At 71.4% G+C, this 54,974-nt stretch carries 57 protein-coding genes (2 of these 57 running past the window's edge); 28 read left to right on the forward strand and 29 right to left on the reverse strand.

What is annotated here, in order from left to right:
- Window positions 1–517 carry the final stretch of a peptide MFS transporter gene (locus tag AC3B5L_RS15765; protein WP_259953895.1) on the forward strand. 953 nt of this gene lie to the left of the window's left edge, so only the last 517 of its 1,470 coding nucleotides appear in the window; its start codon lies beyond the left edge, outside the window; the stop codon is at window positions 515–517.
- A 15-nt stretch (window positions 518–532) separates the two neighbouring features.
- On the opposite strand, the gene AC3B5L_RS15770 is transcribed toward AC3B5L_RS15765, so the two are convergent.
- Entirely contained in the window at window positions 533–1,222 is a 690-nt protein-coding gene (locus AC3B5L_RS15770; RefSeq protein WP_259953894.1) for a GNAT family N-acetyltransferase, read from the reverse strand.
- A gap of 48 nt (window positions 1,223–1,270) precedes the next feature.
- The gene (locus AC3B5L_RS15775; RefSeq protein WP_490095962.1) at window positions 1,271–1,891 is read right to left on the reverse strand and encodes a hypothetical protein; all 621 of its coding nucleotides are present in this window, start codon (window positions 1,889–1,891) and stop codon (window positions 1,271–1,273) included.
- Window positions 1,892–1,946: 55 nt separating this feature from the next.
- Between AC3B5L_RS15775 and AC3B5L_RS15780 the strand changes: the two genes are divergently transcribed.
- Complete coding sequence (locus AC3B5L_RS15780) at window positions 1,947–3,389, forward strand: MFS transporter (protein ID WP_366237026.1); 1,443 nt, start codon at window positions 1,947–1,949, stop codon at window positions 3,387–3,389.
- A gap of 87 nt (window positions 3,390–3,476) precedes the next feature.
- Here the strand turns inward: AC3B5L_RS15780 and AC3B5L_RS15785 are convergent, their stop codons facing one another.
- From AC3B5L_RS15785 to AC3B5L_RS15805, 5 genes are all read right to left on the reverse strand, one after another.
- Window positions 3,477–3,875 carry a hypothetical protein gene (locus tag AC3B5L_RS15785; RefSeq protein WP_268777007.1) on the reverse strand — a complete coding sequence of 133 codons (399 nt, stop codon included), beginning with the start codon at window positions 3,873–3,875 and terminating at the stop codon, window positions 3,477–3,479.
- A 122-nt stretch (window positions 3,876–3,997) separates the two neighbouring features.
- On the reverse strand, window positions 3,998–4,963 hold the full coding sequence (locus tag AC3B5L_RS15790; RefSeq protein ID WP_187662577.1) for a serine hydrolase: 966 nt from the start codon (window positions 4,961–4,963) through the stop codon (window positions 3,998–4,000).
- A 112-nt stretch (window positions 4,964–5,075) separates the two neighbouring features.
- Window positions 5,076–7,061, reverse strand: coding sequence for a M13 family metallopeptidase (locus AC3B5L_RS15795; RefSeq protein ID WP_259953892.1), 1,986 nt, complete (start codon window positions 7,059–7,061; stop codon window positions 5,076–5,078).
- 45 nt (window positions 7,062–7,106) lie between these two features.
- Window positions 7,107–8,264, reverse strand: coding sequence for a sensor histidine kinase (locus tag AC3B5L_RS15800; RefSeq protein WP_187662579.1), 1,158 nt, complete (start codon window positions 8,262–8,264; stop codon window positions 7,107–7,109).
- Window positions 8,264–8,959 carry a response regulator transcription factor gene (locus AC3B5L_RS15805; RefSeq protein ID WP_259953889.1) on the reverse strand — a complete coding sequence of 232 codons (696 nt, stop codon included), beginning with the start codon at window positions 8,957–8,959 and terminating at the stop codon, window positions 8,264–8,266. The genes AC3B5L_RS15800 and AC3B5L_RS15805 overlap by 1 nt, the downstream gene beginning before the upstream one ends.
- Window positions 8,960–9,116: 157 nt before the next feature.
- On the opposite strand from AC3B5L_RS15805, the gene AC3B5L_RS15810 reads away from it, so the two are divergent.
- Both AC3B5L_RS15810 and AC3B5L_RS15815 read left to right on the forward strand, forming a co-directional pair.
- The gene (locus tag AC3B5L_RS15810) at window positions 9,117–9,566 is read left to right on the forward strand and encodes a DM13 domain-containing protein (RefSeq protein ID WP_268777002.1); all 450 of its coding nucleotides are present in this window, start codon (window positions 9,117–9,119) and stop codon (window positions 9,564–9,566) included.
- Window positions 9,563–10,039 (forward strand): DoxX family protein, encoded by a 477-nt coding sequence (locus AC3B5L_RS15815; protein ID WP_490095963.1) that lies wholly within the window; start codon window positions 9,563–9,565, stop codon window positions 10,037–10,039. Before AC3B5L_RS15810 ends, AC3B5L_RS15815 begins: the two co-directional genes overlap by 4 nt.
- 1 nt (window position 10,040) lies before the next feature.
- Here AC3B5L_RS15815 and AC3B5L_RS15820 read toward each other — a convergent pair whose 3' ends face one another.
- On the reverse strand, window positions 10,041–10,583 hold the full coding sequence (locus AC3B5L_RS15820) for a DnaJ family domain-containing protein (protein ID WP_490095964.1): 543 nt from the start codon (window positions 10,581–10,583) through the stop codon (window positions 10,041–10,043).
- Window positions 10,584–10,677: 94 nt separating this feature from the next.
- On the opposite strand from AC3B5L_RS15820, the gene AC3B5L_RS15825 reads away from it, so the two are divergent.
- Window positions 10,678–12,000 (forward strand): MATE family efflux transporter, encoded by a 1,323-nt coding sequence (locus AC3B5L_RS15825; protein ID WP_259953875.1) that lies wholly within the window; start codon window positions 10,678–10,680, stop codon window positions 11,998–12,000.
- Window positions 12,001–12,119: 119 nt separating this feature from the next.
- On the forward strand, window positions 12,120–12,437 hold the full coding sequence (locus tag AC3B5L_RS15830) for a hypothetical protein (RefSeq protein ID WP_187662584.1): 318 nt from the start codon (window positions 12,120–12,122) through the stop codon (window positions 12,435–12,437).
- Between the two features lie 22 nt (window positions 12,438–12,459).
- Here AC3B5L_RS15830 and AC3B5L_RS15835 read toward each other — a convergent pair whose 3' ends face one another.
- Window positions 12,460–13,125, reverse strand: a complete 666-nt coding sequence (locus AC3B5L_RS15835; protein ID WP_259953873.1) for a TrmH family RNA methyltransferase — start codon at window positions 13,123–13,125, stop codon at window positions 12,460–12,462.
- Between the two features lie 105 nt (window positions 13,126–13,230).
- Between AC3B5L_RS15835 and AC3B5L_RS15840 the strand changes: the two genes are divergently transcribed.
- The 6 genes from AC3B5L_RS15840 (at window position 13,231) to AC3B5L_RS15865 (ending at window position 17,148) form a co-directional block, all read left to right on the forward strand.
- A complete protein-coding gene (locus AC3B5L_RS15840; RefSeq protein WP_490095965.1) occupies window positions 13,231–14,514 on the forward strand; it encodes an Nramp family divalent metal transporter in 1,284 nt (427 codons plus the stop codon).
- A gap of 20 nt (window positions 14,515–14,534) precedes the next feature.
- Window positions 14,535–14,834, forward strand: a complete 300-nt coding sequence (locus AC3B5L_RS15845; protein ID WP_136052938.1) for a hypothetical protein — start codon at window positions 14,535–14,537, stop codon at window positions 14,832–14,834.
- 44 nt (window positions 14,835–14,878) lie between these two features.
- Window positions 14,879–15,511, forward strand: a complete 633-nt coding sequence (locus tag AC3B5L_RS15850) for a metal-dependent transcriptional regulator (protein ID WP_259953869.1) — start codon at window positions 14,879–14,881, stop codon at window positions 15,509–15,511.
- A gap of 95 nt (window positions 15,512–15,606) precedes the next feature.
- Window positions 15,607–16,416: an HAD-IIA family hydrolase gene (locus AC3B5L_RS15855; RefSeq protein ID WP_025104898.1), complete on the forward strand. Its 810-nt coding sequence runs from the start codon at window positions 15,607–15,609 to the stop codon at window positions 16,414–16,416.
- A gap of 1 nt (window position 16,417) precedes the next feature.
- Window positions 16,418–16,987 (forward strand): YdeI/OmpD-associated family protein, encoded by a 570-nt coding sequence (locus AC3B5L_RS15860; RefSeq protein WP_490095966.1) that lies wholly within the window; start codon window positions 16,418–16,420, stop codon window positions 16,985–16,987.
- The gene (locus AC3B5L_RS15865; RefSeq protein WP_259953864.1) at window positions 16,984–17,148 is read left to right on the forward strand and encodes a hypothetical protein; all 165 of its coding nucleotides are present in this window, start codon (window positions 16,984–16,986) and stop codon (window positions 17,146–17,148) included. The genes AC3B5L_RS15860 and AC3B5L_RS15865 overlap by 4 nt, the downstream gene beginning before the upstream one ends.
- 21 nt (window positions 17,149–17,169) lie before the next feature.
- Here the strand turns inward: AC3B5L_RS15865 and AC3B5L_RS15870 are convergent, their stop codons facing one another.
- The 9 genes from AC3B5L_RS15870 to AC3B5L_RS15910 all read right to left on the reverse strand — a co-directional run bounded on the left by AC3B5L_RS15870 (window position 17,170) and on the right by AC3B5L_RS15910 (window position 26,565).
- Complete coding sequence (locus tag AC3B5L_RS15870) at window positions 17,170–18,801, reverse strand: ABC transporter ATP-binding protein (protein WP_490095967.1); 1,632 nt, start codon at window positions 18,799–18,801, stop codon at window positions 17,170–17,172.
- Complete coding sequence (locus AC3B5L_RS15875; RefSeq protein WP_490095968.1) at window positions 18,798–19,880, reverse strand: serine hydrolase domain-containing protein; 1,083 nt, start codon at window positions 19,878–19,880, stop codon at window positions 18,798–18,800. The genes AC3B5L_RS15870 and AC3B5L_RS15875 overlap by 4 nt, the downstream gene beginning before the upstream one ends.
- Entirely contained in the window at window positions 19,877–21,004 is a 1,128-nt protein-coding gene (locus AC3B5L_RS15880) for an enolase C-terminal domain-like protein (protein WP_490095969.1), read from the reverse strand. Before AC3B5L_RS15880 ends, AC3B5L_RS15875 begins: the two co-directional genes overlap by 4 nt.
- Complete coding sequence (locus tag AC3B5L_RS15885; RefSeq protein WP_259953857.1) at window positions 21,001–22,191, reverse strand: anhydro-N-acetylmuramic acid kinase; 1,191 nt, start codon at window positions 22,189–22,191, stop codon at window positions 21,001–21,003. The genes AC3B5L_RS15880 and AC3B5L_RS15885 overlap by 4 nt, the downstream gene beginning before the upstream one ends.
- Complete coding sequence (locus AC3B5L_RS15890; RefSeq protein WP_490095970.1) at window positions 22,191–22,451, reverse strand: hypothetical protein; 261 nt, start codon at window positions 22,449–22,451, stop codon at window positions 22,191–22,193. The genes AC3B5L_RS15885 and AC3B5L_RS15890 overlap by 1 nt, the downstream gene beginning before the upstream one ends.
- Window positions 22,445–23,095 (reverse strand): N-acetylmuramic acid 6-phosphate etherase, encoded by a 651-nt coding sequence (locus AC3B5L_RS15895; protein WP_490095971.1) that lies wholly within the window; start codon window positions 23,093–23,095, stop codon window positions 22,445–22,447. The genes AC3B5L_RS15890 and AC3B5L_RS15895 overlap by 7 nt, the downstream gene beginning before the upstream one ends.
- Window positions 23,092–23,979 (reverse strand): ABC transporter permease, encoded by an 888-nt coding sequence (locus tag AC3B5L_RS15900; protein ID WP_312674752.1) that lies wholly within the window; start codon window positions 23,977–23,979, stop codon window positions 23,092–23,094. The genes AC3B5L_RS15895 and AC3B5L_RS15900 overlap by 4 nt, the downstream gene beginning before the upstream one ends.
- Window positions 23,976–24,947: an ABC transporter permease gene (locus AC3B5L_RS15905; RefSeq protein WP_071329247.1), complete on the reverse strand. Its 972-nt coding sequence runs from the start codon at window positions 24,945–24,947 to the stop codon at window positions 23,976–23,978. Before AC3B5L_RS15905 ends, AC3B5L_RS15900 begins: the two co-directional genes overlap by 4 nt.
- Window positions 24,948–25,014: 67 nt before the next feature.
- On the reverse strand, window positions 25,015–26,565 hold the full coding sequence (locus AC3B5L_RS15910) for an ABC transporter substrate-binding protein (protein ID WP_187662595.1): 1,551 nt from the start codon (window positions 26,563–26,565) through the stop codon (window positions 25,015–25,017).
- A gap of 164 nt (window positions 26,566–26,729) precedes the next feature.
- On the opposite strand from AC3B5L_RS15910, the gene AC3B5L_RS15915 reads away from it, so the two are divergent.
- The 3 genes from AC3B5L_RS15915 to AC3B5L_RS15925 all read left to right on the forward strand — a co-directional run bounded on the left by AC3B5L_RS15915 (window position 26,730) and on the right by AC3B5L_RS15925 (window position 29,333).
- Window positions 26,730–27,632: a MurR/RpiR family transcriptional regulator gene (locus AC3B5L_RS15915; protein ID WP_187662596.1), complete on the forward strand. Its 903-nt coding sequence runs from the start codon at window positions 26,730–26,732 to the stop codon at window positions 27,630–27,632.
- Window position 27,633: 1 nt separating this feature from the next.
- The gene (locus AC3B5L_RS15920) at window positions 27,634–28,776 is read left to right on the forward strand and encodes an MFS transporter (RefSeq protein ID WP_370428984.1); all 1,143 of its coding nucleotides are present in this window, start codon (window positions 27,634–27,636) and stop codon (window positions 28,774–28,776) included.
- 122 nt (window positions 28,777–28,898) lie between these two features.
- On the forward strand, window positions 28,899–29,333 hold the full coding sequence (locus AC3B5L_RS15925) for a hypothetical protein (RefSeq protein WP_490095972.1): 435 nt from the start codon (window positions 28,899–28,901) through the stop codon (window positions 29,331–29,333).
- Between the two features lie 8 nt (window positions 29,334–29,341).
- On the opposite strand, the gene AC3B5L_RS15930 is transcribed toward AC3B5L_RS15925, so the two are convergent.
- Together AC3B5L_RS15930 and pyrE are read right to left on the reverse strand one after the other, a co-directional pair.
- Window positions 29,342–30,244, reverse strand: coding sequence for an ROK family protein (locus AC3B5L_RS15930; RefSeq protein WP_370428982.1), 903 nt, complete (start codon window positions 30,242–30,244; stop codon window positions 29,342–29,344).
- A complete protein-coding gene (gene pyrE / locus AC3B5L_RS15935) occupies window positions 30,241–30,801 on the reverse strand; it encodes an orotate phosphoribosyltransferase (protein WP_490095973.1) in 561 nt (186 codons plus the stop codon). The genes AC3B5L_RS15930 and pyrE overlap by 4 nt, the downstream gene beginning before the upstream one ends.
- A 37-nt stretch (window positions 30,802–30,838) precedes the next feature.
- Here pyrE and AC3B5L_RS15940 point away from each other — a divergent pair, with 37 nt between their 5' ends.
- Both AC3B5L_RS15940 and AC3B5L_RS15945 read left to right on the forward strand, forming a co-directional pair.
- Window positions 30,839–31,684 (forward strand): exodeoxyribonuclease III, encoded by an 846-nt coding sequence (locus AC3B5L_RS15940; protein ID WP_187662601.1) that lies wholly within the window; start codon window positions 30,839–30,841, stop codon window positions 31,682–31,684.
- 46 nt (window positions 31,685–31,730) lie between these two features.
- The gene (locus tag AC3B5L_RS15945) at window positions 31,731–32,588 is read left to right on the forward strand and encodes a Cof-type HAD-IIB family hydrolase (protein WP_259953844.1); all 858 of its coding nucleotides are present in this window, start codon (window positions 31,731–31,733) and stop codon (window positions 32,586–32,588) included.
- A 133-nt stretch (window positions 32,589–32,721) separates the two neighbouring features.
- On the opposite strand, the gene AC3B5L_RS15950 is transcribed toward AC3B5L_RS15945, so the two are convergent.
- Genes AC3B5L_RS15950 through AC3B5L_RS15960 form a run of 3 tightly spaced genes read right to left on the reverse strand, consistent with a single transcriptional unit; the run spans window position 32,722 to window position 34,806 of the window.
- Window positions 32,722–32,952, reverse strand: a complete 231-nt coding sequence (locus tag AC3B5L_RS15950) for a hypothetical protein (RefSeq protein WP_313366521.1) — start codon at window positions 32,950–32,952, stop codon at window positions 32,722–32,724.
- Complete coding sequence (locus AC3B5L_RS15955; RefSeq protein ID WP_490095974.1) at window positions 32,942–33,580, reverse strand: hypothetical protein; 639 nt, start codon at window positions 33,578–33,580, stop codon at window positions 32,942–32,944. Before AC3B5L_RS15955 ends, AC3B5L_RS15950 begins: the two co-directional genes overlap by 11 nt.
- Window positions 33,577–34,806, reverse strand: a complete 1,230-nt coding sequence (locus AC3B5L_RS15960; RefSeq protein ID WP_259953840.1) for an MFS transporter — start codon at window positions 34,804–34,806, stop codon at window positions 33,577–33,579. The genes AC3B5L_RS15955 and AC3B5L_RS15960 overlap by 4 nt, the downstream gene beginning before the upstream one ends.
- A gap of 79 nt (window positions 34,807–34,885) precedes the next feature.
- On the opposite strand from AC3B5L_RS15960, the gene AC3B5L_RS15965 reads away from it, so the two are divergent.
- From AC3B5L_RS15965 to AC3B5L_RS15985, 5 genes are all read left to right on the forward strand, one after another.
- A complete protein-coding gene (locus tag AC3B5L_RS15965; RefSeq protein ID WP_259953838.1) occupies window positions 34,886–36,139 on the forward strand; it encodes a sensor histidine kinase in 1,254 nt (417 codons plus the stop codon).
- Window positions 36,136–36,825, forward strand: a complete 690-nt coding sequence (locus AC3B5L_RS15970) for a response regulator (RefSeq protein WP_259953832.1) — start codon at window positions 36,136–36,138, stop codon at window positions 36,823–36,825. The genes AC3B5L_RS15965 and AC3B5L_RS15970 overlap by 4 nt, the downstream gene beginning before the upstream one ends.
- Window positions 36,826–36,863: 38 nt before the next feature.
- Window positions 36,864–38,045, forward strand: coding sequence for a benzoate/H(+) symporter BenE family transporter (locus tag AC3B5L_RS15975; RefSeq protein ID WP_280564539.1), 1,182 nt, complete (start codon window positions 36,864–36,866; stop codon window positions 38,043–38,045).
- Window positions 38,046–38,151: 106 nt separating this feature from the next.
- Window positions 38,152–39,036, forward strand: a complete 885-nt coding sequence (locus tag AC3B5L_RS15980) for an ABC transporter ATP-binding protein (protein ID WP_187664243.1) — start codon at window positions 38,152–38,154, stop codon at window positions 39,034–39,036.
- Window positions 39,033–40,115, forward strand: a complete 1,083-nt coding sequence (locus AC3B5L_RS15985; protein ID WP_187662608.1) for an ABC transporter permease — start codon at window positions 39,033–39,035, stop codon at window positions 40,113–40,115. The genes AC3B5L_RS15980 and AC3B5L_RS15985 overlap by 4 nt, the downstream gene beginning before the upstream one ends.
- A gap of 85 nt (window positions 40,116–40,200) precedes the next feature.
- Here AC3B5L_RS15985 and AC3B5L_RS15990 read toward each other — a convergent pair whose 3' ends face one another.
- Window positions 40,201–43,695, reverse strand: coding sequence for a bifunctional proline dehydrogenase/L-glutamate gamma-semialdehyde dehydrogenase (locus AC3B5L_RS15990; RefSeq protein ID WP_490095975.1), 3,495 nt, complete (start codon window positions 43,693–43,695; stop codon window positions 40,201–40,203).
- A gap of 139 nt (window positions 43,696–43,834) precedes the next feature.
- On the opposite strand from AC3B5L_RS15990, the gene AC3B5L_RS15995 reads away from it, so the two are divergent.
- Both AC3B5L_RS15995 and AC3B5L_RS16000 read left to right on the forward strand, forming a co-directional pair.
- A complete protein-coding gene (locus AC3B5L_RS15995; RefSeq protein ID WP_259953824.1) occupies window positions 43,835–44,743 on the forward strand; it encodes a LysR family transcriptional regulator in 909 nt (302 codons plus the stop codon).
- A gap of 99 nt (window positions 44,744–44,842) precedes the next feature.
- Window positions 44,843–45,430, forward strand: a complete 588-nt coding sequence (locus AC3B5L_RS16000; protein ID WP_490095976.1) for a nitroreductase family protein — start codon at window positions 44,843–44,845, stop codon at window positions 45,428–45,430.
- A 68-nt stretch (window positions 45,431–45,498) separates the two neighbouring features.
- On the opposite strand, the gene AC3B5L_RS16005 is transcribed toward AC3B5L_RS16000, so the two are convergent.
- Together AC3B5L_RS16005 and coaBC are read right to left on the reverse strand one after the other, a co-directional pair.
- On the reverse strand, window positions 45,499–47,709 hold the full coding sequence (locus tag AC3B5L_RS16005; RefSeq protein WP_490095977.1) for an ATP-dependent Clp protease ATP-binding subunit: 2,211 nt from the start codon (window positions 47,707–47,709) through the stop codon (window positions 45,499–45,501).
- 85 nt (window positions 47,710–47,794) lie between these two features.
- A complete protein-coding gene (gene coaBC / locus AC3B5L_RS16010; RefSeq protein WP_280564531.1) occupies window positions 47,795–48,994 on the reverse strand; it encodes a bifunctional phosphopantothenoylcysteine decarboxylase/phosphopantothenate--cysteine ligase CoaBC in 1,200 nt (399 codons plus the stop codon).
- A gap of 93 nt (window positions 48,995–49,087) precedes the next feature.
- On the opposite strand from coaBC, the gene AC3B5L_RS16015 reads away from it, so the two are divergent.
- Window positions 49,088–49,786, forward strand: a complete 699-nt coding sequence (locus tag AC3B5L_RS16015; RefSeq protein WP_280564529.1) for an NRDE family protein — start codon at window positions 49,088–49,090, stop codon at window positions 49,784–49,786.
- A 723-nt stretch (window positions 49,787–50,509) separates the two neighbouring features.
- On the opposite strand, the gene AC3B5L_RS16020 is transcribed toward AC3B5L_RS16015, so the two are convergent.
- The gene (locus AC3B5L_RS16020) at window positions 50,510–51,478 is read right to left on the reverse strand and encodes a GlxA family transcriptional regulator (RefSeq protein ID WP_280564527.1); all 969 of its coding nucleotides are present in this window, start codon (window positions 51,476–51,478) and stop codon (window positions 50,510–50,512) included.
- A gap of 86 nt (window positions 51,479–51,564) precedes the next feature.
- Here AC3B5L_RS16020 and AC3B5L_RS16025 point away from each other — a divergent pair, with 86 nt between their 5' ends.
- Together AC3B5L_RS16025 and AC3B5L_RS16030 are read left to right on the forward strand one after the other, a co-directional pair.
- Window positions 51,565–51,726, forward strand: coding sequence for a hypothetical protein (locus tag AC3B5L_RS16025; protein ID WP_259953815.1), 162 nt, complete (start codon window positions 51,565–51,567; stop codon window positions 51,724–51,726).
- A gap of 37 nt (window positions 51,727–51,763) precedes the next feature.
- Window positions 51,764–52,360: a hypothetical protein gene (locus AC3B5L_RS16030; protein ID WP_259953813.1), complete on the forward strand. Its 597-nt coding sequence runs from the start codon at window positions 51,764–51,766 to the stop codon at window positions 52,358–52,360.
- Between the two features lie 4 nt (window positions 52,361–52,364).
- Here AC3B5L_RS16030 and AC3B5L_RS16035 read toward each other — a convergent pair whose 3' ends face one another.
- Entirely contained in the window at window positions 52,365–53,591 is a 1,227-nt protein-coding gene (locus tag AC3B5L_RS16035; protein ID WP_280564554.1) for a glycosyltransferase, read from the reverse strand.
- A gap of 5 nt (window positions 53,592–53,596) precedes the next feature.
- Window positions 53,597–54,826 carry a glycosyltransferase gene (locus AC3B5L_RS16040; RefSeq protein WP_232089256.1) on the reverse strand — a complete coding sequence of 410 codons (1,230 nt, stop codon included), beginning with the start codon at window positions 54,824–54,826 and terminating at the stop codon, window positions 53,597–53,599.
- A gap of 121 nt (window positions 54,827–54,947) precedes the next feature.
- On the opposite strand from AC3B5L_RS16040, the gene AC3B5L_RS16045 reads away from it, so the two are divergent.
- Window positions 54,948–54,974 carry the start of a hypothetical protein gene (locus AC3B5L_RS16045; RefSeq protein ID WP_490095978.1) on the forward strand. The gene runs 561 nt beyond the window's last position, so only the first 27 of its 588 coding nucleotides appear in the window; its start codon is at window positions 54,948–54,950; its stop codon lies beyond the right edge, outside the window.

Here is a 54,974-nt window from a genome sequence, read left to right on the forward strand (position 1 = left end):
CGACCGCGACCTGTTCGGGTGGGAGATGCCGGTGTCGTGGGTGCAGTCCATCAACCCGGTGTTCATCATCATCCTGTCCGGGGTCTTCGCGGCGATCTGGACGAAGCTGGGGAAGCGTCAGCCGTCGACCCCGGTCAAGTTCGGACTGGCCGCCATCATCATGGGCTCCGCGTTCCTGCTGTTCCTGCCGTTCTCCGGCGGCGGTGCGAACTCGACGCCGCTACTCGCGATCGTCGGCATCCTGTTCGTGTTCACCGTCGCCGAGCTGCTGCTCTCGCCGGTCGGGCTGTCGGTGACGACGAAGCTCGCCCCGGCCGTCTTCCACACGCAGATGGTCGCACTGTTCTTCCTGTCCATCGCCCTCGGCACCGCCATCTCGGGCGAGCTCGTGAAGTTCTACGATCCGGGGAACGAGGTGCCGTACTTCTCGATCCTCGGCGGCATCGCGATCCTCGTCGGCATCGGACTGCTGCTGAGCGTGAAGCCGGTGCTGCGGCTCATGCGCGGCGTGCGGTGACGGCCGCGCCGCCGATCACGCGGTGAAGAGGTAGCCCCGACCGGCCTCGAAGCCGCCGATCGTGAGACCGCTGCCGAGCAGGCCCTCCATCTGCGCGCGCAGGCGCAGCCGCCACTCGTGCGCGGCCGCGGGGTCGGACTCCCGCATGCCCTCGATGTCGTCCGGGATCTCCAGCGTCTCGACGACCGCATCGTCCGCCGGGGGCTTGGCGATGTCCGCGAGGGCCCATTCGACGTCGAGGCGGTCGCTCTCGTCGCCCGCATCGCCGCCGCCGAAGATGCCGTAGCGGTTCACCGAGTAGCCCGTGGCGCGGGCGCCGAGGACGGTGAGGAAGAAGTGCGCGTTGCGGGCGACCAGCGGGTCGAAGGTCCACGTGATGCGGCCGACCTCGCGGGAGAAGGCCCACTGCCGCTGGTGCTCCTTGAGCTCCCGCCCCCATCCGCGCCCTCGGTACTCGGGCAGCAGGGCCGTGATGTGCGAGTGCATGGCACGGCGGGCCGGTTCGCCGAAGAAGGCGATCGAGGCGCCGACCATGCGCTCCTCGTCGCCCTCGCCGTCGAAGAAGCCGACGACGTAGTTGCCCGACTGCTGCAGGGCGCGCAGGGTCCCGGCGTCCACCACGCGCTGCGGACCCCGGATGGAGTCGAGCAGGCTCTGGGCGTCGAGGATGAGTTCAACGGTGTCGAGATCGCGGATGGTTCGCACGATCCCAGTCTGCCCCTCCTCCGCCCGTTCGCGGAAACCGACCCCGGGTCACCGGTGCGGAAAGGCCTGTCCCCCGCCCGCGGCGAGCGCCTCCGCGACGATGCGGAGGTGGTCCTCGGCCATCTCCGCCGGCAGCGGCGGCAGGATCCCGTCCCAGAACGCGAGCACCGCGCCGCGTCCCTGCATCATGCCGGCCGGACGGCCCAGCGCCCACATGTGCATGTGCGCGGAGCCGTCATTCCAGCGGCCGAAGTGACAGCGGGCGACGCCGGGGATGCTCTTGACCGCCTCCGACACGCGCTGCATCAGCGGTCCGAGAGCGGCGAGCACCTCCTGCGGGGCGTTCTCGAGGAGCCAGTGCTCACGCGGCGCGACCCCGCCGATGAACGGCAGGCCGCCGACGTCCCACCCGGCACGCACCTGCCAGAGGTCGTCCTGCCAGATGGTGTGCACGCTCGGACCGCAGTGGCCGCACTCGGCCGGGTCCTGCTCGCCGGCTCGGGGTTCCTCCGGCACGAGCATCGGCTCCAGCGGTCGCATCGTGACGCTCTCGAACGCCCAGGGCAGGCCTTCCGCGAGCGCCGAGGCGTCGAGCACCTCCCCGATCGGGAGCCGGCGGTGGTACGCGGAGTCGGCGGGGTGCTGCACGGGCGCGGAGTCGTCGGTCATCCGGCCATGCAACCACATCGGCCCTCCCCTCCGGGAACGCCGATAGCCTGAGCCGGTGGGTGCGAACGACGACAGAGCCAGGAAACGCCTCTCCCGTACCCCTCCGCGGTGGGCGGTCATCGCCGTGCTCGCGTTCGCGGGCCTGTGCTCGTCGTTCATGTTCACCCTCGTCGTGCCGCTGCAGGCCGAGCTGCCGCAGCTGCTGAACTCCTCCCGCGAGGACACCACCTGGGTGGTCACGATCACCCTGCTCGTGGCCGCCGTCGCGACCCCCATCTCCGGCCGTCTCGGCGACATGTACGGCAAGCGCCGCGTCGTCATCGTGCTCCTCGCGATCCTCATCGTGGGCTCGGTCATCGCCGCGCTCTCCGGATCGATCGTCGGCGTGATCATCGGCCGCGCCCTCCAGGGGGCCGTGACCGGCGTCGTCCCCCTCGGCATCGCCATCATGCGCGACGTGCTGCCGCCTGAGCGCCTCGGCACCGCGGTGGCCCTGATGAGCGCGACCATGGGCGTCGGCGGGGCGATCGGCATGCCCGTCGCCGCACTGCTCGCCGAGAACGCCGACTGGCACATGCTGTTCTGGCTCGCCGCCGCCCTCGGAGTCCTCGGGCTGCTCCTCGTGCTCGCCGTGGTGCCGGAGGACGTGCTCCGCTCCCCCGGCCGCCTCGACGTGCTCGGGGCCATCGGACTCGCGATCGGCCTCACGGGCCTGCTGCTGTTCGTGTCGCGCGGCGCCGAGTGGGGCTGGACGGCACCGCTCACCCTCGTCTGCGTGATCGGCGGCGTCGCGGTCCTGCTGCTGTGGGGCTGGTATCAGCTCCGCGCGAAGGATCCGCTGCTCGACCTGCGGGTCGCCGCTCGGCCCGCCGTCCTCTTCACGAACATCGCCGCGATCGGCATGGGCTTCGCCCTGTTCGCCTCCAACGTCACCTTCCCGCAGATGCTGGAGATGCCGGCGGTGGGCGGCGCCGGGTTCGGGCTCGACATGGTGGCCGCCTCGCTCGTCATCATGCCGGCGGGTCTGGTCATGATGGTGATCTCGCCGCTGTCCGGATGGCTGGAGCGCACCGTGGGGCCGCGTCCGCTCTTCACCGTCGGCGCCATCGCGATCGTGCTCGCCTACGTCTTCGTGCTGCTGTGGTCGACCGAGGTGTGGCACATCTTCGTCGCCAACATCTTCATCGGCGTCGGCATCGGGTTCACCTTCGCCGCGATGCCCATGATCATCATGCGCTCCGTGCCCGCGAACGAGACCGGGGCGTCGAACGGGCTCAACGCGCTGTTCCGCTCCGTGGGCACCTCGACGGCCTCGGCCGTGATGGGCGGGGTGCTCGCGGCGATGAGCGTCGACGTCGGAGGCGTGGCCGTGCCGACGCGGACGGCGTTCGAGGTGTGCTTCTGGCTCGCCATCGCCGCCGGCATCGTGGCCGTGATCCTGTCGCTGTTCATTCCGCGGCGCCGTGCCACGGAGCAGCACCCCTCGCTCCCCGGCTGACTCGGCCCGTCGCAGATTCGCGTCGGGGTCGCAGGGATTGCCGCAGAACGTGCGACGTGCGGCGGATCTGCGACGCGGCGCCGGGTCTCAGCGGGAGATCGTGCGAGGGTCCGGGTCGTCGGCGCGCGGTGGCCGGAGGCGGCCGGGGAGCGGCCACGGCAGGGTGAACCGTGCGGTCGCGGGTCGGGTCATGTCGCCGAAGTCGTCGACCTTCACGACGATGCGCCCCGGAACCCCTTCTTCGTTTGGTGTCACTTCGAGGATGCGCACCCGGAGCGGGCGGTCCCCCTCGCCCTCGAGCATCCACGGATCGGCGAGCCACGCGATGCCGTGCTCCTCCAGCGCGGCCTCCGCGTCCAGCCACTCGCCGGGGGTGGAGACCCTGCGTCCGAGCACGTCGACGGCGACCCAGTCCGCGCCCTCCGGATGGATCCAGCCGAGCAGCTCCCCGTCGTCGCGGCGGTGCGGAGTCCAGGCGTGAGGCATCCCCCGATGCTAGCCACCCCTGCTCTCGATCAGGCGCTCGCGCGAGACCAGGCTCACTACCGTTCCAGAAGCCTGATGCCGCGCGGATGCCTGCGTTTACGCGCGGGGACAGGCGTGCGGAGTCAGTGCGTGTACTCCATGAGCTCGACCCCGAGCACGCGGAAGGCGTCGTGCGCACGGAGGCGGTGGCTGATCGAGAGGTCGTCGAAGCACACGATCATCGAGTAGGCGACACCGGCCCGCGGCCCCGCGAGCACACCGGCCTCGGCGCGCACCCCCCGATCGCGGCCGGTCTTGTTCACGAACAGCAGGCCGTGGGCATCGTGCTCGTGGGCGAAGGGGTCGAGCCCCGTCGAGGCGGCCACGAGACTGAGGTCCTGGTTGAGGCTGAGCCACTCCGACACCTGGGCGCTGACCGCGGCATCCACCACCTGGGAGTTGACGAGCGCGGAGAACAGACCCGCGAGCTCGCGCGCCGATCCCACGGCGACCTGCGGGGCGTCGTCCGGACCGCGGCGGTCGCGGAACCGGTCGAGCAGGGCGGTGCGCCGCAGACCCAGTTCCTCGATGCGCTCCCGCACCCGGTCATGCCCCACCTTCTGCAGCAGGATGTTCACGGCGATCGGATCTCCGGCGGTGGCGGCCAGCACGGCGAGATCCTCCAGCGGCAGCGCCGGTGCCCGCAGATGCCGCCACAGGCCGGAGCTCTCCACGGCTTCGACGCTCGAGCGCTCGACGATCTCGAGAGGGTCGAGGGCGCCGGACTCGAACGCCGCCGCCACCTCGATGAGCAGGGGGACCACGCCGAGCCCCGCGACGGGCATCGTGACGTGGTCGTCCCCCGCCAGCACGTGCACATGGGAGTCGAGGTCGACCACGTGCACCGACACCTGTGCCCCGGCGTTCGCCAGGCCTTCGAGAGCCTTCAGCGTCGAGGTGAACGACCGCCGACCGACGGCCACGCGGCGCGGCAGCCGGCGGGCTCCCGGCCGCTGCGAACGGCGACCGCTGGCCGACTCGGGCGCGCTCCCGGACGCTCCGGGAGCCGAGGCGTTCCGGAACGCGTCACCAGGGTCGGTCGCACCCACGCGTGGTCCTTCAGGAGGGGGAGGGATACTGCGCTTCCGGGAAGGGGCGCCCCGGCGGCAGGGCTATCGTAACCCCACCGCCGGGGCGCGTCTCACAGAGTGCGGAGGTTCGTCACCAGATGGTCACCCGGGAAGACTCCGGAAGCCACAGGGCGTCCTTCTCGGTGACCCCGAAGGCCTCGTAGAACGCGTCGATGTTGCGGACGATCTGGTTGCACCGGAACTCGTTGGGCGAGTGCGGGTCGATGGTCAGCAGACGCAGCGTCTCGGCGTCCCGGCTCTTCTGCTGCCAGACCTGCGCCCACGACAGGAGCAGCCGCTGCACACCTGTGTAGCCGTCGATGACCGGGCCTTCGACGGGCTCAGGGACCGCGGGATCGGCGCGCAGGGACAGCTCATACGCCTTCAGCGCGATGCCGAGCCCGCCCAGATCGCCGATGTTCTCGCCGATGGTGAGGGCGCCGTTCACGTGATGCTCGGCGTCCAGCCCCTCCGGCACGAGGGCGTCGTACTGGGCGATGAGCTCTTTCGTGCGCTCCTCGAAGGCGGCGCGGTCGGCATCGGTCCACCAGTCCTGCAGGCGCCCCTCGCCGTCGTACCGGCTGCCCTGGTCGTCGAAGCCATGGCCGATCTCATGCCCGATGACCGCGCCGATCCCGCCGTAGTTCGCCGCCGCGTCGCGCCCCGCGTCGAAGAAGGGGTACTGGAGGATGGCCGCGGGGAACACGATCTCGTTCATCGAGGGGTTGTAGTAGGCGTTCACCATCTGCGGCGGCATGTGCCACTCGGTGCGGTCGATCGGCTTCCCGACCTTGTCGATATTGCGGTCGTGCTCGAAGATCGCCGCGCGGCGCACGTTGCCGAGGAGGTCGGCCGGGTCGATCACGAGGGCCGAGTAGTCCCGCCACACCTCCGGGTGCCCGATCTTCGGCGTGAAGGCGTCCAGCTTCGCGAGCGCACGCTGCCGGGTCTCGGCGGTCATCCACTCCAGCGTCTCGATGCTCTGCCGGTACGCCTCGACGAGGTTCGCGACGAGCTCGTCCATGGCGGCCTTCGCCGTCGGCGGGTAGTGCCGCTCGACGTAGACCTTGCCGATCGCCTCGCCGAGCGCCCCCTCGGTGACCGACACGCCCCGCTTCCAGCGCTCGCGGATCGTGGGGACGCCGGTGAGCTGGGTGCCGTAGAACGAGAAGTTCTCCTGCACGAGGTCGTCGGTGAGGTAGGGCGCCGCCGCGTGCACGACCTTCGCACGCAGCCAGGCCTTCCAGTCGTCCAGACGCTCGGGAGTGAGCAGGCCGCCCAGCCCTTCGAAGAAGCTCGGCTGCGCGACGACGACCTCGTCGAACGCCCGCGGGTTCGTCGGCGTCACGGCCTCGCGCCACGGGGTGAGGTCGACGCCGGCGAGGGCCTGGAGCTCGTCCCACGTCTTGAGGTTGTAGGTCGCCACCGCGTCACGGCTGCGCACGTTGTCCCAGTGGTGCCCGGCGAGCTCGGTCTCCAGGGCGATGGAGCGCTCGGCCTGCGCGGCGGCATCGGCGACACCGGCGAGAGCGAGCAGGCGCTCGAGGTGCTCCCGGTACGCCGCGCGGGTCTCTGCGAAGGTGTCGAGACGGAAGTAGCTCTCGTCCGGCAGCGAGAGTCCGGCCTGCACGAGCACCGGGAGGTAGCGCTCCGGGTTCCCGGGGTCGCCGTCGACGTAGAGGCCGATCACCGCCGCCCGGCCCTCCCGGTCGTAGGTCCCCACGGTGCGCAGGAAGGCCGGGATGCCGTCGATCGCGTCGATCTCGGCGAACGTCTCGGCCAGCGGGGTCACACCGGCGGCGGCGATGCGATCGGTGTCCATGAAGCTCGCGAAGAGGTCGCCGATCTTGCGGGCGAGAGTCCCCTCCTCCGCCTCCTGCGACTCCTCGACGATCGCGCGCACATCCTTCTCGGCCTGCTCGGCCAGCAGATGGAAGGAGCCCCAGCGCGCCTTGTCTCCGGGGATCTCGGTGCGAGCGATCCAGGCGCCGTTCACGTGACGGTAGAGATCGTCCTGCGGGCGGATGTCGGGGCTGAGGTCGTCGAGCGCGAGGCCCGCGGGAAGCACATCGGTCATGCGCTCCAGCCTATGGCCGGGGTCCCCCACGGTGTCCAGACGGCGTCACGGATGCCCAGGGGCCCCCACGGGGAGCGAGACGTTCATGCGGAACCCGGCGGCGGTGCGCTCGGCGAAGACGTCACCGCCGTGCGCACGCGCGAGGCCTCTGGCGATGGACAGCCCGAGCCCGGCACCCGACGCGACCCCGTCCTCGTCGCCGGCCGTCGCTCGCGCCGTGTCCTCGCGCCAGCCGACGTCGAACATCCGATCCAGGTCCTCCACCGCCACACCGGCCCCTTGATCCAGCACCCCCAGGACGAGTCGGTCCCGGTCGACCATCGTCGCGGACAGCACGATCTCCGTGCCCGGAGGGGCGTGCCGGACGGCGTTCGTGAGCAGGTTCACCACGATCCTGCCGAGCTGATGGGGATCGGCCCAGAGCACCGGACCGGCGATCCCGCGCTCGACGATGCGGAGGTCGCGCTTCGCCGCGGCGGCCGCGACGTCGGCCACCGCATCGGAGACGACATCCCACAGGACCACCTGCTCGGTCTGCAGTTGCACCGCGCCGGACGTGAGGCGGGACAGCTCGAAGAGATCGTCGACCATCCGGCTCATCGTCTCCACCTGTCCCCGCACCTGACCGGCGAACCGCTCCGGAGCGACCGCAACGCCGTCCTCCACCGCCTCGGCGAGCACACGGACCGCGGTGAGTGGGGTGCGCAGGTCGTGCGAGATCCAGGCGAAGAAGCGCCGACGGGCGGAGTCCAGCCGCACCAGCTCGGCCCTCGCCGCATCCACCTCGGCCGAGACCACCGCGAGCTGTGTCGAGAGGCCGGCGAGCTCCCGAGAGGCCGCCGCGTCCACCACCGCGTCGTCCGTCCGACCGATCCTGCCCAGCGACACCGAGAACCCCTCGACCCAGGCGCGCACCGTCCGCGCCATGCACCACGCCATGCCCAGGCCGAGCACGAGCGAGACCGCGATCACGGTGAGGAGGATCGTCAGGTCGTGGGCGGAGAGGTACATCTCGAGTGCGATCGCCACCACGGCCCCCGCCATCGCGACCGTGCCCGCACTCGCCACGACCATCAGCTGTGCGCGGAGTCCGCGACGCCGAAGGGCTCGCAGGAGAAGTACGGCGGTGAGGGCGACGACGATCGCCACCAGCAGGCTCGTGACGACGATCTGCAGGACGACCGCACCGGAGGGCATCGTCATCAGCCGTCCCCTCTCGCCACGAAACGGTAGCCGACGCCCCATTCGGTGAGCAGATGGCGCGGGTCCTGCGGATCCTCCTCGACCTTCTCCCGCAGGCGCCTGACGTGGACCGTCACCGTCGACAGATCGCCGACGGTCCATCCCCAGACCTCGCGGAGGATCTCGTCGCGCCCCAGCGCACGGTCGTCATTGCGCACGAGGAAGACCAGCAGTTCGTACTCCCTGCTCGTCAGGGCGATCTCGTCTCCGCGCACCCACGCGCGCCGCCGGAGCAGATCGATCGCGAAGGCGCCGGCCCTGAGCTCCCCGGACGCGGCCTGCGCGGCGTGCGAGCGGCGGACGAGGGCCGCGATCCGCAGGGACAGCTCCCGCATCGAGAACGGCTTGGCCAGGTAGTCGTCGACACCGAACGCGAAGCCGTCGATACGGTCCTCCACCTCCCCGAGGGCGGTTAGCATCATGATCGGGACATCGGACGCGGCGCGCAGCTCACGACAGAGCTCATCGCCGCTGATGCCCGGCAGCATGCGGTCGACGATCACGACATCGGGCACGGTCTCCCGCAGCGCCGTTCGTGCCGAGACACCGTCGCCGAAGCTCGAGACCGCATAGCCGTGCGTACGCAGATACTCCCCCACGGCCTCGCGCACCGTGGGGTCGTCCTCCACGACCGCGACTGTGACGACGCCTTCCATGCGGTCGAGGGTAGCTCCCGCGGCCACGGCGGTCGGCGGATCCTTACAGTTCCGAAATGTCTTCCCCGTCCTGCTCCGGTGCTTCCTAGCGTGCTGTGCAGCACGTCCGTCCGGCATTCGCCGGGCGGGCTCTTCCCGCACCGGACAGGAGATCCTCATGCGCAAGACCCTTCTCGCCACGACCGCCGCCCTCGGGCTCGCCCTCGCCCTCGCCGCCTGCAGTCCCCAGGACTCCGGCGCTTCCTCCGCGCCGTCGTCCTCCTCCTCCCAGAGCACCACCAAGAGCTCGGCGAGCACGGACACCGCCGCCAGGACCGGGGAGTTCGCCGGCCTGAACGGCAAGAAGGTGGCCGGCACCGTCTCGGTCTCCGACGGCGAAGTGATGCTGACGGAGTTCTCCTCGGACGAGGGGCCCGATCTGCACGTGTACCTCGCGGACGGCACCGATGAAGCCGCGATCGCCGCCGGCATGCTCGTCGACGCGGTCTCGTACGACACCGCCACGCAGACCTTCGCTCTGGACGGAGTGAAGGCCGGGGAGTACTCGCACGTCGTCATCTACTGCGACAAGGCGAAGGCCGTCTTCGGGGCAGCCGAGCTGTCATGACCGCGCCACGATCCGCTCGCTTCGTGATCGGCTCGCTGCTGGGGGCGGCCGCCCGGGTCGCGGTCGGGGTCCTGTGGCTCATCGAGGGTGTCCTCAAGTACCGGGCGGGCTTCGGGGCCGCTGACATCGAGCTCGTGGCGCAGAGCGCGCAGGGGAACACGAGGGTGCCGGCGTTCTTCGATCCGCTCGGCGCGGCGATGGCCTCGGCGTCTCCGTTCTTCGGGGCGGTGATCCCGGCGCTGGAGGTGGGCCTCGGCATCCTCCTCGTCGCGGGTGCGCTCACCCGAACGGTCGCCTTCGTCTCGGCCGGGACCCTGGCGCTCTACTGGAGCGCGGATCAGTTGATCGCGCAGTACCCGGTGATGCTGGTGCTGTCCGCGACGGTGCTGCTGATCGTCACCGCCGGACGATTCGGGGTGGACGGCTGGATGCAGGCGCGGCGGGCGCGTCCGGTGGAGGGACCGGAGGGCTGAGTCATCCCCGGCGCCGACGACCGAAACGTCGGCGCCGGGATGGCGCCTCGGGAGGGGCTGCACGCGTCGCCCGGCGCTCCGCCCATGCGACGACCTCGGCGTCGACATCGCGCAGCGGTGTCACGACGGGTGGCCCGCCCTGCAGCTGCCTGCGCGCCTCGCGCACGCGGCGGTTGAAGTCCTCGAGCACCTCACGGACGTCGGATTCCCTGCCGAGGAGGTCGAGCTGGCCATCGAGCTCCCGGTCCTCGGTGCGCAGCAGGATCGCGGGAGGGCCGAGCCCGGTCAGCCCCTCCGTCTCGATCTTCCGACGGATCCACCAGTCCGGATCGTGGTGGTCACCGAGCCCCTCGAGCGGCTTCCCGGCGCCCGGCAGGTCGTCGAAGTCGCCTCGGCGGATGGCGACCTGGATCGCGGACTCGACGAAGGCGGCTCGGTCGACCGCGGCCGCCGAGGGGGTACCGGTGTCGCTGTCGTCCTCCGCACGACCGCCCTGCTGCTGGCGGGCGCGATAGCGCGCGGCCGCCTCACGGGGATCCGTCATGATGCGCCTCCGTCCGCTCGGAGCTCCTCGTCCACCCTACGTCCGGTCGAGGACCGCGGTCTCGGGGGTCGACGACAGGTCATAGGCTCGGAGGATGGCCGCCCGCACCTCCCTGAACCGCGAGATCCTGCGCCTGGCCGTCCCCGCGCTCGGCGCCCTCATCGCGGAGCCGGCCTTCCTCATCGTCGACGCCGCCCTCGTCGGCCACCTCGGCACCGTCCCCCTCGCCGGACTCGGCATCGCCGGAGCCGTGCTGCAGACGATCGTCGGCCTCATGGTGTTCCTCGCGTACTCCACCACCCCCGCGGTCGCGCGTCGGTTCGGGGCCGGGCGTCCGGGAGAGGCGGTCTCGGTCGGGATCAACGGCATGTGGCTCGCGCTCGGCCTGGGTGCCGTGCTCGCCGTCGTGGGCGCTGTCTCCTCCCCCTGGCTCGTCTCGCTGTTCGGGGCGAGTCCCGAGGTCGCGGCCCAGGCGAACGAGTACCTCGTGATCTCGATGTGGGGTCTCCCCGCGATGCTCATCGTGTTCGCCGCCACGGGGCTGCTGCGGGGAATGCAGGACACCATGACGCCGCTGTGGATCGCGGGACTCGGCTTCGCGGCGAACGCCCTGCTGAACTGGCTCTTCATCTACGGACTCGGCTGGGGCATCGCCGGCTCCGCGGCGGGCACCGTGACGGCGCAGTGGGGCATGGTCGCGGCGTACGCGCTCGTGGTCCGGCGTCTCGCGACCCGGCACAGCGCCTCGTTGCGTGCCCAGCGGGACGGTCTGCGCCACACCGCGACGTCGGGCGGGTGGCTGTTCCTCCGCACCGTGAGCCTGCGCGTCGCCCTGCTCGCGACCGTGGCCGTGGCGACGGGGATCGGCACCGAGGAGCTCGCCGGCTGGCAGATCGTGTTCACCATCTTCTCGGCGGCGGCGTTCGCGCTCGACGCGCTCGCGATCGCCGCGCAGGCGCTGATCGGCAAGGAGCTGGGCGCCGGGGACGAGGAGCAGGTGCGCCGCGTGCTGGCGCGGACGGTCGCATGGGGGGCCTGGTTCGGGGTCGTGGTCGGCGCCGTCATCGCCGCCCTCTCCGGGGTGCTCGGCATCGTCTTCACCGGCGACCGGGCCGTGGCGGAGGTGGTGCAGCCGGCCCTGCTCGTGCTCGCGGTGGCGCAGCCGATCGCGGGCGTGGTGTTCGTGCTCGACGGCGTGCTCATGGGGGCCGACGACGCCCGGTACCTGGCGATCGCGGGCGGTCTGAACCTCGTGCCGTTCCTGCCCGCCCTGGGCATCATCGCCGCGACGGGGATCGACGGCACCGCCGGCCTCGTGTGGCTGGCCGTCGCGTTCTTCGGGGTGTACCTGCTCGCACGGCTGGCGACGCTGGGGTGGCGAGTGCGCTCCGGGCGATGGCTCGCCGCGTCCGCATAAGTCCTCCACAACCGACGGAGAGGACGACTTATCCCCCGCCGCCGGGCAGAGCGGAATACAGCACCCCGCACCCCTCGCGCTTCCGACGAACATGGAGCGACACTGAAGGGATGCTGGGGATGAACGACGCACAGGTATGGACGACGATCGGAGTCCTTGCCACGGGCATGTACGCCACGATCACTCTCATGGCGACCATGTTCGTGAGGATCATCAAGACGGAGATCGGCACGGTTCGCACCGAGATCGGCGGGATCAAGGGCGAGATCGTCGGGATCAAGGGTGAGATCGGCGGGATCAAGGGCGAGATCGTCGGCGTGAAATCCGAGATCGGGGATCTCCGGAAGGAGGTGCACGGCCTGAGCCGGCGCATGGACGGCCTCGACCGCGACGTCAGCGCGATCTCGCGACACCTGTTCGGTATCGATCCGGCCTGACGGAGCCGACCGGCCGCGCTGGTCACGCCGCGTGGCGACGGCACCACTCGTACATGATGACGGCGGCGGCGGCACTCGCGTTGATCGAGCGGGTCGAGCCGTACTGCGTGATCTCGATGTGACCCGAGGCGGCCGCCAATGCCTCCGGGGACAACCCGGGCCCCTCCTGACCGAAGAGGAGGACGCAGGAGCGCGGCAGGTCGGCACGATCGACCGGCACGGCCCCGTCGACGTTGTCGATCGCGATGACGGGCAGCCCTTCCGCCGCGGCCCAGGCGGCGAACGCGGCGATGTCCTCGTGGTGCACGACATGCTGATAGCGGTCGGTCACCATGGCGCCCCGCTTGTTCCAGCGACGGCGACCGATGATGTGCACCGTGTCGGCGAGGAACGCGTTGGCGCTGCGCACGATGGAACCGATGTTCATGTCGTGCTGCCAGTTCTCGATCGCGACGTGGAACGGATGACGCCGCGTGTCGAGGTCGGCGACGATCGCCTCCATGCGCCAGTAGCGGTAGCGGTCGATCACGTTCCGCGTGTCGCCCTCCGCGAGGAGTTCCGGATCGTACTGGTCTCCCCGCGGCCAGGCCGACGGTCCTCCCGGCCAGGATCCGACGCCGTATCCGGGCTGCGCCGGAGACCCACCGGGGGCGGTCGGGTCCGAGCTCTCGGGGCGCTGCGCATCCATCCCGCCAGGCTATCGCCGTGTCGGCCGTCTCCCCGTCGGCGAAGAGGTCACCAGAATCATCTCGCAGATATTTAGGCACACCGAAAAATACGCTACGGTTTCGGTGTGCCTAAAAGTTCCGACGCCTCGCTGACCCCCGCTCGCACCGCTTCGCCGCGCCTGCTGTGGCTGCTGGGACCGGCGCTCGTGGCGGGTGTCGCCTACCTCGACCCCGGCAACGTCGCCAGCAACATGACCGCGGGGGCGCAGTACGGCTACCTGCTCGTGTGGGTGGTCGTCGCCGGCAATGTGATGGCCTGGCTGATCCAGTACCTGTCCGCGAAGCTCGGCGTCGTCACCGGCCAGAGCCTTCCGGAGGTGCTGGGCCAGCGGCTGCGCCGCCCCTGGGCCCGCCGTGCCTACTGGCTGCAGGCCGAGCTGGTCGCGATGGCGACGGACCTCGCCGAGGTCATCGGCGGCGCCGTCGCCCTGAACCTGCTGTTCGGCGTCCCCCTGCTATGGGGCGGCCTCATCACCGGCGCGGTGTCGATGGTCCTGCTCGCCGTGCAGAGCCGTCGCGGCGCCCGGCCCTTCGAGTTCGTGATCATCGGCCTCATGTTCGTGATCACGATCGGCTTCATGGCCGGTCTCTTCCTCGCGCCGCCGGATCCGGCCGGCGTGGTGAGCGGCCTCGTGCCGCGCTTCGAGGACACGGGGTCCGTGCTCCTCGCCGCCTCGATCCTCGGCGCGACGATCATGCCGCACGCGATCTACGCGCACTCCTCCCTGGCCCGCGACCGGTTCGGTGCGACGAGCGCCGAGACGACCGAGGAGGCCGCCCGGGTCGAGACCTCGCGGATCCGCCGCCTCCTCACGGCGACACGCTGGGATGTGACGATCGCCATGGTCATCGCGGGCTCCGTGAACCTCGGCATCCTCCTGCTCGCGGCGGCGAACCTCGCGGGGGTCGCGGGGACCGACTCGCTGGAGGGTGCGCACGCCGCCCTCGCCGCAGGCCTCGGCCCGGTCGTGGCGACCTTCTTCGCCGTGGGGCTGCTCGCCTCGGGTCTCGCCTCGACCTCCGTCGGCGCATACGCGGGCGCCGAGATCATGCACGGCCTGCTGCACGTGCGCATCCCCCTGCTGGCGCGCCGCCTGGTGACGCTCATCCCCGCGCTGGTGATCCTCGGCATCGGGGTGGATCCGACGCTCGCCCTCGTCCTCAGCCAGGTCGTGCTGTCGTTCGGCATCCCGTTCGCGCTCATCCCTCTCGTCACCCTCACCGCGCAGCGCCGGACACTGGACGCGTGGGTCAACCGGGTGTGGACGACGGTCGCCGGCGTCGTGGCCTCGGTGCTCCTCATCGCCCTGAACGGCGCCCTGCTCTGGCTGGTGCTGACGGGGGCATGACGGCGGATAGGCTCGACACCATGTCTGCCGCCTCCGCCCGTCGCACCGTCCGCCTCCTCACCTGGAGCGGCTTCGCGACCGGCGTCATCGGCGGTCTGCTCATCGCGTTCCCGAAGGTCATCGGCCCCGCCAGCCCCTGGGTCCAGCTCGCACTCGGGGTCGCGACCCTGGTCTTCGCCTTCCGTGCCCGCAAGGTGGGCATCGCCGAGGTGGAGGGCTTCGACGGGCGCCTGTCGCTCGCCGCCGCCCTCCTGGGGTTCCTCGTCCTGTTCTTCGCGGGGCAGGCGGCCGTGATCCTGCTCGGCTCCGCAAGCGCCTGACCCAGGCCGCGAGGCAGCCCGACCCGAACGCGTAAGGTTGACGGGTGGCATCCCCGGCAGCTGACGACTACCTGAAGACCGTCTACGCACACACCGAGTGGCAGGATGCGCCGATCACCCCCTCGGTCCTGGCCGCCAAGCTCGGCATCGCGCCGTCGTCGGTCACGGAGATGGTGAAGAAGCTCGCCGCGGCGGGGCTCGTGTCGCACGTGCCGTACGGAGCGGTCCGGCTGACGGAGGCCGGGACCACCCGCGCCCTCGCGATGGTCCGCCGCCACCGCCTCATCGAGACCTGGCTCGTGCAGGAGTTCGGGTACGGGTGGGACGAGGTGCACGACGAGGCCGAGGTGCTGGAGCACACCATCAGCGACCGGCTGCTCGAGGGCATCGACGAGCGCCTGGGGCGGCCGCGCTTCGACCCGCACGGAGACGCCATCCCGGACGCGGAGGGCCGCATCGAACGGGTGCCCTTCGTCCTGCTCGCCGATGCCCCGGAAGGACACACCGGCCGCGTGCTCCGCGTCGACGACCGCGACCCGGAGCTCCTGCGGACCCTGGAGGCCCAGGGCCTCACCGTCGGCACGACCGTGACGGTGACGCCGTTCGGCATCGCCCTCGACGGCACCGAGCCGCCGTTGCCCGCCGCCGCCCGCGACGTGGTGTGGTTGTCGGCCTGACCTCCGCTTCGAATCGCGCGCTTTGCGGCAAATCGGCCGGGGATGGGGCCAATCAGGCGATTCGAAAGGAAAGGTGGGGCCTCTAGGCTGAGCACATGGCACACCGTGACGACATCGAATGCTGGCTCACCGACATGGACGGCGTGCTCGTCCATGAGAACGACGCCATCCCCGGGGCCTCCGAACTCCTCGCCGGATGGGAGCGCAACGAGATCCCCTACCTCGTGCTCACGAACAACTCGATCTTCACCGCCCGCGACCTCTCCGCCCGCCTGCGCGCGAGCGGCCTGATCGTGCCGGAGGAGCGCATCTGGACCTCGGCGCTCGCGACCGCCGACTTCCTCGCGCAGCAGCTCCCCGGCGGCTCCGCGTTCGTCATCGGCGAGGCCGGCATCCTCACCGCGCTGCACGAGGCCGGCTTCATCATGACCGAGACGAACCCCGACTTCGTCGTCGTCGGCGAGACCCGCAACTACTCCTTCGAGGCCATCACGAAGGCCATCCGCCACATCATCAACGGCTCGCGCTTCATCGTGACCAACCCGGACGCCACCGGCCCGAGCGCCGACGGGGTGCTGCCGGCCACGGGAGCGATCGCCGCCCTCATCACCAAGGCCACCGGCAAGGAGCCCTACGTCGTCGGCAAGCCCAACCCGATGATGTTCCGCTCGGCCCTCAACAAGATCGGCGCGCACTCGAAGAAGACCGGCATGATCGGCGACCGGATGGACACGGACATCGTCGCCGGCATCGAGGCGGGTCTGCACACGGTGCTCGTGCTCACGGGCATCAGCGATCAGCGGATCATCGAGCAGTACCCCTTCCGGCCGGATGAGATCGTCGACTCGGTCGCCGACCTGCTGCCGACCATCACCGACTCGATCCCCACCCTCGACGAGGACTGACGTGGGCGCCCTCGACGACGGCGAGCGGGTCACGGCGGCGGACGCCGCGGCCTGGCGCGCCTGGCTCGAGGCGAACCACGAACGCACGGCCGGGGTGTGGCTGCTGAGCGTCCGCGGGCGATCCGCCACCGGCGTCGGCTACGAGGACGCGGTCCGGCAGGCCCTCTGCTTCGGGTGGATCGATGGCCCGGTGCGCACGTTCGACGACGAGACCGGCGGCCAGTGGTTCTCCCCTCGACGGCCGGGGAGCGGCTGGGCGGCGACGAACAAGGCGCGCATCGCGGAGCTGGAGGCCGCGGGGCTCCTCGCCCCTGCCGGAATCCGCGCGCTGGAGACGGCGAAGGCGAACGGTTCGTGGACCGTGCTCGACGGCCCGGAGGCCGGCATCGAGCCCCCGGAGCTCACCGCCGCCCTCGACGCGGTGCCGGCGGCGAGGGCCACCTGGGATGCGTTCCCGAAGTCGGTGAAGAAGTTCGGCCTCACGCACATCGCGATGGCCAAGCGCGCGGAGACCAAGGCCGCCCGCATCGCGAAGATCGTGGCGGATGCCGCGGAGGGGAAGCGCCCATGAACCAGAGCGACCTGCTGTTCCTCGTCCTGATCCTCATCACGCTCACGTCGCTGGTCGTGTTCGTGGTGCAGTTCGTGCGCTCCCGCCGCCGCGGCGGCGAGGACGACGGCCGCGCCGGCTGGTGGGAAGGCCCCTGGGACGACGACGACCGCCGGCGCTGAGCCGACGGCCGCCTGGACGTCTCAGGAGGCGAGCGAGGCCCCGGGGATCGCGGCGAGCAACTCCCGGGTGTACGGATGCTGCGGCGTGTCGAAGATGCTCTCCGGGGTGCCGCTCTCGACCACGATGCCGCGCTGCATGACGTGCACCTCGTCGGAGATCATGCGCACGACGGCGAGGTCGTGGCTGATGAAGAGGTAGCTGAGCCCGAGGCGCTTCTGCAGGTCGGCGAGGAGGTCGAGGATCTGCGCCTGCACCAGCACGTCGAGCGCGGAGACCGCCTCGTCCAGCACGACGAGCTCGGGCTCCAGGGCCAGGGCGCGGGCGATCGCGACACGCTGCCGCTGTCCGCCGGAGAGCTCGTGCGGCAGCCGCTCGGCCATGACCGCGGGCAGGGCGACCTGCTCCAGGAGCTCCAGGACGCGGGCGTGCCGGGAGGCCGCGGTGCCGATCCGGTGCACGCGCAGCGGCTCGGCGATCGACTGCTCCACGGTGTACCGCGGGTCGAGCGAGGCGTAGGGGTTCTGGAAGACGGGCTGGACGCGGCGGCGCAGCGCGAAGAGTGCCTTGCGGCGGAGGGTCGTCAGGTCGGTGCCGTCGAAGAGGATGGACCCGGAGGTCGCGTCCTCCAGCCCCAGCACCATGTTCGCCGTGGTGGACTTGCCGGAGCCCGACTCGCCCACGATGGAGACGGTCGTGCCGCGGCGGATCGAGAAGCTCACGCCGTCGACCGCCGTGAAGGTCTGCGGCTCCCCGGCCTTCGCGTTCCGGAGCGGGAACTCCTTGCGCAGGTCGCGGATCTCGACGAAGGGCACGGCGTCGGCGGCGATCTCGCGTGAGGGCAGGGCGTCGCGGCGGGACGCCAGGCTCGGCGCGGCCGCGAGCAGCTGCCGGGTGTACTCGTGCTGCGGGTTCCCCAGGACCTGCGCCGAGGTCCCCTCCTCGACGACACGGCCGCGGAACATCACGACGATCCGGTCGGCGCGCTCGGCGGCGAGAGCGAGATCGTGGGTGATGAGGAACACCGCGGTGCCCAGCTCGTCGGTCAGCTGATCGAGCTGGTCGAGGATCCGCCGCTGCACGGTGACGTCGAGCGCCGAGGTGGGCTCGTCGGCGATGAGCAGCCGCGGTTTGCAGGCGAGTCCCATCGCGATGAGCACGCGCTGCCGCATGCCGCCGGAGAACTCGTGGGGATACTGGGTCGCCCGGCGGGCGGCATCGGGGATCCCGACCATCTCCAGAAGCTCGACCACGCGGGCCTTCGTCGCGTCGCCGCTGGTATGCCCGTGGACTTCGAGCGCCTCCCCGATCTGCTCGCCGACGCGCATGAGGGGATTGAGGTTCGACATCGGGTCCTGCGGCACGAGGCCGATTCCGGCCCCGCGGAGGGACACCATCGCGTTCTCGGGGAGGTCGGTGAGCTCGCGGCCGTCGAATCGGATGCTGCCCGCGGTGATGACGCCGTTCTCGGGCAGCAGACGGTTGACCGCAGCCGCCGTGGTGGATTTCCCGGAGCCGGACTCGCCGACCACGGCGACCGTCTCCCCGGCGGCGATGTCGATCGAGATGTCGCTGATGGCGGTGACCAGCTCGGAGCCGGTCCGGAAGGCGACCGCGAGGCCGTCGATGCTCAGCACGGGCGGAGTGGTGCTCATGGGGTACTCGTTCCTTCGGGGTCCAGGAGTGCGGGCAGCGCTGCGCGCCAGAGGGTCTCGGTGGGGGCGACCTCGCTCGCGAACAGCCGGTTCGCGAGCAGGACGACGGCGGTTCCGGTGGCGGGGACCACGCCCAGGGCGCAGCCGGTGTATCCGGGGTGCCAGAGCATCCGGACCGGTCGTCCGCCCGCGGTGACGGTGTCGCTGCGCCAGCCGAGCGCCTGACCGGGGTCGGGGCCGTCGCGGAACAGCTCGGCCACGAGTGCCGGGTCCCAGAGGTCCGGGTGCGCGTCGGCATCGGCGAGCGCGACGCCGAGAGTGAGCAGGTCGTCGACCGTGCCGAAGAGGCCGGCGTGCCCGGAGACGCCGCGCAGGGCGTGGAAGCAGTTGCCGTCGTTGACGACACCGGTGATCTCCCCCTCACGCCAGGGGAAGTGCCGACGAGAGGTGAGGATCGGGTAGGGCGTGCCGGTGGCGACCATGCGTCGCTCGGCGGCATCCCCGTCGCCCGCGGATGACGCGACCGGACCGGAGACGGGCCCGTAGCCCGTGCGTGTGAGACCGAGGGGCTCGGTCACGAGCTCGCGCACGGCGGCGACGAGGGGGAGGCCGGTCGCGGCGGCGATGAGGCGGCCGAGGATCAGGAAGCCCAGGTCGGAGTAGTGCCGCCCTTCATCCACGCCGTAGCGGAGCGGGAGAGCGTCTGCGGCGGCCGCACCGTCGGCGTGCGCGCCGTCGAGGTACAGCGGCTGCCATTCCCACAGTCCCGCCCGGTGCAGCAGCAGATGGCGCACGGTGGTCCCTGGTGCGCAGGCGGCGCCGGCGACGAAGCGGTCGACCGGATCGTCGAGTCGGAGGTCGCCCCGGGAGGCCAGCCGGAGGATAGCGGTGGTGGTCCCGGCGACCTTGGTGACCGAGGCGAGGTCGAACGCGGTGTCCGTCGTGACCGGCGTCCCCGCGAGGTCGGCGAAACCGCCGGCGGCCGTGTCCCGGCTCGTGCGGGTGGCGACACCGGCGACGGCTCCCCGCGGCGCGGTCGGCCCGGCGAGGACGGCGGCGATCGCCTCGGCGGCGCTCATACGAGAACCCCCGTCCGGGAGCGGTCGAGCAGCACCTCGGCATCGGGGGCGATCCCGGTGATCCCCAGTCCTGCGGCCGGGGCGAGGGTGAGCCACTCCGCGTCGGCGGTGAGCCCTCCGGTCACCGGGGAGCGGCGCAGCCACGATGCCGCGTCGAGGTCGTGCACGACGTCCGGAGCGACGGCGGCGGCGAGATGCGCCGCGGCGGCCACACCCACGTGCGACTCCATCATGCAGCCCACGACGACGCCGAGGCCGGCGGAACGGGCGGCCTGCACGCAGGCGAGCGCCTCGCTCAGCCCGCCGGTCTTGGCGAGCTTGACGTTCACGAGCCCGGCAGCCCCGCGCGCGGCGATGTCGCGGACATCCTGCGCGGTGCGGACCGACTCGTCCGCCATGATCGGGGTGTCGACGGCCGCGGTCACCACCGCCAGCGCGTCGAGGTCGCGCGCGGCGACGGGCTGCTCGACGAGCTCGAGTCCGAGACCGGCGTCCTCCGCCGCCCGGATGACGCGGATCGCGGTCCCGGCGTCCCACGCCTGGTTCGCGTCCACGCGCAGGGCGATGTCGCCGCCGACGGCGGCACGGACGGCCTGGAGCCCCGCGACCGTGTCGTGGTCCTGGGACGCCTTGATCTTGAGGCAGCGGAATCCCGCCGCCGCATGTTCGGCGGCGGCCGCGGCCAGCGCGGCCGGCTCCGCCACCGACAGCGTCATGTCGGTGCGGATGCGCGCGGGCGCGGCCCCGTCCGGGGCGAGCGTCTGTGCGAGCGGCTCGTCTCGGTGCTGCGCGGTGAGGTCGGCGAGCGCGCACGCCACCGCGCTGCGTGCGGCGGCGTTGCCCCAGGCGGCCGCGGCGAGGGCGTCCGGCAGCCCGGGATCGTCGACCGAGCGCCTGAGCGCGGCGTCCGCGAGGGGACCGGCGACCACAGCCGCCACGCTCTCGGGGCTCTCCCCGGTGACGCGCCAGCTCGTCGCGGCCTCCCCGTATCCGCGGCGGCCGTCGGCGTCGGTCACCTCCACGAGCACGACGTCGAGGTGGGCCGTGCGACGGACGGCCGTGACGAAGGGGCGGGCCAGCGGCGAAGGCACCCGCAGCACGCGTATCCGTTCGACGACGGTCACGATCCCGCCGCCTCCGTGAGGGTGAGGGAGTCGATGGCCGCCACCGGCTCGGGCATCTGCAGCGGACCGGCGCCGGGCGTGATCGTGCCGAGGATGCGCGGCTCGCGCGCCCCCGTCCCGCCGGGGACGATCGCGGGGACGCCGTGCAGGGTCGACCAGCCGATGAGCGCGAGGAGGATGGCCTCCTTGCTGTCGGCGGGGGCGCCGAGCTCGTCGGCCAGCACGACCTCGGTCTGCGGCAGCGCGGTCCGCAGCCCCTCCAGGAGCAGTGGGTTGCGGCAGCCGCCGCCGGACACCGCGAGGAACCCGATCCCGGCGGCCTCGACGTCGCGGGCGACCGTGCGGACCGTGAGCTCGGTGAGCGTGCGCACGACGTCGGGGACCGCGATCTCGCGTCCCTGCGCCGCGAGGTGCTCCTGTACGTAGGTGAGGTGGAAGTGCTCCTTGCCGGTGCTCTTCGGCGGGGTGAGGGCGTAGTAGGGGTCCGCGAGCATGGCGTCCAGCAGCGCCTCGTCGACCCGTCCGGTCCGGGCGATCGCCGCATCGTCGTCATAGCCGAGCGGGTTGAGATCGTGCGCGACGATGACCGCGTCGACCAGCGCGTTCGCGGGGCCGATGTCGTAGGCGACGAGGCCGTCCGGGCGGACGACGGTCATGTTCGAGATGCCACCGAGGTTCAGCGCCGCCGAGACGCCGGCGCGGCCGCGGAGCAGCAGCTCGTCGAGGAACGACACGAGCGGCGCGCCGTGGCCGCCCGCGGTGATGTCGCGGATACGGATGTCGGAGACGACGGGCACGCCGGTCTTCTCGGCGATCCAGGCGGGCTGCCCGATCTGCAGAGTGCCGAGCGCGTGCGCGCCGTCGACCCAGTGGTACACGGTCTGGCCGTGCGAGCACACCGCGTCGACGCCGCCGACCTCTGCCGCGATGTCGGCCGCCACGTCGGCGAACGCCTGCCCGATGAGGGTGTCGAGCTCGGCCACCTCGGCCAGGGTGGTCTGCGCCGGGGGCAGCGCGGCGATGAGGCGTGCCCGCAGCTCGGGATCGTAGGGGATGCTCGTGGAGGCGAGCACCGTGCCCCGGAGGTCGACGCCGTGCGCCGTGAAGCCCCCGTTGGTGGCGAAGTCGACGACGGCGGCGTCGATCCCGTCGTGCGAAGTGCCGGAGATCAGTCCCAGGACGCGCATCAGTTCTCCTCCAGTGCGGTGCGCAGACGGCCGCCTGCTGCCGCGAGTCGGTCGGTGGCCGCGGCGAGGTCCTCCCCGCGGCGGATCATGATCGAGGCGAGCTTCACATCCCACCCGGAGCTCTCCAGCGCGGCGGCCGCCGTGTCGCGATCGACAGCGGCGATCGTCCGCACCATGCGGATCGCCCGCTCGCGGAGCTTGTGGTTCGTGGCCTTCACGTCGACCATCAGGTTGCCGTAGGCCTTGCCGTTCCTCACCATCGCGAGGTCGAGAACATGTTCAGGACGAGCTTCTGCGCCGTGCCGGACTTGAGGCGCGTGGAGCCGGCGAGCACCTCGGGGCCGACCTCGACCTCGATGCCGTGCTCGGCGACCGCGCTCAGCGCGGTGCCGGTGTTGCACGACAGGCCGACGCTGAGCGCCCCGCGCTCCCGCGCCCTCCGGACGGCGGCGACCACGTACGGCGTGCGGCCACTGGACGCGATGCCGATCACGGTGTCGAGCGGGCCGATGCCCGCGGCGTCGATGGCCGCGGCACCGGCCTCCGCGTCGTCCTCCGCGCCTTCGACGGGGTTCACGATGGCTCCGGGACCGCCGGCCATGATCGCGAACACCAGCTCCGGCGGGGTGCTGAACGTGGGCGGGCACTCGGAGGCGTCGAGCACGCCGATGCGTCCGGGGGTGCCCGCGCCGACGTACACCAGACGTCCGCCCTGCGCCATGCGCGCGGCCGTCTGCTCGATCGCCGGGACGATCTGCGGAAGAGCGCGCTGCACGGCCGCGGGCACGGTGGCGTCGGCCTCGTTCATTGTCTGCGCGAGCTCGGCCACGCTCATCTGATCGAGGCGGGCGTAACGGGGGTCGCTCGCCTCGGTGGCGAGGGCGCCGAGGTCTTCCGCGATCATCGCTTGCCCCGGTTCCGCGGGTCGAGGCTGTCGCGCAGCCCGTCGCCCAGCAGGTTCAGGCCGACGACGAGGAGAACGACGATCACGCCGGGGGCGATCATGGTCCACGGGGCGATCGTGACGAGGGTGCGCGCCTCGAAGATCATCGAGCCGAGCGAGGGCGCCGGCGGCGGCGTGCCGAGTCCGAGGAAGCTCAGCGAAGCCTCCGTGAGCACCGCCCAGGAGAGGGAGAGCGTGACCTGCACGATGATGATCGAGGTGATGTTCGGCAGCACGTGGCGGAACATGGTCGCCATGCGGCTCTGCCCCGTGCTCTTGGCCGCCTTGACGTACTCCACCTCGCGCAGCGACAGCACCGGTCCACGCGTGACGCGGATGAAGATCGGCACGTAGACGATCGCGATGGCCACGGCGATCGTGAACCAGTTGCGGTCGAACACCGACGCGAGCGACAGGGCGAGCAGCAGCGGCGGGAAGGCGAACAGCACGTTGGTGACAGCCGTGATCGCCCCGTCCGAGAAGCCGCGGTAGAAGCCGGCGATGAGGCCGCAGACGGTGCCGACCACGGTCGCGAACGCCACGGCGACCACGGAGATGAGCGCCGAGTTCGCGACGCCGGCGGCGACCCGCGAGAACACGTCGCGACCGAACTGGTCGGTGCCGAACCAGTGCACCGCGGACGGCGGCTGCAGCCGGGACGGCGGATCCTGCGCGAGCGGGTCGAACGGCAGCAGGCCGAACGCCGAGATGAGGCTCAGCACCGCGAGCAGCACGACGATGATGAGGCCGGCGAGGCCGCTGCGGCTGCGCAGCAGGAGACGCACGCGCTCCATGGTGCGTCCGCCGCCGGGGGCGATGGTCGGGGTCTGAGAGATGTCGGTCATGCGGCACGCACCCGAGGATCGATGACCCGGTAGAGCAGGTCGGTGAGCAGGTTGACGATGACGAAGGCGAGCGCGATCACCAGCACGGTGCTCTGCACGAGCGCGTACTCCTTCTGCTGGATGCCGAGCAGCACCTGGCGCCCGATCCCGGGGAGCGAGAAGATCTGCTCCACCACGACGGCGCCGCCGAGCAGGTATCCGAACTGCAGACCGGTCATCGTGACGATGGGCACCAGGGCGTTGCCGAGCACGTGGCGCACCTGCAGTCGGCGCGGGGGCACGCCCTTCGCCCTGGCGGTGCGGATGAAGTCGTTGGAGCGGATCTCGAGCACCGCGGTGCGGGTCGTGCGCATGATCGGTGCGGCGATGCCGAAGCCGAGCACGATCGAGGGCAGCAGCATCTGCTGGAGGTTCAGCAGCGGGTTCTCGAAGAGCGTGGCGTACGCCTGCCCGTTGGGGTTGAACCCGAAGGACTGGGCGAGGATCGCGAGCAGCGCGGTACCGAGCAGGAAGGCGGGGATCGAGAGCCCGGCGAGCCCGACGACCTGGCCGACGCCGTCGCGGAACGAGTCGGGCTTCGAGGCGGAGAGCATGCCGAGCGGGATGCCGATGGCCAGCGCGATCACGATGGAGATGATCGCGAGCTCGAAGGTGACGGGGAGCGCGGCGGCGGTGAGGTCGAGGACGCTCGTCTGCGCCCGGGAGGAGAAGCCGAGGTTGCCGGTGAAGATGTTGCCGAGCCACGAGAAGAACTGCACGACGAGCGGCTGGTCGAGGCCGTAGTACGCCTCGAGGGCGGCGCGCTGCGCCGGAGTGAGGGCCGCCGCCTCGGTACCGAGACCGGAGCTGATCTGGTCGCCGGGGATGGCGCGCAGCATCAGGAAGACGAAGACGGCGACGCCGAAGAGGGTGCCGAGGGCTGCGAGGATGCGTCGCAGCACGCTGTTGCGGAGGAGCTGTCTGAACATGCGCGTGGGAGAGGTGCCTGTCGTCGGGGAGCCGAGGGGGCGCGGGTGTCCGCGCCCCCTCGTTCCGCTACTGGATGGAGGTGGTCCGCAGGTACTGCAGCGAGCCGTTCGCCATCGGGGTGAAGCCGTCGACGGTCGAGGCCGTCGCGGTGTAGGTGTAGCTGGTGAACAGCCAGATCCAGGCGGCGTTGTCCTCGAGGTTCTCGGAGACCTGCGCGTAGATGTCCTTGCGCTTCTCCGGGTCGGCTGTCTCGCGTCCCTCGGCGAACAGGGCGTCGAGCTCAGGCGAGGAGTACCCTGCGACCTGGTTCAGGTTGCCGGTGCTGGTGAAGTAACGACCGTACATGCCGTCCGGGTCCGGGCGTCCGCCGTTGAGGGCGACCGCGGCGTCGAAGTCGGCCGCGATCCAGCGGTCCACGAACGCGCCGGACTCCAGCACCTCCAGGTCGAGCGTGATGTTCGCATCGGCGAGCTGCGCCTTGAGGTTCTGCGCCTCGTTGACGGAGGTGGCGTACTCGCCCTGCGACACGATCGTCTTGACGGTGACGCCGTCCTCCTTGCCGGCCTTCTTCAGGTACTCGGCCGCCTTGTCGAGGTCGCGCTCCGGGCACGGGCGCGCGTCGGGGTCGGACTTGAAGGCGGGAGAGGTGATCGGACCGGTGACCTCGCCCTCCCCGAGCGCGGCGGTGTCGAGCACCTCCTGGCGGTCGATCGCGCACTGCATCGCGAGGCGCACGTTCACGTCGGCGAGGTCGCCGCGCTGTGCGTTCAGCTGCAGGGCGTGGTAGCTGAGCTGCGGGGTGGTGGCGACCTCGACGTTCGCACCCTCGGCCGTCTGCGCGACGAGCGGGTCGTCGAACACGGCCAGCTGCACGTTGCCGGACTGCATCGCCGACACGATGGACGACTCGTCGGGGATCACGCGGAACTCGACGGTGTCGAGCAGCGCGGTGTCGCCCCAGTAGTCGTCGTTCTTGGCCAGGGTGAGCGACTGGCTCGCCTTCCTGTCCTCCAGCACGAACGGGCCGGTGCCGTTCGGAGTGGTGTTGAGCGCCTCCTCGGTGTCGTCCGACGAGAGCATCGCCATGTTGATCACGGCGAGGTTCGCCGGCAGCGCGGCGTCGGGGGCGCTGAGGGTGAGGGTGACGGTGCTCTCGTCGGTGGCCTCGACCGCGGCCACCGAGGCGAGCGAGCTCGCGGCCACCGCGGCGGTCGCCTCGTCGGCGATGGCGTCGAGCGAGTACTTCACGTCAGCGGAGTCGAACGCGCTGCCGTCCGCGAACGTGACGCCCTCGCGGAGGTGGAGGGTGACCGTCAGGCCGTCCTCGGAGACGTCCCACGACTCGGCGAGACCGGGGACGACGTTGAGCTCCTCGTCGAACTCGGTCAGCGTGCCGTACAGGTTCTGCAGGACGTTGACCGCCTGGAACTGGGTGGCCTTCCACGGGAAGAGCGTGTCGGGATCGCTCGTGACGCCGATGACGAGGTCGCCGCCGGCGGCGCCCGATCCACCGTCGGACGGGTTGGATGCGGGCGCGGAACACCCGGTGATGACGAGCGCCGCGGCGAGGCCCGTGGCGGTGAGGGCGCCGAGGGACGCCCACCGTGCTGTGCTCATGCTGTTTCCTCCTGGCTGGGACCGCGTCGCCCTGGCTCGGATCAGGCGGTGCTGCCTGATGCCCCGCGAACATCGTCGGTCTGGGTAAGTACCAAAAGTACACGAAAGTACCTACGCGTGTAACAGAAGTTCCTCTAGTGTTATGAACACCGATCGGAGACCCCATGCCCCACGATGCCGCCCGCGACGATGCCGGCACCCACCTCGTGCTCGTGCGGATGCGCGCCCTCCGCCCCGAACTCCGTCCGAGCGAACAGCGCATCGCCGACCTGTTCCTCGCCGACCCCGCCGGAACCGCCGGGCTCTCCGTCGCGGAGCTCGCGCACCGCTGCGACACCTCGACCACGTCCGTCGTGCGGTTCTGCAAACGACTCGGGTACGAGCATGTGCGCGAGTTGCGCAACCACGTGCTGCGGGAGGTCGAGCGCGAGACGTTCGACACCGCCGCACTCCCCGCCGTGTCCGGCGACATCGACCGCAACGACACCCTCGCCGACATCGTCGCGAAGGTGTCGCTCGCCGAGACGCTCTCCCTCGCCGACACCGCCAAGGTGCTCGACACCGAGGCGCTCCGCGCCACGGTCGAGGCGATCACCTCCTCGACCCGGGTGGACATCTTCGGCGTGGGCGCGAGCTCCATCGTCGGGCTCGACCTCCAGCGCAAGCTCACCCGGATCGGGCGGACGGCGTTGGAGTGGTCCGACCCGCACGCCGCGTGGACCTCGGCCGCCACCCTCGGGCCGGGGAACGTCGCGATCGCCGTCTCGCACACGGGCGCCACGACCGACACCATCGAGTTCCTCCTGCTCGCCCGGCAGGCGGGCGCGACGACCATCGCCATCACCAACCACGCCGGCTCCCCGCTCGCCGGTCAGGCCGACATCGTGCTGACCACCGCGGCGCGCGAGACGGGCTTCCGCTCCGGGGCCCTGGGCAGCCGGATCGCCCAGCTCATGGTCGTCGACTGCATCTTCATCGGGGTCGCGCAGTCCAACTACGACCGCTCGATGGAGGCCCTCCGCGACACCTTCGCCGCCGTGCATCACGTGCGCGCGGGCGGTGCCTGAGATGAGCGCGAGCCGACTCCGCGTCGGGCTGTTCACGGCGTTCGGCGGCCTCGGCGTGACCGCGGCGTTCGTCCCTGCCGTCCTCCCCTCCGCGGAGCGCACGACGGACGCCGACCTGAGTGCCGCCGTGCCCGTCCTCTTCGCGGGACTCCTCGTGGGCGTGCTGCTGTCGGGTCCGCTCCTCGTGCGCCGCCCACCCCGGACGACGCTCGTGCTGGGCAGCCTCCTGCAGGCGGCCGCCATCGTCGGTGTCGCCCTCGCGACGGATCCGGGCGCCTTCATCGCGGCCGCCGCGCTCGCGGGGCTCGGGTTCGGTCTCGTCGAGGCAGCGGGCTCCGTGGCCGCCAAGGCAGCCAGCACCGAAAGCGCGACCGGGGTGCTGAGCGCCCTGATGGGCACGGTCGCCGTGTGCGCCGCCGTCACACCGCTCGTGGTGGCGCTCGGGGCCGGTTCCCGTCCGGCTCTGGCGCTGCTCGCGACCGTACCCCTGGCGACTGTGGCGGTGCTCGCCGGCGCCACCACTCTCGCCCGTTCGACCGAGCCCCCGGCGCGACGGGACGCCCGCTCCCTGCTCGTCCTCCTCCCCTTCGCGCTGGCTCTGCCGCTCTACGTCGGCGTGGAGACCGTCCTGTCCGGCTGGTCGGCCGTGATCCCGGAGCGGGCTCTCGCTATCGAGCCCGCCGCCGCCGCCCTCGGCACCTCCGCCTTCTGGGCGCTGATGGCCGTCGGCCGCTTCGGCGCCGCCGCGCTCCGGCGCGCGGCGGTTCCGCCGCTCGCGCTGCTGGCGACCGCGACGGGGGCTGCCGCCGTCCTCCTGGTGCTCGCCGGCGTGCTCCTCGGCGATGAGCCGGTCGCGGCGCTGATCATCCTCGCCGTCGTGGTGGTCCTGCTGGCCCCGAGCTACGGACTCATCCTCGGGCTCGCGCTCGACCGTCTCGATCCGGTCCGCAGCGCCGCGGTCACCGGGGCGCTCGTGGCCTGCGGCGCGGTCGGCGGCACGTTCGTGCCCACGCTCGTCCTGCTGATCGGGCGCGACCCGGCGTCGAGCGTCACCTTCCTCGTGTCCGCCGTGGTGTGCGCGGCCATCCCCGTGCTGATGCTCGTGACGTCGCGCTCCGGACGCCCCGTCCCGGCGCTGCGGTGACGCACTCTTCCTCCCCCATCGGGTCCGCACGCGACCTCTTCACAGATGCCGGAATTCCGACCGGCGCCCGCACGCCGACCACGTATCGTCGAAGCCACACCCGCACCGAGGAAGGGAGCACCGTGTCCGCGGACACCGTCACGATCATCGTCAGCGCGATCGGCATCGTGCTCACCCTCGGCGCGAGCCTGTTCGCGGCAGGGGCGTGGATGATCCGTCGCATCGACGAGCGTCTCGGCACCGTCGACCACCGGCTCTCCACACGCATCGGCTCCGTCGAAGGAAGGCTCGGCCCCCGCATCGACACCGTCGAAGAGAAACTCACCGCACGCATCGACACCGTCGAAGAGAAACTCACCGCACGCATCGACACCGTCGAAGAGAAACTCACCGCACGCATCGACACCGTCGAGGAGAAACTCACCGCACGCATCGACACCGTCGAGGAGAAGCTCGGCGCCCGCATCGATGCGGTGGCGGCGGACGTCACGGACCTGAAGATCGCCGTCGCCCGGCTCGAAGGGCCCCCGCGACGCCTGCTCGTGTCCGGAAGCTGAGCCTCCCGTCAGCGCAGGACGAGGGCGGCGGCGCCGATCAACGGCCCCTCGTCGCCCAGGCCCGAGCGGACGACGCGGGTGCGACGCGAGTATTCGTGCACGGCGCTGGCGGTGAGAGCCTGCTGGACGAGGTCGATGTAGTCCGCCGACACCTGCGAGAAGCCCCCGCCGATGGCGACGACATCGAGGTCGACGAGGGTGGCGGCATCGGCCAGCGCCTCCCCGACGGCGCGGGCCGAGCGCTCGATCGCCGCACGGGCGACGGCGACACCGGCCGCGGCATCCCGAGCCAGGTCCTCCCCGGTCGCGCCGGGCCAGCCCTGCTCCCGCGCCCAGGCGGCACTGGCAGGTCCGGAGGCGATCTCCTCGAGAGTGAGCCCGCCCTCGCGGCGCACCTGGCCGAGGTGCCCGGCGTTGCCGCTCGCCCCGGGCACATACGCACCGCCCACGACGAAACCGCCGCCGACGCCGGTGGACACGACGATCGACAACGAGGCTCCCGCCTGCTGCGTCGCCCCCAGCCACGACTCCGCGAGCGCGAGCGCGCCGCCGTCGTGGCCCAGGACCGCCGGGACCTCCCGGCCGAGTGCGGTCGAGGCCGCACGGGCGACCGCGTCGACGAGGCCGAAACCCCGCGCGAGGGGCATGTTCACCGGCAGGATCTCACCGCGGGTCCGATCCACGGGACCCGCGCTGCCGATCCCGGCGCCGACGAGCTCCGCGTCGGCGGGAAGGGCCGCGAGCGCATGCCGCACGATCGCGTCGACCGCCGCCGTCAACGACGCCGACGTCGCCTCACGGCCGGTGGGCTGCCGGCTGCGGCTGCCGGGGACGAGCGCGCCGTCGTCGGCGACGAGGGCGGCCTCCATCTTCGTGCCGCCCACATCGACGGCCAGCGCGTAGCGGGTCACTGCGGGTCGAGCCCGAGGTCGTCGAGGTCGAACGCCGCGCGCCACTCCAGGCCCTCGGCCTCGATGGCGGCCTGCGCACCGGTCTTGCGGTCGACGATCACCGCGACCGCGACGACGTCCGCGCCTTCCTTGCGCAGCGCCTCGACCGCCTTGAGCGCGGACTGCCCGGTGGTCGAGGTGTCCTCCAGCACGACCACCCTCTTGCCCTTCACGTCGGCGCCCTCGATCTGGCGACCGCGGCCGTGGTCCTTCGGCTCCTTCCGCACGACGAACGCGTCGAGCGGACGGTCTGTGCCGACCGAGGCATGCAGGACGGCGTTCGCGATCGGGTCGGCGCCGAGCGTCAGACCGCCGACGGCGACGACGTCGAGATCGGCGATCAGGTCGAGCATGATGCGGCCGATCGCCGGGGCGGCGCGGTGGTCGAGGGTGAGCTTGCGCATGTCGACGTAGTACGTCGCCTTCTTGCCGCTGGAGAGGGTGAAATCGCCGTGGAACACCGCCTCGTCCGTGATGAGGGCGAGGAGGGTCCGGCGGTCTGCGTCGAGTGCGGTCACGGCATCCAGTGTAGGAGGCACACCCTAGGCTGGACGCATGCGCTTGGCCACCTGGAACGTCAACTCCATCCGCACCCGCGTCACCCGCACCGTCGAGTTCGCCGTCCGTGAAGACATCGACGTGCTCGCGATGCAGGAGGTGAAGTGCAAGCCGGAGCAGTTCCCGTATGCGCCCTTCGAGGAGGCCGGCTACCACGTCGAGGTGCACGGCCTGAATCAGTGGAACGGCGTCGCGATCGCGAGCCGTCTGCCCGTCACCGATGTCCGCACCGCCTTCGACGGCATGCCAGGGTTCGCGAAGGGCCACGAGGGCCCCGACGCCCCGCAGGAGGCGCGCGCCCTGGGCGTCATGGTCGACGGCGTGCGCGTCTGGAGCCTGTACGTGCCCAACGGCCGCTCGCTCGACGACCCGCACTACGCCTACAAGCTGCACTGGCTCGAGCAACTCAAGCGGTCCACCGCGGCCGAGCTGTCGGCGAACCCCGACCTTCCGCTCGCCCTCGTCGGCGACTTCAACATCATCCCGTTCGACCATGACAACGGCGATCCCGACATCGTGGTCGGCCGCTCCACCCACGTCTCCCCCGCCGAGCGCGACGCGTTCTTCGCGCTGACCGACGCGGGCGTGACCGACGTCGTGCGCCCGCTGCTCCCCGAGGGCTACACCTACTGGGACTACCAGCGGTTGAAGTTCCCGCGCAACGAGGGCATCCGCATCGACTTCATCCTCGGCTCGAAGACGTTCGCCGATGCCGTCACCGGCGCGTCGATCCACCGCAATGAGCGCAAGGGTGAGCAGCCCAGCGATCACGTGCCCGTGGTGGTCGATGTGGACTTCGGCGGCGACGACGCCGACGACGACCTGCCGATGATCTTCTCCTGACCCTTCGACAGGCTCAGGCCCTTCGACAGGCTCAGGGACCCATCGCATGGCAGACTCAGGGACCCATTCCGTGCGGCTGATCGCGACCGACCTCGACGGCACCCTGCTCGATAGCTCGTCCACGGTGTCGCCGCGTACCCGCGCGGCGCTCGATGCCGCGCGGGATGCGGGCGTCGCGGTGGTGCCCGTCACCGCCCGCCAGCCCATCGGCCTTCGCGTGATCGCCGCCGACGCCGGATTCGACGGGTGGGCGCTGTGCGGCAACGGCGCGTACGCGACGCACCTCACCGAGGGCCGCATGCTGTTCGCCGAGGAACTGCCGCCCGCGACCCTTCGCACCGTCGCCGACGCGCTGCGCGCCAGCGTTCCCGGCCTGCTCTTCGCGAGCGTACGGGAGGGCGGCGAGACGTTCGTCGCGCAGCACGGCTACGCGACGATCGCGCAGCTGTCCGACCACAAGCGCGACCCCGCGACGATGGGCGGCGTCCCGCTGGACGAGGTGCTGGCCGCGCCGACGCTCAAACTCGTGATCCGGCACCCCGAGCTCGCGCCCGCCGCACTCTTCGAGACCCTGCGGTCCCTCGGGCTCACCGGCTTCGAGGCCACGCTGTCCGGCGCCCCGTTCGTCGAGGTCATGGCGCAGGGCGTCACGAAGGCCACGGGACTCGCGCGCCTCTGCACCCACCTCGGCATCGATCGCTCCGACGTCGTGGCGTTCGGAGACGCCCTCAACGATGTCGAGATGCTCCGCTGGGCCGGTCACGGCGTGGCGATGGCGCACGCGGAACCCGTCGTGCAGGAGGCCGCGGACGAGACCACCGCGACCAACGACGAGGACGGCGTGGCCCGCGTGATCGAGCGCCTGCTCGACTATCGGGCTATCGCCTCTCGGGCGAATACCTGACAAATCGATTCACCCGACACATCGATATTGCGGGCGGAGCATGCGGGTGGTCGTACCCGTCGCGTTCGCCACCGTCTGCACGTTCACCGTCCCCTCCAGGTTCGAGAACCACCACGTCAGCGTTGTGCCACCGCTACCGCAGAAGTGCGCCGACGAGAGTGAAGATGCCGAAGCCGATGAAGAGTATCCCGACGATGAGCATCCTCATCGGCGTCCTCCCGGGCGGCATCGCATCATCAGCTAACGGCTCCCCGTACATCCTCTCCACGCCGTGATGGAAGATCTGGGAAACAGACCTGCGGAAAATCATCAGGGCAAGCCCGATCACGATCAGTATCGGTCCGATCACTGACTCAGCAGACACGTGCAGTCCCGGGAGCGAAGCTCATAGGTGGTGCCATCGGAGAACTGCCACCCCGCACACGCCGTGCGGCAGCATCCTCCGCTTCATCCCGCGATGGACTGAAGTCAACGAAGGTCTCGTCACAGAACGGTTCGCGAAGCTCGGACCAGTCGGAGCCCGAGAACCGTCCTGCCCCAGGCAGGAAGACCGCTTCTCCGTCGACGCTACGAACGTGAAGTACACCGTCGTCGTCCACCTCCCAACGCGCATCGCCAGCATCTCCCTCGCTGGCGTCAGCGACACAAAGCCGGGCGTCAGCAGACGTCTCGATGTGCCCCAATGAGATTCCCGACAGCTGGGCAGTTCCGTCCGCGTAGAGCTCGATGGTTGTGTTGGCGGCATCCGGGACGTCTGGGTCCTTCGATCGCTGCCAGCTGATCGGGAACTCGAACTGATCGCCGGGCCCCGGTGTCTTCGTGAGAGCAGGAATGACCAAGACCGCGCATATCACCACGAGGAAGATGGCCACCCCCGCCCCCACTACTCCCCACAGCACGGTTCTATTCACTTGCACGCGATCTCTCCACAGTGCTTCAGAATGAAGTTGTAGTACTGAGTACTGGATCGTATTGCACTCGGCGCTCTTCATGTCGCTTCATAGTTCTGCCCTTCGCCGTCGTGTCCGTTCGCCCGGTTCTGGTCCGGCCGCGCGTCGACGCGCGGCGGTCGGAGACCGAGGAGCGCCACGGCCCCGGCTCCCGCCGTGAGCACCGCGATGACGCCGATTCCGACCGCCGGCACCGTCGCCGTCGCCACGGCCCCGGCGACCAACGGGCCACCCGCGTCGCCCAGCTCCCGGCCCAGTTCCGCACTGCCCATCGTGCGTCCCATGCGTTCCGCGGGCGTCGATGCCGCCAAGTGCGAGAACGCCACCGGCGTCGCCAGGCCCACCCCGGCGCCGACCAGCACGCCCGTGACGCACAGCACGATCGGCGTCACCCACAGCGCGGTGAGCCCGATGCCGAGGCCGATCAGGAGCAGCCCGCCGACGGCCCCGAGACGGACGGAGAGCCGACCGCGGTCGTGCGCCGCGCCGACGAACGGCTGCACGATGCTCGACACGATCGCCAGCACCGTGACGATCGCCATGCTGCCCACCGTGCCGAGCCCGGCCTGTCGCCCGAGCAGCGGGAGGAATCCCACGGCCACGGCGAGCGCACCGGTCGTGGCCGCCAGCACGAGGGTGGGGACGAGGAACCCAGGGGCGAGGAGCTCCCGGCCGAGGTCGACGAGCGTCACCCGCTTCCGCGGCAGCACGGGCACGGCGGGGACGGCGAGGAGCACCCATCCGGCTGCCGCGAGTCCGAGCACGGCGAGGGCCCAGAACAGGGCAGGGATCCCTCCCACCACCACGAGCACCGCGCCGAGCAGCGGGCCGAGCGCGTATCCGAGACTCTTCCAGGAGCCGTAGCGCCCGAAGTAGCGGCCACGGGACGCGTCGTCCGTCAACCGGGCCACCGCAGCGGACGAGGCCGGCGAGAACGCCGAGGCCGCGGCTCCCTGGCCGAAGCGCGCGATCACGAGACCGACCATGCCGGGGGCCTGAGCTCCGACCACCGAGAACGCGGCGAAGGCCAACAGCCCGCCGATGATCACGGGACGCACGCCGACCCGGTCGCTGAGGGCGCCGAAGAGCGGTTTCAGCAACACCTCGGCGAGGTCGTACAGCGCGAGCGTGAAGCCGAAGGCCAGCAGCGTCCAGCCGATGTCCTCGGTCTCGGCGCCGAGGGCCGCGGCGATGCCGTGCGCGCCGAAGGCGGTGGTGAACCCGGCGAGGTAGAGCGGTGCCAGGCGCGGGCGCGGCGAGGAGGTCACACCTGATCCTGGCAGACGTACCGCCCGCGTCCGTCGCACGGGGGATGCCGCGCGACAGTCCCCGCCCTACGGTGGAGGGATGGCCTTCACCCGGACGCCGACCCTGCGCGACCAGCGCGGCGACCTCCTCCTCGCGCTCGTCCTCTTCGTCGGTGCGATCCTCAGCGCGGCGCTCTCCTCCATCGCCCAGGTCTACGGCGACGAGCAGGCCCCGCTGTGGACCGCGCTCGTCTACGCCGTCGTCGTGGCGGCGCCGCTCGGGTTCCGCCGACGCTGGCCCGGCACCGTGGCCGTCGTGGTGTCGCTGGCCTACTTCACGGCTGTGACGATCCGAGTGCCGGAGATCTACGTCGGCAACATCGCGATGTTCATCGCGCTCTACACGGTCGGCGCCTGGATGAACGATCGCCGGAAGGCCCTCGTCGTCCGCGTCGCCATCATCGTCGGCATGTTCGTGTGGCTCCTCATCACCATGTACCGCGACGCCATCAGCGAGGCCGATAAGGCGGACGTCGTCGCCGGAGCCATGTCGCCCTACGTGGCGTTCATGCTCATCCAGATCCTCCTCAACGCCCTGTACTTCGGCGGTGCCTATTACTTCGGCGAGCGCTCCTGGGCGGCAGCCGAGCAGCGCACCGTGCTGGAAGAGCGCACCCGCGAACTGGAGCGCGAGCGCGAGGTCACCGCGGCGCAGGCGGTGGCCCTCGACCGGGTGCGGATCGCCAGGGAGCTGCACGACGTCGTCGCCCACCACGTGTCGGTGATGGGCGTGCAGGCGGGCGCCGCGCGCCTCGTGCTCGAGAGCGATCCTGCCCAGTCGGCGCGCATCCTCTCCGGGATCGAGTCCTCCGCGCGGGACGCGATCCAGGAGCTGCGCCAGCTGCTGGAGACGCTGCGCACTCCCGGCGGCGACACGACCGAGTCGGCGTCGACCGTCTCCCTCGACGACATCGCGGCGCTCGCGCAGGCATCGACCGAGGCGGGTCTCCCCACCGCGTACACCGTGATCGGCGATCCGGTGCCCGTTCCCTCGCTCGTCGCCGTGAACCTGTACCGGATCGCACAGGAATCGCTGACCAACGCCCGTCGGCACGCCGGACCGGGGGCGACCGCGGACGTGCGCGTGCGCTACGACGACGACGGCGTGGAGGTCGAGGTCGTGAACACCGGCCGCGCCATCGCCCAGCTGCGACCCGGTCTCGGACAGCTCGGGATGCGCGAGCGCGCGGCAGCCTCCGGCGGCACCGTCGAGGTCACTCCGCGCGTCGCCGGGGGTCTGCGGGTCCGGGCGCGGGTGCCGCTCGGCACGGCCGTGCCGGAGGGCGCACGATGACCGCGCCGATCCGAGTGCTCCTCGTCGACGACCACGCCCTCCTCCGCGCGGGATTCCGCACGATCCTCGACACCCAGCCCGACATCGCCGTCGTGGGCGAGGCCTCGACGGGAGCCGAGGCCGTCGCGCAGGCCGCCGCGCTGCGCCCCGACGTCATCACGATGGACGTGCAGATGCCCGACATGGACGGGATCGAGGCGACGCGCCGCCTCGTCGCCGACCCGTCGGTGGGCGCCGCGATCGCGATCGTGACGACGTTCGACCGCGACGACTATCTCTATCAGGCGCTCGAAGCCGGCGCGAGCGGATTCCTCCTCAAGAACGCGGGCGCCGAGGATCTCATCTCCGCGGTGCGCGCTCTCGCGGCCGGGGACGGCATGCTGGCACCCGAGGTGACCCGCCGCGTCCTCACCCGCTTCGCCGGAGCGACCCCGGAAGCCGGCGCCGCTCCCGCCCGCGCGGTGGCGAAAGCGCCCGCGACGGCCGTACTCGCGGAGCCGCTGACCGAGCGGGAGGCCGAGGTGCTGACCCTGCTCGCCGACGCCCGCAGCAACGCCGAGATCGCCCGGGCTCTGTTCATCGGCGAGGCCACCGTGAAGACCCATGTCTCGCGCATCCTCCAGAAGCTCGGTGCCAGGGACCGCGTGCAGGCCGTCGTGCTCGCGCATCGGATGGGGCTGGCCTGACCGGAGGCGGACCGCTCCCCCGCGATACTCTCGGAGCCATGCCCGCCGCCGTCCCCGTAACCCGTCCGATCGTCGCCGGGATCGTCACGGCACTGGTCGGGTTCACGAGCTCCTTCGCGGTGGTGCTCACGGGGCTCGACGCCGTGGGCGCGTCGGCGGCGCAGGCGGCCAGCGGACTCCTCGCCGTGAGCCTCGCGATGGGGCTCGCCTGCATCGTGCTGGCCTGGCGCTACCGGATGCCGATCACGGCCGCGTGGTCCACCCCCGGTGCCGCACTGCTCGTGGCGACCGGCAGCGTCGAGGGCGGCTGGCCCGCCGCCGTCGGAGCCTTCCTCGTGACGGCGTCCCTCATCCTCCTCACGGCGCTCTGGCCCGCGCTTGGCGCCCTGATCGCGCGGATCCCGCCGTCGATCGCGCAGGCCATGCTGGCAGGGGTGCTGCTGCCGCTCTGCCTCGCGCCGATCACCGGGGTCGTCGCGAACCCGTGGGGTGTGCTCCCGGTCGTGCTGACCTGGCTGCTCTTCGCCCGTCTGGCTCCCCGGTGGGCCGTGCCGCTGGCCTTCGCCGCCGCGGCCGCGGTCGTCGCTCTGTCGCTGGTCTCCGCCGGGACCCCCGTCGACCCGGCCGTCCTCCTGCCGCGGTTCGAGCTGACGATGCCGGCCTTCACGGTCGGGGCCCTGGTCGGCATCGCGCTTCCGCTGTTCATCGTGACCATGGCGTCGCAGAACGTGCCGGGTATCGCGATCATGCGCAGCTTCGGCTACAAGGTCCCGTGGCGTCCGGCGATGCTCGTGACCGGTCTCGGCACGGCGCTCGGCGCTCCGGCGGGCGGTCATGCGATCAACCTCGCCGCCATCAGCGCGGCCCTCGCCGCGTCCCCCGACGCCGACCCCGACCCCACCCGGCGCTGGCTCGCCGGTGTCTCGACCGGAGCGTCCTACCTCGTGCTGGGCGCGTTCTCCGCCGCCTTCGCCACGCTCGTCGTGCTCGCCCCGACGGCGGTGATCCCGGCGGTCGCGGGGCTGGCGCTGTTCGGCGCCTTCGGCGCGGCCGTCCAGCAGGCGATCGACGACCCCGGTGAGCGGCTCCCCGCGGTCGTCACGTTTCTCGTCGCCGCCTCCGGCATCGCGGTGCTCGGGGTGAGTGCGGCGTTCTGGGCGTTGGTCGCCGGCCTGCTCGTGCGCACGGTGCTGCACGTCGGCCGTCCGTCCCGCGGCTGATCCGTCGCAGTCCCCCCTGCGGGGGATGCCCCGCCCCGCCCGCACTCAATAGCGTGAAGATCATGCGGATCACCTTCGGACGGAGCACCACGACATGACAACCGGACTGCTGGAACTCTCCGGCATCACCAAGAGCTACGGCAGCCGCCGGGTGCTGGACGACGTGTCGTTCACGGTCGCGCCGGGCCGCCTCACCGGCTTCGTCGGCGGCAACGGCGCCGGCAAGACCACGACCATGCGCATCATCCTTGGCCTGCTGTCGTCGGACGGCGGACGGGTCGACCTCGACGGGGCGCCCCTCACCACCAGCGACCGCCGCCGCTTCGGCTACATGCCCGAGGAGCGCGGCCTGTATCCGAAGATGAAGGTCCTGGAGCAGATCGTCTACCTCGCGCGCCTGCACGGATTCAGCAAGCCGGAGGCGACGGAGCGGGCGACCGCGCTGCTCACGGAGCTCGGGCTCGGCGAGCGCCTCGACGACACGATCGAGTCGCTGTCACTGGGCAACCAGCAGCGCGCGCAGATCGCCGCGTCGCTCGTGCACGACCCCGAGGTGCTGATCCTCGACGAGCCCTTCTCCGGCCTGGACCCCCTCGCGGTTGACGTCGTCGCCGGGGTCCTGCAGGCCAGCGCGGCCCGCGGCGCCTCGATCCTCTTCTCCTCGCACCAGCTCGACGTGGTCGAGCGTCTCTGCGACGATCTCGTCATCCTCGCCGGAGGCACCATCCGGGCGGCCGGATCCCGGGACGGCCTCCGCGCCGAGCACGCCCGCGATCGGTACGAGCTGGTCTCCGCGGGGGACGCCGGGTGGCTGCGCACCGAGCCCGGGGTCACGGTCGTCGACTTCGAGGGCGGCTACGCGCTCTTCGACGCGGACGGCCCCGACACGGCCCAGCGCGTGCTGCAGTCTGCGGTCGCGCGCGGCGACGTCGCGAGCTTCGCACCCAAGCACCCCTCCCTCGCCCAGATCTTCAAGGAGGTCATCCAGTGAACGCCTCGACCCCCGCACGGAACGGGATCTGGCTGGTCGCCGAGCGGGAGATCGGCTCCAAGCTCCGCAGCAAGGCGTTCCTGATCTCGACCGGCATCCTGCTGCTCATCGCCCTCGCCGGCGTGCTGTTCGGCGGCTTCGCGAGCCAGAACAACGACGCCATGCCGGTGGCCGTGACCTCGGAGACCGCGGGCGCCGTGTCCGCCCTGCCCGACGTCGAGGTGACCGAGGTCGCCTCCCGCGCCGAGGCCGAGGAGCTGGTCCGCGAGGGCGACGTCGATGCGGCGGTGCTCGCGGGCGACAACGCCGCGGGCTACACGATCGTCGCCCTGGAGGATGCCCCCGGGTCGCTCGTGTCCGGGCTGTCGCTCTCGCCCGAGGTCGTCATCCTCGAGCCGGTGACCACCAACCCGCTGCTGCGCTACTTCATCGCGATCGCGTTCGGGCTCGTCTTCATGATGGCGGCGGCCACGTTCGGCGGCACCATCGCGCAGAGCGTGGTCGAGGAGAAGCAGACCAGGGTGGTCGAGGTGCTGCTGTCGGCGATCCCCGCGCGCACCCTGCTCGCCGGCAAGGTCATCGGCAACACGGTGCTCGCGATGGGGCAGATCCTCGCCCTCGCGGCCGTCGCCACCATCGGCCTCATCGTGACGGGTCAACGCGAGGTTCTGACCACCCTCGGCGCCCCCATCATCTGGTTCGCGGTGTTCTTCCTGTTCGGGTTCATCCTGCTCGCGGCGATGTTCGCGGCGGCCGCCTCCATGGTCTCCCGCCAGGAGGACATCGGCTCGACGACGACCCCCATCACGATGCTCATCATGGCGCCGTACGTGCTGGTGATCGTGTTCAACGACAACCCGTTGGTGCTGACGATCATGTCGTACGTGCCGTTCTCGGCTCCGGTCGGAATGCCGATGCGTCTCTTCGTCGGTGAGGCGCAGTGGTGGGAGCCGCTGCTGAGCCTCGCGATCCTCCTGGCGAGCTGCGTCGCGGCGATCGTCGTCGGCGCGAAGATCTACGAGAACTCCCTGCTCCGGATGGGCTCGCGGGTGAAGCTCGCCGAGGCTCTGCGCGGCTGACTCCCGAGACCCCGCTTTCGCGCCGAGACCCCCTGCTGCACGCGCGTGCAGCAGGGGGTCTCGACGTGTAGCCGGGGTCTCGGGATCAGAGGATGCCCTCGGAGAGCATGGTCGGGTTGCCGAAGCGGTGGTTGGTGATCGACACGGCCTGTTCGTGCAGGAACGGGAGCATCTCCACCCGGCCCGCTCCGGTCACGGCGTGCGACCAGACCGCGACGTCGGGGCTGCCGTCGAGGGCCGTGTGCAGCGCGCCGGCGTCGCCGCCCACGAGCCGCACCCGCTGCCACGACCGGGCCCCCTTCGCGTAGCGCTTGGTCCACGCGGCGTCCGACTCGGTCTTCACGGTCACGCCCTGCGCCTTGAGCGCCTTCTCCACCCGGGACGGCAGCGACGCGGCCGACACGGTGAACGGGCTGCCGCTGCGCAGGGCAGCGGCGAGCACCCGGACCCCCTCGGCGAGCGGCGCGTCCTCGGCGACGCGCACGTCGACGGCCACCGGACGGTACCGGAACACGTTGCGCTCGACGCCGAGTCCGGACTTGTCGCTCACGGCGCCGAACTCGTCGATCCACGCGCGCTCGTCGGCGGCCGCGGCACGATGCAGCCACTCGATGCCCGCGGGGTCGAGCTCGGGTGCGGCGGCCTCCAGCAGCCCCGTCACCGCGGGGGTCACCGCCGCCCCCGGAGCCGCGGCGGGCAGCTCGCCCGCACGCCACTCGCCCAGACCGAAGAGGTAGTTCGGACCGCCGGCCTTGGCCCCGGCGCCCACCGCCGAGCGCTTCCAGCCGCCGAACGGCTGACGCTGCACGATGGCGCCGGTGATCCCTCGGTTCACATACAGGTTGCCGGCCTCGACGCGGTCCAGCCAGGTCGCGACCTCGGCGGAGTCCAGCGAGTGCAGCCCCGCGGTGAGGCCGTAGTCGACCGCGTTCTGCAGCCGGATGGCCTCATCGAGGTCCTTCGCGTGCATGATGCCGAGCACGGGTCCGAAGAACTCGGTGAGGTGGAAGTACGAGCCCTCGCGCACGCCGGTCTTCACCCCCGGTGTCCACTGCTTCCCCTCGTCATCGAGCTTCCGGGGCTCGACCAGCCAGCGCTCGCCCTTGTCGAGAGTGGTGAGCGCGGTGAGGAGCTTGCCGTTCGCGGGCTCGATGATCGGCCCCATCTGCGTGGCGGGGTCGTCGGGAAGCCCGACGCGCATCGAGGTGACCGCGTCCACGAGCTGCCGCTCGAAGCGCTTCGAGTCCGCCACCGACCCGACGAGGATCGCCAGCGACGCGGCCGAGCACTTCTGCCCCGCGTGGCCGAACGCGCTGCGGGCGACGTCGGCGGCGGCGAGGTCGAGGTCGGCCGACGGCGTCACGATGATCGCGTTCTTGCCGCTGGTCTCGGCGAGCAGCGGCAGGTCGGCCCGGAAGGAGCGGAACAGCTGTGCGGTCTCGTAGGCCCCGGTGAGGATGACCCGGTCGACCTGGGGGCTCGCCACCAGGCGGGTGCCGAGGTCGCGGGAGGCGAGGTCGACGAGGGCGAGCAGATCGCGCGGGACGCCCGCGGCCCACAGCGCCTCGACCATCACGGCGCCGCACCGCTGGGTGAGCTTCGCGGGCTTGATGATCACGCCGGATCCGGAGGCGAGGCCGGCCAGCACACCGCCGGCGGGGATCGCCACGGGGAAGTTCCACGGCGGCGTGACCACGGTCACCTTCGACGGCACGAACTCGGCGCCGGGGATGGCCTCGAGATCCTTCGCGCGCTCGGCGTAGTAGTGCGCGAAGTCGATCGCCTCGCTGACCTCGGGGTCGGCCTCGGCGATGGTCTTGCCTGCTTCGTGCGCCATGATCTCCAGCAGCTCGCCGCGGCGGGCGGCGAGCTCGTCGCCCGCGCGGTGCAGGACGGCGGCGCGCTCGGCGGCGGGAAGCGCTGCCCATTTCTCGGCGGCGGACGTGGCGGCCGCGAACACGGCGTCCAGCTCGGCGTCGGTCTCGATGCGGGCCGCGGCGATCGCGTCCCGGCCGAGCGTCGAGGAGACCGAGCGCTGCAGGATCTCCCGGCCCCACGCGCGGTTCGCGGCGAGCGCGGGATCGGTGTCGGGCTCGTTCGCGAAGCCGTCCGTCGTGGCGGCGGGGCGCGGAGCCGTGCGGTCCTGCGTGCGGTTCGGGCCCGGCACCGACGGGTCGGCGACGAGCGCGGCGAGCGAGCGCTCGAAGCGCTCCCGCTCGCGGGTGAGCAGGGTCGGGTTCGAGGCCAGCTCGAACACGGCCGACATGAAGTTCTCGGGGCTCGCGTTCTCCTCGAGGCGCCGCACGAGGTAGGCGATGGCGACGTCGAACTCCGCCGGGTTCACGACCGGCGTGTAGAGCAGGAGACGGCCGACGTCCTTGCGGACGGCCTCGGCCTGCCCGGTCGCCATGCCGAGCAGCATCTCGTACTCCACGAGGGCGCCCTTCTGCCCCTGGGTCCCTGAGCCTGTCGAAGGGCCGGTCACACCACGGGCCTTCGCCAGCAACCACGTGTACGCGATGTCGAAGAGGTTGTGACCGGCGACGCCGATACGCACGGCGTCGAGCCGCTCGGGGGTCATCGCCCAGTCGAGCACGCGCTTATAGTTCGTGTCCGAGTCCTGCTTGGTGCCGTAGGTCGCGAGCGGCCAGCCGTGCACCTTCGCGTCGACCTCCTCCATCGCGAGGTTCGCGCCCTTGACGACGCGCACCTTGATCGGCGCTCCGCCCTTGGCGCGGCGCGCGGCCGCCCACTCCTGGAGCCGCTGCATGGCGCCGAGCGCGTCGGGGAGATACGCCTGCAGCACGATGCCCGCCTCGAGGTCCTCCAGGCCCGGCTGGTCGAGGATGCTCGTGAAGGCCGCGATCGTCAGGTCGAGGTCGCGGTACTCCTCCATGTCGAGGTTGATGAACTTCTGCGTCCCGGTGCGGGCCCCCTTCGCCTCGGCCTTCGCCGCGAGCCGGTACAGCGGGGTGAGCTTCTCCACGACATCGGCGACGGCCTCGTCGAACGACCACATGGAGAGCTGACTGACGACGCTCGAGACCTTGATCGAGACGTAGTCGACGTCCGGGCGGGCGAGGAAGTCGTACGTGCCCTGCAGTCGGCGGCCCGCCTCGCGCTCGCCGAGCACGGCCTCGCCGAGGAGGTTGAGGTTCAGACGGTTGCCGGTCTTGCGGAGCTTGGCGATGGCCGGGCCGAGCTTGGACGGCGTCGCGTCGAGCACGAGGTGGCCGACCATGGCCCGCAGCACGCGCCGCGAGATCGGGACGACGACGTTCGGGAGCTTCGGCGCCCAGAACCCGCCGGCCTTGATGGCGGCCCGGAGGTAGCCGGGCAGCAGCGTGGGCGTGATGTCCGACAGCTCGGCGAGCTTGCGGCCGGCGACCCGCAGGTCCTCCGGACGCATGACGCCGTCGACGAAGCCGACGGTGAAGTCCAGTCCGTTCGGGTCCTTGAGCACCTCGGAGAGGCGCTGGGCGGCCGGCTCGACCGGGTGGGTCTCGCTCTCGGCGAGCCAGCGCTGCACGAGCGCGGCGACCTCTTCGGTGCGGGGGGTGGTGTCGTCGATGACGGTCATGGGGCGGGGGTACCTTCCTCGGCCTCGCACACCCGGGTGTCGTGTGCGGCTGGATCATTGTCCAGCCGCTCGGTAGGCTCCGTCTATCAACCGATTCGAGTGGATTCTGTTCACTCATCCCGAACGATTGGGAGCCGTCGTGCTGGACGCCCACCGCCTGCGTCTGCTCGTGGAACTGTCGCGCCGCGGCACGCTCTCCGCGGTGGCCGACGCGCTGTCCTACAGCAAGGCCTCCGTGTCCCAGCAGCTCGCCGCGTTGGAGCGCGATGTCGGAGTGCCACTGCTGCGTCGGGTCGGTCGCGGGGTGCAGTTCACGCCGCAGGGGAACGTGCTGGTCGCCGAGGCCATCGGCATCCTCGATCAGCTCGAGCACGCCCAGGTCGCCGTCGCCGAGTCGCTCACCGAGGTGACCGGCACCGTGCGCCTCGCGGTGTTCCAGTCCACCGCGCACTCCTTGCTGCCCCGCGCCCTCGCGGCCCTCGGCGAGCGCCACCCCGCCCTGCGCGTCGAGGTGACCGAGCGCGACCCGGAATCCGGCCTCGTGGGCGTCTCCAGCCGCGACTACGACCTCATCCTCGCCGAGCAGTATCCGGGGCGCACACGCCCCATCCACGCCGACCTCGACCGTGTCGTGCTCGCCCACGACGCCATCGCCCTCGCCCGGCGCCCCGGAGCTGCGGGAGCTGCCGACCCCGTCGCCGCCCTGTGGGCCACCCGCGCGGAGCCGTGGGTGCTCGAGCCTGCCGGCACGGCGTCCCGCGCGTGGGCCGAGCAGCTCTGTCGCACCGCCGGGTTCGAGCCGGACGTGCGTTTCGAGCTCGCCGACCTCACCGCGCACGTCCGGCTCATCCACGCCGGGCTCGCGGTGGGGCTCCTCCCCGAGCTCGTGTGGGCGGGCGACACCCCGACGGTCGACCTCGCCCCGCTCCCGCAGGAACCGCGCCGGGAGATCTTCTCCTCCGCGCGGCGGGTGTCCGCGGACGCCCCCTCGATCCGCGCCGTCCGCGCCGCGCTCGCCGACGCCGCCTCCCGCAACCTCCTGGACTGACGCGAACCGACCTCCGGGAATATGCATGCACATGCATCGGTTCATCCCCCGTGTACGCGGACGACGGTGTCCGATTCCCTCCGTCCGAAAGGCACTTCCGTGAGCACTCCCGTCATCGACCGCACCGCCCCGACCGAGCACCCCGTCCTCGACGTCCTCGCCGGCCGCTGGAGCCCCCGCGCGTACGACGCGCAGCATCCGATCGACGAGGCCAAGCTCGCCACCGCGCTCGAGGCCGCCCGCTGGAGCCCCTCCGCCAACAACATCCAGCCGTGGCGCTTCATCGTCGCCCGCCGCGGCACCGCCCTGCACGCCCAGATCGTCGACGCGCTCATGGGCTTCAACCAGGCCTGGGCCGGCAACGCGGCCGTGCTCGTCGTCGCGATCGCCGAGACCGCGACCGCCGACGGCACGCCGATCAGCCACGCGTTCTACGACCTCGGCCAGGCCGTGGCGCACTTCTCCGTGCAGGCCCACCACGACGGCCTCGTCGTGCACCAGATGAGCGGCTTCGACCCCGAGGTCGTCCGCGAGTTCGCCGACCTGGAGGCGCGCTTCACCCCCGCCACCGTCATCGCCGTCGGCGAGTTCGGCGACATCGAGGCCCTGCCGGAGGTGCTGCAGGAGCGCGAGGTCGCCCCGCGCGTGCGTCGTGCGATCGCGGAGACGGTCGTCCTCAGCGCCTGAGCATCGACACACGAAAGGCCCGGTATGCGTCGCGCATACCGGGCCTTCTCGCTGTGTGCCGGTCGGGATCAGTCGTCGAGCAGCTCCGCCTCGATCACGTCGTCGTCCTCGACCTCCGGCTCGGGGGTCGTCGCCGTGAGCACGAGGCCCGTACCGTCGGCCGCCACGTCCACGCGGACGGTGTCGCCGTCGTGCACGCCACCCGAGAGGAGGGCGGTCGCGAGCTTGTTCTGCACCTCGGTCTGGATGAGGCGACGCAGCGGGCGGGCGCCGAACACCGGGTCGTAACCGCGCTCGGCCAGCCACGACCGCGCCCCAGGAGTGACCGCCAGCGTGAGGCGACGGTCGCGCAGCCGGTCGTGCAGCTGGTCGACCGACAGCTCCACGATCTGCGCGAGGTCGTCCTCGGTGAGCGCCTGGAACATCACGATGTCATCGAGACGGTTCAGGAACTCGGGCCGGAACGCCTGGCGCACGAGCGCCATCACCTGCTCCCGCTTCTCCTCCACGGAGGGCACGGGGTCGATGAGGATCGGCGAGCCCAGGTTGGAGGTCAGGATGAGGATCACGTTCGAGAAGTCGACCGTGCGCCCCTGCCCGTCGGTCAGCCGCCCGTCGTCGAGCACCTGCAGCAGCACGTCGAACACCTCGGGGTGCGCCTTCTCGACCTCGTCGAGCAGGATCACGCTGTAGGGACGACGCCGCACGGCCTCGGTGAGCTGACCGCCCTGCTCGTAGCCGACATACCCGGGAGGGGCGCCGACGAGCCGGGAGACCGAGTGCTTCTCGCCGTACTCCGACATGTCGATGCGCACCATGGCGTGCTCGTCGTCGAAGAGGAACTGCGCGAGCGCCTTGGCCAGCTCGGTCTTGCCGACACCGGTCGGTCCGAGGAAGAGGAACGAGCCCGTGGGACGACCGGGATCGCTGATGCCCGCGCGCGAGCGGCGCACGGCGTCGGACACCGCCTTGACGGCATCCTTCTGGCCGATGAGGCGCTTGCCGAGCTCGTTCTCCAGGTGCAGCAGCTTCTCGCTCTCCCCCTGCAGCAGCCGCCCGACCGGGATGCCCGTCCAGGCCGCGATCACGGCCGCGATGTCCTCCTCGGTGACCTGCTCATTCACCATACGCGGCTCGCTCGAGGCGGTGGCCTCGGCCTGCTCCGCCTCCGCGATGTCACGCTCCAGGCGCTTGATCGTCTCGTACTCCAGCTTCGACGCCTTCGTGTAGTCGGCGTTGCGCATGGCGAGGTCGCGCTGGGTGATCGCGTCGTCGAGCTGCTTCTTCAGCTCACCGACGCGGTTGAGACCCTGCCGTTCCCGCGCCCACCGGGCTTCGAGTCCGGCGAGCTCCTTCTCGAGTTCGACGAGGTTCTCGCGCAGGGTGCCGAGGCGCTCCTTGGACGCGGCGTCCTTCTCCCGCTTGAGCGCGAGCTCCTCCAGCTTCAGCCGGTCGACCTGGCGCTTGAGCTGGTCGATCTCGACCGGAGAGGAGTCGATCTCCATCTTCAGGCGCGACATCGACTCGTCGATCAGGTCGATGGCCTTGTCCGGGAGCTGCCGCGCGGGCAGGTAGCGGTTGGAGAGGGAGGCCGCGGCCACGAGGGCGCTGTCGGAGATGGTCACTCCGTGGTGCGCCTCGTAGCGGCCCTTGAGCCCGCGGAGGATCGCGATCGTGTCCTCGACGGTCGGTTCGCCGACGTACACCTGCTGGAAGCGGCGCTCGAGGGCGGCGTCCTTCTCGATGAACTCGCGGTACTCGTTGAGCGTGGTGGCGCCGATGAGCCGCAGCTCGCCGCGGGCCAGCATCGGCTTGAGCATGTTCGACGCCGCGACCGAGCCCTCGCCGCCGCCCGCACCCATGAGCACGTGCAGCTCGTCGATGAACGTGATGACCTGGCCGTCCGACTCGGTGATCTCCTTGAGGACCTGCTTCAGGCGCTCCTCGAACTGGCCGCGGTACATGGCGCCCGCGACGAGGGCGGAGATGTCGAGCGAGACGAGCTCCTTGTCCTTGAGGGACTCCGCGACGTCGCCCGCGACGATGCGCTGCGCGAGCCCTTCGACCACCGCCGTCTTGCCGACGCCGGGCTCGCCGATCAGCACCGGGTTGTTCTTGGTGCGACGAGTGAGCACCTGGCTGACACGCCGGATCTCACTGTCCCGTCCGATGACGGGGTCGAGCTTGCCCTCGCGGGCGCGGTCGGTCAGGTTGATGCCGAACTGCTCGAGGGCGGACTGCTGTTCCTGGTTCGGGGATCCGGTCTGCGGGGTGGTCATGCGCTCCTCCTGGAGATGCTCCTTCTGAAAGTTGAGTTTGGTTGACTCAAGTTTAGCATTCGGCGGTGCGCGACTCCACCGCCCCTCACCTCTCGCGGGCGACCTCGTCCCAGACGGCCGCCGCCACCTCGCGCTTGCTCCCCGCCGCGGTCCGCGCCACGACCCCGCCGGGCCCGAGTATGTGCACGGCGTTCTCGCCGCGCTCGAACCCCTGCTCCCAGCCGACCTCGTTCACCACCAGCAGGTCGACCCCCTTGCGCTCCTGCTTGCCGCGGGCGCGGGCGAGCATCTCCGCCTCATCCTCGGGCGTCTCCGCCGCGAACGCGACGATGAGCTGTCCCGCGCCTCGCTTCTCGACGAGCGCGGCGACGATGTCCTCGTTCTCGACGAGCTCGATGGTGCCGACCCCGCCGCGGTCCTTGGTGAGCTTGCGCGCGGAGACCTCGACCGGTCGATAGTCGGCCACGGCCGCCGCCATCAGCACGACGTCGGCCGCCGCGGACTCCTCCTTCATCGCCGCGGACAGCTCCGCGGCCGTGCCGACCCGGACGATCCGGACGTGCGGGTGGCGGGCCTCCGCGAGCACGTCCCCGGAGACGTTCGCCGCGACGAGCGCCACCTCCGCGCCGCGCGCCGCCGCCTCCGCCGCGAGCGCGACCCCCTGGCGCCCGCTGCTCCGGTTGCCGAGGAAGCGCACCGGATCGATGGGCTCCCGCGTCCCGCCTGCCGAGACGACGACCCGCACGCCTGCCAGGTCGCCCGGTGTCAGCAGCGCCTGGGCCGCCGCCAGGATCTCCTCCGGCTCGACCATGCGACCGGGTCCGCTGTCACCGCCGGCCAGCTCGCCGTCGGCCGGTCCGACCACGTGCACGCCGCGTTCCCGGAGCGTCGCCATGTTCGCCTGCGTGGCCGCGTTCCGCCACATCTCCGCGTGCATCGCGGGCGCGACGAGCACGGGCGCCTCGGTCGCGAGCAGCGTCGTGCCGAGGAGGTCGTCGGCCAGCCCCGCGGCCATCTTCGCGAGCGAGTTCGCCGTCGCCGGGGCGATCACGATGAGGTCCGCTCCCTGGCCCAGGGCGACGTGCCGGACGCGGGCAACGTCCTCATGCACGCTCGTCGTCACCGGGTGCCGACTCAGGGCCTCCCAGGTCGGCAGGCCCACGAAGCGCAGCGCGTCCTCGGTGGGCACCACGGTCACCTCATGACCGGCCTTCGTGAGCAGGCGCACGAGGTGCACCGTCTTGTACGCGGCGATGCCGCCCGTGACTCCGACGACGATGTTCACGCCTCGATTCTGCCCCAGGGTCCGGACGCCCGGGTCATCGCGCACGGATTCGTCGCGGGTCCCGCCCGCCTCGACCGACCTAGACTCGGAAGCGTGTGCACGGTGGTGATCGATGTCGAGACCGCGGGATCCGCGCGGCTGCTGGCCGTCCGCGACGAGGACCCGGCTCGGGAGTGGGATGCCCTGGGCGAGTGGTGGCCCGAGGAGTATCCGGGGGTGATCGGCATCCGTGACCGGCGGGCCGGTGGGGCCTGGCTCGCCGTGAACCCCGTGGAACGACGCCTCGCCGTGCTCCTCAACCGCGCCGACGTGCAGGACCTCTCGGCGGGCGCGGCCGTCTCCCGCGGCACCCTTCCGCTCGCCGCGGTCACCGGCCGCTCCCCGCAGGGCGCGCCGCGGATGCGCGGCTTCAATCTGCTCGAGGTCGGGCCGGACGGCGCCCGGGTGCTCTCCTGGGACGGTGCCGGGCTGCGGGACACACCCATCGAGCCCGGGACGCACATGATCGCCCACGACGACCTCGACGACGAGGAGACCCCGCGCATCGCCGCCTGGCTCCCGGAGTTCCGCGCGCTGGGACCCGCCGCGGCGAGCGCCGACTGGGCGACCGAGTGGACCGCGCTCCTCGGAGCCTCCGCCGCCCTGCCCCCGGAAGACGACCGCGCCATCATCCGTGACAACCGCCCGCACGGCTACCCGACGCAGTCCCTCCTCTACGCGGTCGCCACGGTCACGCCCACCGGGGTCGACGTCCGCGACGTCACCCTCCCCTCCCCCGCCCACTGGCACTGACCCCTCCTCGCTTCCCGATCCCGTCCCGTCCCGCCCCGCGATCCCCGCGCGGGATCAAAAACGCACCTCCCAGCCCCTTCTGCGGAGCCATTCTGATCCCGCCCGCCCGTCACTTCTCGCGCGGGATCAAAAACGCACCCGGTCTGCCATTCCGCGGAGCCATTCTGATCCCGCGTCGATGCAGCTAGCCTGCCGGCCGGTCCGAGGAGATCCACTGCGGAGCGCACAATGCCCACCCCCGGCGGCTCGGGCCGGAGTGGGGCGCAACGGAGCGGGACGGAAAGAGCTCCGAATGCCACCCCCGCGCGCGCAGTCTTGATCCCGCTCGACAGACGCGGAAGCGGAACGGAAACCGCTCCGGACGCGGCTCACTCCAGCGCGTTCTTGATCCCGAACGGCAGCGGAGAACGGACGCGGCTGGTAGCGGGACGGAAACGGCCCCGGGGACGGTCCACGCCCGCGCGTTCTTGATCCCGAACGGCAGCGGAGAACGGACGCGGGACGGACGCGGCTGGTAGCGGGACGGAAAAGGCCCCGGGACGGTCCACGCCCCGCGCGTTCTTGATCCCGAACGGCACCGGGGACGGACGCGGGGACGGATGTGGGGACGGAAAAGGTCCCGGACACGGTCCGCTAGCGGGCGCTATCGATCCCGCACGTTGGCGGGGCCGGTGCGGGCCCGCGGGACGGGTCCGGCGCGGGCGCAGCGGGAGGGGGAGGCGGTCAGGCGGCAGGGACGGCGGTGGCGCAGGAGAAGCGGGCGCGGTAGGCGGTGGGGGTCACGCCCAGCACGCGGGCGAAGTTCTGCCGCAGGACGGCCGCGGAACCGAAGCCGCAGTCGGTCGCGATGTGCTCGAGCGGAAGGTCGGTGCGCTCGAGGAGACGCTGGGCCTGGATGATCCGCTGCCGCCCGAGCCACGCGGCGGGGGTCGCCCCGTACTCGGCTTTGAAGCGGCGCGCGAAGGTCCGCGGCGACATGAGCGCCCGCGCCGCGAGCTGGTCGACCGTCAACTCGTCACGGAGGTTCTCCACCGCCCAGTCGGCCACCGCGGCGAACGAGTCCGTGGGTGCGACCGGGATGGGCCGATCGATGAACTGCGCCTGACCCCCGTCGCGCTGCGGCGGCACGACCATCCGACGCGCGATCCGGTTGGTGATCTCCGCCCCGAGCTCCTGTCGCAGCAGGTGTAGGCAGGCGTCGATGCCCGCGGCAGTGCCCGCGCTGGTGATGATGCGGCCGTCCTGGACGAAGAGCACGTCAGGATCGATGTCGATGTCGGGGTACATGTCCGCCATCGTGTGCGCGTACATCCAGTGCGTCGTGGCGCGCCGCCCGTCCAGCACTCCGGCCGCCGCGAGGATGAACGAGCCGCTGCACACGCTCATCACCCAGGCTCCGCGCGCCACCGCTTCGCGGGCGACCTCGACGAGGAGCGGATCGATGTCGCCCCAAGTCTCCCGGGGCACCGGGCAGAACACGACGAGGTCGGCCTCCGCGGCGAAGGACAGATCATGCTCCACGTTGATGGAGAAGCCGATCTTGGAGCGCACGACCCCGGGCCGTGGGGCGACGATGCGGAAGTCGAAGTTCGGCACCCCGTCGGACGACCGGTCCAGACCGAACGCCTCGCAGGCGACCCCGAACTCGAACGGCGCGAAGCCGTCCTGCACCACGCACGCGACGGTCTTCATCACATCTCCCGGAATGGCAGTTTTCCTACGAACAGTGCCCGATCCGCCACTCGTGGCAGCATAACACCGAGCGTAGCTTTTCTGCCATGCTACTCCTTATCCTCCTCCTCGCCCTCAGCATCTGGGCGATCATCGCCACGTTCGTCGAACTGCGGCGCGACGGCTACCGTCGCACCCCCACGGACTGGAGCCGCGTCACCGGACAGGACGCCCTGTCGCAGGCCGACCCCGGCCACGTCTACCGCTGACGTCCCGGCCGTCCGCGAGGGGGGCTACGCTCGGGGCATGAGCGACCCCCAGCAGCCCGCACACCCCTCGCGCGACGGTGCCGGCGACCCGGCCGCAGTCCCGACCCCTCCTCCGCTTCCGGCCGAGCCGCAGTACCCCGGTGCCCAGGCCCCCGCCCCCGGGGCCCCCTACGCGCCGACGCCGGGCGGCGGGCACGTGTTCCCCACCGCTGCTGTCCCTCAGGCCTTCCCCACCGCCACCCCTCAGCCGTACCCGACCGCGCCGGGATCCGCCCCCGGATCGGCGCAGGGCGTCCCGCTCTACGGTCCGCCGGTGCCGCGCACTCCCGGCGACTCCCTCGGGCGCGCCGCCTTCATCGTCGCGCTGGTGACGCTGGCGATCGACGTGTTCCTCATCCTCGCGCGGCCGTTCGTCTACATGTCGGACCGGACCTACAGCATGATCGGACTGATCGAGGGGGGATCGGGCATCCTCACCTTCATCGGCTACGGGGCGGCGCTCGTGCTCGGCCTCATCGCGGCACGGCGGCCGGGACCGCGGCTGCTCGCGGGGATCGCCATCGGTGTCTCCGGCGCCGGTCTGCTGACGGTCGTGCTGAGCTGGCTCTCGTCGAACTTCTACGGCTTCCTGTGAGCGCTCAGGCTCCGGAGAGCACCCGCTCGTAGACCTCGATCATGGCGGCCGTCCGCGAGGACTGGCGGAAGGCCTCCGCGACGGCCGGTACCGGCTGCGGCGCGGTCCCGTGCGCGATGTCCGCGGCCGCCTGCCGAAGCGTCGCGGCGAGGGCCTCGATCCGTTGCGCCTCGAGGGCGCGTCCGCGGGCGTGCGGCTCCGCCGTCGGCACAGCCCAGAGCCCGCCCTGAAGCTCAGCGGCGATGTCGGGGTCGCACACGACGGAGGGCGTGCCGAGGGTGGCCGCCTCGAACGGCGTCATCCCCTGGGTCTCGAATCCGATGGACGTCTGCACGAGCGCATCGGCGGCGGCGATCCGCTCCAGGGTCTGCGCATAGGAGAGGCGCCCGGCGAACCGCACGCCCGCACGCCCCGCGACGATCCGTTCGGCCGCCGCCCGCTCTCCGCCGCCGCCGATCACCTCGAGGTCGGCGTCGATGTCCGCGTCCACCCAGGCGCGGAGGAACGGGAGCAGGCGCTTCTCCGGACTCATCCGCCCGAGCCAGACGAACCGAGGACGCCCCGGCATCCGCTCGACGGGAGCCGCCGCGAGCGTCTGCGCGCGGACGTCGTCGTCGATGCCGTTCCACACCACGTCGACGGTGCGGGCGACGCCGTTCTGCTCCAGTCGCCGCGCGAAATGCCCGGAAGGCGCCGTCACGGCGGCGGCGTCCGCCGCGAGCCCGCGGAGGTACGACCACCCGTCGCTGCCGCCGACCGGCACACCGATGCCTCGGAGGGCGGTGCGGCGCCAGAGGTTGAGCACAGCGAGCACGGGCCGGTGCAGCGGCGTGACCGCGGCGAGCCCCACGTCGACCCGGTTGTGCATCGTGTGCACGACCGGGATTCCATGGCGGGCGGCGAACCGGTGACCGATGAAGGCGCCCCAGAAGTCGGCCTGCACGTGCACGAGGTCGACCGGAGGCCGATGCGCCATCGCCCGGTCAAGGGCCCGATCGGTCGCCCGACCCGGCCAGGTCATCGCGTACTCCCGGTCCAGGGTGATCGGCAGCGACGGGAGGTCGACGTTCCCGGGGGACGATGCAGCGTCGTCACGCCGTGCGTGCATACGGGGCGCGACGACCGTCACGGTATGGCCGGCGCGCTCCAGGAACGTCCGCTGCAGCCGCATCGACACCTGCGCCCCGCCGAGGGAGTCGAGGTGCTGATCGGCGAAGAAGACGACGTGCATCCGCGTCACTCGGGCAGCGGCTCGTCGCGGTACAGCGCCTCGAAGGTGTCGAGCGTGCGGTTGATGTCGTGGATGGCCACGCCGTCGAGGGACGCCTTCTGCATCCGCTCGTACTCGCCGGGGGAGGCGGTCAAAACAGCGGTGAGCTTCGCGGCGAGCTCGTCGACGTCTCCCGGCGTGAAGAGGTGGCCGTTCTCGCCGTCGTGCACGAGGTGGGGCAGGGCGACGGCGTCGGCGGCGACGATCGGCAGCGCCGATGCCATGGCCTCCATCGTCGCGATGGACTGCAGCTCGGCGATCGACGCGATGACGAAGAGGCTCGCGCGGGACAGCAGCGCCCGCAGCTCCTCGTCGGTGGTCCGGCCGTGGAAGGTCACTCGATCGGACAGGCCGAGCTGTGCCGTCAGGCTCTCGAGCTGCTTGCGCTGGTCTCCGCCGCCGACGATGTCGAACGTCGTGTTCAGCGCCGGGTCGAGCTTCGTCATCGCCTTGAGGATGACCTCGACCTGCTTCTCCGCCGTCAGCCGGCCCACGAACACGAGCCGGTTCTCCTCGCGCGGGGCGATGACCGGGGTGTACTGGGAGCGGTCGATGCCGCAGCTCACCGGGATGACGCCGCGCACCTCGACCGTCTTCTCCAGGAAGTCGGCGGCCCGACGCGTGGGCGTGGTGATCGCCCGCGTCAGGTCGAAGGTGCGCTTCGCGTCGGCCCAGGCGAACTTGAGCACCATGTCGTCGACGAACTTCGGCATGGTCGTGTGGTCGAGGATGTTCTCGGCCATGACGTGGTTCGTCGCGATGACCGGGATGCCGCGCTGCTTCGCGATGCGGGCGAGTCCACGCCCGATCACGATGTGGGACTGGATGTGCACGACGTCGGGCTGTACGGCATCGAGCACCTTCCGTGCGTAGTGCTTGGAGCGCCACGGCCACACGAAGCGCAGCCAGTCGTGCGGCGCCCAGCGCACAGAGGGCAGGCGGTGGAGCGTCATCGGCTCCCCCTCGATCACCTCGGTGCGGGGCGCGGTGCGGCGGTACGCCTGGTTGGGGGCGACGACGTGCACCTCGTGCCCGCGCTGCACGAGCCCGGCGGCGAGACGCTCGGCGAAGCGGGCGGCACCGTTGATGTCGGGAGCGAACGTGTCACAGCCGAGGAGGATCTTCAGCGGACGGGGCTGTGCGGCGGTGGCGTCGCGCGACGCATCGATCGGATCGTCGGAGGAGGTCACAGAGATGCCTAACGGGGTGGCGGCCAAGGAGAAGCCCTGGTCGGGCGGTGGCAACTCTACCCGAGGGCCCTGTCCGCGACGCCGAGCCATACCGGCATCCTTCAGCCTGGGCCGATACCGTGAAGCCATGCGACTGCACGCCGACGCCGACCCC

This window comes from Microbacterium sp. C-MGS6 (genome assembly GCF_058140415.1).

Excerpts from the sequence above, each read along its gene's own strand:
- AC3B5L_RS15775 (WP_490095962.1), bottom strand. The coding sequence starts at position 1,891 with ATGACCGACGACTCCGCGCCCGTGCAGCACCCCGCCGACTCCGCGTAC.
- AC3B5L_RS15785 (WP_268777007.1), bottom strand. The coding sequence starts at position 3,875 with ATGCCTCACGCCTGGACTCCGCACCGCCGCGACGACGGGGAGCTGCTC.
- AC3B5L_RS15795 (WP_259953892.1), bottom strand. The coding sequence starts at position 7,061 with ATGACCGATGTGCTTCCCGCGGGCCTCGCGCTCGACGACCTCAGCCCC.
- AC3B5L_RS15800 (WP_187662579.1), bottom strand. The coding sequence starts at position 8,264 with ATGACGATGCCCTCCGGTGCGGTCGTCCTGCAGATCGTCGTCACGAGC.
- AC3B5L_RS15805 (WP_259953889.1), bottom strand. The coding sequence starts at position 8,959 with ATGGAAGGCGTCGTCACAGTCGCGGTCGTGGAGGACGACCCCACGGTG.
- AC3B5L_RS15810 (WP_268777002.1), top strand. The coding sequence starts at position 9,117 with ATGCGCAAGACCCTTCTCGCCACGACCGCCGCCCTCGGGCTCGCCCTC.
- AC3B5L_RS15815 (WP_490095963.1), top strand. The coding sequence starts at position 9,563 with ATGACCGCGCCACGATCCGCTCGCTTCGTGATCGGCTCGCTGCTGGGG.
- AC3B5L_RS15820 (WP_490095964.1), bottom strand. The coding sequence starts at position 10,583 with ATGACGGATCCCCGTGAGGCGGCCGCGCGCTATCGCGCCCGCCAGCAG.
- AC3B5L_RS15825 (WP_259953875.1), top strand. The coding sequence starts at position 10,678 with ATGGCCGCCCGCACCTCCCTGAACCGCGAGATCCTGCGCCTGGCCGTC.
- AC3B5L_RS15830 (WP_187662584.1), top strand. The coding sequence starts at position 12,120 with ATGAACGACGCACAGGTATGGACGACGATCGGAGTCCTTGCCACGGGC.
- AC3B5L_RS15835 (WP_259953873.1), bottom strand. The coding sequence starts at position 13,125 with ATGGATGCGCAGCGCCCCGAGAGCTCGGACCCGACCGCCCCCGGTGGG.
- AC3B5L_RS15845 (WP_136052938.1), top strand. The coding sequence starts at position 14,535 with ATGTCTGCCGCCTCCGCCCGTCGCACCGTCCGCCTCCTCACCTGGAGC.
- AC3B5L_RS15855 (WP_025104898.1), top strand. The coding sequence starts at position 15,607 with ATGGCACACCGTGACGACATCGAATGCTGGCTCACCGACATGGACGGC.
- AC3B5L_RS15865 (WP_259953864.1), top strand. The coding sequence starts at position 16,984 with ATGAACCAGAGCGACCTGCTGTTCCTCGTCCTGATCCTCATCACGCTC.
- AC3B5L_RS15870 (WP_490095967.1), bottom strand. The coding sequence starts at position 18,801 with ATGAGCACCACTCCGCCCGTGCTGAGCATCGACGGCCTCGCGGTCGCC.
- AC3B5L_RS15875 (WP_490095968.1), bottom strand. The coding sequence starts at position 19,880 with ATGAGCGCCGCCGAGGCGATCGCCGCCGTCCTCGCCGGGCCGACCGCG.
- AC3B5L_RS15885 (WP_259953857.1), bottom strand. The coding sequence starts at position 22,191 with ATGCGCGTCCTGGGACTGATCTCCGGCACTTCGCACGACGGGATCGAC.
- AC3B5L_RS15890 (WP_490095970.1), bottom strand. The coding sequence starts at position 22,451 with ATGGTGAGGAACGGCAAGGCCTACGGCAACCTGATGGTCGACGTGAAG.
- AC3B5L_RS15895 (WP_490095971.1), bottom strand. The coding sequence starts at position 23,095 with ATGATCGCGGAAGACCTCGGCGCCCTCGCCACCGAGGCGAGCGACCCC.
- AC3B5L_RS15900 (WP_312674752.1), bottom strand. The coding sequence starts at position 23,979 with ATGACCGACATCTCTCAGACCCCGACCATCGCCCCCGGCGGCGGACGC.
- AC3B5L_RS15905 (WP_071329247.1), bottom strand. The coding sequence starts at position 24,947 with ATGTTCAGACAGCTCCTCCGCAACAGCGTGCTGCGACGCATCCTCGCA.
- AC3B5L_RS15910 (WP_187662595.1), bottom strand. The coding sequence starts at position 26,565 with ATGAGCACAGCACGGTGGGCGTCCCTCGGCGCCCTCACCGCCACGGGC.
- AC3B5L_RS15915 (WP_187662596.1), top strand. The coding sequence starts at position 26,730 with ATGCCCCACGATGCCGCCCGCGACGATGCCGGCACCCACCTCGTGCTC.
- AC3B5L_RS15920 (WP_370428984.1), top strand. The coding sequence starts at position 27,634 with ATGAGCGCGAGCCGACTCCGCGTCGGGCTGTTCACGGCGTTCGGCGGC.
- AC3B5L_RS15940 (WP_187662601.1), top strand. The coding sequence starts at position 30,839 with ATGCGCTTGGCCACCTGGAACGTCAACTCCATCCGCACCCGCGTCACC.
- AC3B5L_RS15945 (WP_259953844.1), top strand. The coding sequence starts at position 31,731 with ATGGCAGACTCAGGGACCCATTCCGTGCGGCTGATCGCGACCGACCTC.
- AC3B5L_RS15955 (WP_490095974.1), bottom strand. The coding sequence starts at position 33,580 with ATGAAGAGCGCCGAGTGCAATACGATCCAGTACTCAGTACTACAACTT.
- AC3B5L_RS15965 (WP_259953838.1), top strand. The coding sequence starts at position 34,886 with ATGGCCTTCACCCGGACGCCGACCCTGCGCGACCAGCGCGGCGACCTC.
- AC3B5L_RS15970 (WP_259953832.1), top strand. The coding sequence starts at position 36,136 with ATGACCGCGCCGATCCGAGTGCTCCTCGTCGACGACCACGCCCTCCTC.
- AC3B5L_RS15975 (WP_280564539.1), top strand. The coding sequence starts at position 36,864 with ATGCCCGCCGCCGTCCCCGTAACCCGTCCGATCGTCGCCGGGATCGTC.
- AC3B5L_RS15990 (WP_490095975.1), bottom strand. The coding sequence starts at position 43,695 with ATGACCGTCATCGACGACACCACCCCCCGCACCGAAGAGGTCGCCGCG.
- AC3B5L_RS16005 (WP_490095977.1), bottom strand. The coding sequence starts at position 47,709 with ATGACCACCCCGCAGACCGGATCCCCGAACCAGGAACAGCAGTCCGCC.
- AC3B5L_RS16020 (WP_280564527.1), bottom strand. The coding sequence starts at position 51,478 with ATGAAGACCGTCGCGTGCGTGGTGCAGGACGGCTTCGCGCCGTTCGAG.
- AC3B5L_RS16025 (WP_259953815.1), top strand. The coding sequence starts at position 51,565 with ATGCTACTCCTTATCCTCCTCCTCGCCCTCAGCATCTGGGCGATCATC.
- AC3B5L_RS16030 (WP_259953813.1), top strand. The coding sequence starts at position 51,764 with ATGAGCGACCCCCAGCAGCCCGCACACCCCTCGCGCGACGGTGCCGGC.
- AC3B5L_RS16035 (WP_280564554.1), bottom strand. The coding sequence starts at position 53,591 with ATGCACGTCGTCTTCTTCGCCGATCAGCACCTCGACTCCCTCGGCGGG.